We start from the raw sequence: 53,415 nt of genomic DNA, 5'->3' as shown, positions 1-53,415 counted from the left end.
TCTCCCTTTTTTTAAACCTAGCGAAGATGAAATAATTAAAAATATAAATGAATTAAAGAAATATGATTGGTTTAAAGAGTTCTATAGAGATGAAAAAAAAGTATATCTTATAGCTCATGATTTAAAAGTAAGGGAAACTATAGGTAAATTTAAAGCGGATAAATTTGGTGAAAAGAATTATCAAATTTATTATCAAAAAAAACTTAATAAGATCTTTAAAAATAAAATGTAGTACTCACTTTTTATAAAGGTATCTTTTAAATAAAATAATAAAGGAATTCTTTACATTGAAGTAAACTTAAAAAGTTAAATGAACTATGTAATTATAGGTTAGGGAGCTTCTGTGGCATGAATCCGGTAGTATTGGATTCATGCCTTTTAATTTTGCTTTAAATTTTTAATTATGAACTACGTGTATTTTGTTATTTTAGTTAAAAGTATTAAAAAAGTACCCTTCACTTGTTAGAACAATCCTAATAAGTAAAAGGTACTTTCTACATCAGATGTATTTGTTAGTATGTTAAAAATAGAATAGTATTTTAATTTTTATTTCTGAGAAAATAGTAGAAATAATATTAGAGGGCGTTATTAATTACCATTCGTTTCGACATTGCCATCCATATGCAGCGGCTTCAACTGCTATACCAGCAGCATTAACTTTGAATCCTGCTCTAATTAAAGTGTTTGCGATTAATTTTGCAGCCAAATCATATTGTTTACTCTTAATGTAAGTAAAAATGGCTCCTGATAAAAATTGTCTGGCAATATTACCATAACTATTAATAAATTTATTTGCTATACATTTTCCAAAAGATGCAGCGCTCCTTTGGATTTCCTTATCGTACTTATTGTATTCACTATATCCAATTATTTCAGCGATATTAATTGCTGTTTGATCATTGGCAGAGATTTTTTCTTGTAAAAGTGCTGGATTGGTAACTTTATAGCCACTCTCTGTCAATTCCCCTACCTCTTCAAAGTAAAATTTAAGATCTTTTTCTACTTCAATAGCTAATTTATCCACTTCTTGTTGCTGTTCGTATGTAAGGTTATTGTCATTGTTGATAGATTCTTCTGCAGATGCTTGGAGAGAAAATGCGGTTGATACTAGTAAAGTGATTGCTATAAAAGATGAAAATACTTTTTTAAACACTAAAAAAACACCTCTTTCGTTTTTATTTTCCAGCCCTTTCAACCTTATTTTAACAGAAAAGTAAAAATATACAATATTTAATTATAATTAAAAAAATTTAAAAATTAATTTAATTATATAAATGGATTATTCGTGTGTGATTGCTTACTTTTTAAGTATAGTAAAACTGAAAAATGGTCAGTTTAAATTTATATTTAATAAGTATGTTTCTATTTCTAAAAAAGTGTGATGTAATATGAAGAGGAAAAAGTACAAGTAGTCAGAGAAGTGAGGAATTAAAGGTGAAGAAGTTTAAAAAGTTTTACTTGGAGATTACGAGTGTATGTAATCTTGCGTGCAGCTTTTGTCCGCCGACGGAAAGGCAGAAGCAATTCATTTCTGTGGAGGATTTTGCGAAAAGATTAGACCAAATTAAACCTCACACAGACTACATTTATTTGCACGTGAAGGGTGAGCCGTTGCTACATCCGAAAATAGATCAATTGTTAGATTTAAGCCATGAAAAAGGGTTTAAAGTTAATATTACAACGAACGGAACGTTAATTAATAAGAGAAGGCATAGACTGTTAAATAAACCTGCGTTAAGACAAATGAATTTTTCATTACACAGTTTTGATGGACATCCAGGTTCGCAAGATAAAGAGGGTTATGTAAGAAGTATACTTTCCTTCATTAGAGAAGCGACAAGTCAATCGGATTTAATTGTTTCACTACGGTTATGGAATTTAACGCAGGATAATAAAACGAATGCTGAAATCCAGAAAAATAGAGATTTATTATCCATCATTGAAAATGAGTTTGATCTATCTTATCAAATCGAAGAGAAGCTTACACCAGGAAAAGGTATAAAAATTGCGGAACGTGTCTTTATTAATCAAGACTATGAATTCCAGTGGCCGGCATTACATGAAGAAGAGGATGATGGAAAAGGATTTTGTCATGGTCTTCGAAATCAAGCAGGTATTTTAGCAAATGGAACGGTTATTCCTTGTTGTTTAGATGGTGAGGGGATTATTAACCTTGGGAATATTAATAATGACTCATTTTCTAATATTATAGAAGGTGAAAGAGCAACAAACATTGTCGATGGATTTTCGAAAAGAGTTGCAGTCGAAGAGCTATGCAGGAAATGTGGATACCGTAAAAGATTTGGAAAATAAATATGAAACAAGCCCTCATAAAGCGAGGGCTTATTTTTTATCCCGCTATTTGCCGGGCAGTAAGATCCTCACCTCAAAATTCAGCGGAAGCAAAGAAGTTAGGTAGGGAATCAACTGCCCGTAAAAGCCCGATTGGTGAGGGCTAATAATCAGTGGGGGATGGACACCCCCCACTGATTAAAGTCTCACTTTATTCTTGATAAGAGCGCTCTAATTCATCAATTAAGGAACCGACGTAAGAAACAGCTTTACGTATTGCATCTGGTTTTGACATATCTACTCCAGCATGTTTCATTAATTCAAGTGGTTTCATCGTACCACCAGCGCGAAGTACATCTAACCAGCGATCAACGGCAGGTTGTCCTTCCTCTTTCATCATTTGGGCTACCGCAGTAGATGCAGTAAGGCCTGCGGAATAGGTGTAAGAATATAAGCCCATATAATAATGAGGTTGACGCATCCAAGTTAAGCCAGCGCCTTCGTCAATTTCTACAGAATTTCCCCAGAATGTCGAAAGTACATTTGTTTTTATTTCAGTTAAAGTTGTAGCTGTAAGTGCCCCGCCTTCTTCTGCTAGCGTGTATACTCTTCTTTGATATTCTCCCTCAAGTAAGTGAGTAACAAAGTTATGATAATATGTGCCGAGTAGTTGCAGAATCACCCATCTGCGCATTCTCTTATCGTCATTCGTTGCTAATAAATGCTGGGCTAATAGTAATTCATTCATTGTAGATGGTGCTTCAACAAAGTACATGGATGGACGTACATTCATAATACGCTGATTTTTATTTGCCAAATAAAAATGACCAGCATGTCCAAATTCATGGGCTAATGTGAAGCAACCACGCATCGTATTTTGCCATGTAATTAAAATGTATGGATGAGAGCCATATGGGCTTGAACAAAATGCCCCTGTTGATTTCCCTACATTATCTGCAAGATCGACCCATCTCTCTTTAAATCCTTTTTCGATAATGGAACCATATTCATCGCCGAGTACTTGTAAAGAGTCTTGAATGAGTTTTCCGGCTTCTTCGTATGTGATGGTTGGATTAAACTCGGGATCTAAAGGTGCATGTAAGTCGCAGAACAGCATTTCATCGAGTCCTAATACTTTCTTTTTTAAATCTGCAAAACGGCGCATATGAGGCGCTAATTCCTTGTATATAATATCAAGTTGATTGTTATACATTTCAAGTGGAACTTTTTGAGGTTCCAAAAGCATATGAGTAACAGATTCAAATTTTCGTAAACGAGAGAGTGTTACTTGTTTTTTGACTTCAGTCGCATATGTTGTTGCCACTGTATTTTTATATCGTTTCAAGGTGGAAACAAATGATGAGTATGCTTTTCTACGTATGTCTACGCTTGGAGAGAACTCATATTTACTTTCAAATAATGCAAATGATACAGGGAGTTCGTTTCCTTGTTCGTCTTGTATGGAGGTAAAATCCATATCAGCTAATTTAGTCATACCGTAAATTTTGTATGGAGAACTATGTACTTCGCCAAGTGCAGCAAGAGCTTCTTCTGTTTCAGGAGAGAGCGTGTGCTGCCTTTTTTGTAGTATGTCTAGTAAGGATTTACGAAAAGGTTCGAGTTTTGTTTCTTCAGTTAAATATTTTTCAATTGTGCCTTCATCGAATGAGAGGATTTCATTATGGATAAAGGATAGTGCAGTATGTACTTTCGTCCATAAATCAGCAATTTTGGAAGAGTTCGCTTGAATAACTGGATTTGTGCGGTCAGTAGATTCTTTTAAATTCGCATAGGAGTATAATTTTGTTAACTTCATTAAAAGCTCTTCTTCTAAAAGTAGGCAATGTAATAAAGTAGTGGGGCTAGTGTGTAGTTGGCCTTTAAACGCATCAAGTTTTTTTATATCTTCTGTTAATACACGTAATGCAGTTTCCCACTTTTTATCAGATGCGTATAAATCAGAGAGGTCCCATGTTAGTTCAGTAGGGACTTCTGCGCGAATATGACGTTTCTCAATTATATTTTTCATTTGTTATATCCCCCTTATTATAAGTATCTAAAAACATGATACTAGAAAATTCAGTAAAATGAAAATATTTTACATTTTTATACATGAAAAAGAAGGACAAGCATAAAAATGCTTGTCCTTCGAGTTAAATTTAAAAATTAATATACTTTATCACCGTTGAAAATAGAGTTTTTCACGACTACATAATCTACAGTACGAATTGAGTCTAATTTTGTTCCACCAGCGTAAGAGATAGAAGATTGAAGATCTTGTTCCATTTCAATTAAAGTGTCTTCTAAAGAACCTTTATGCTCAACGAACATTTTCTTACCTTCAACGTTTTTCTTCTCGCCTTTTTGGAATTCAGAAGCTGAACCGAAGTACTCTTTATAAAGTTTGCCTTCTTTTTCGACTGTTTCCCCTGGAGACTCTTCATGACCAGCAAATAGAGAACCGATCATAACCATAGTCGCCCCAAATCGAATAGATTTAGCTACGTCGCCGTGTGTACGAATACCACCGTCAGCGATAATTGGCTTACTTGCAGCTTTTGCACACCAGCGAAGTGCAGCTAGTTGCCAACCGCCAGTTCCAAAGCCTGTTTTAATTTTAGTAATACAAACTTTACCAGGTCCAATACCAACTTTTGTTGCGTCAGCACCAGCATTTTCTAATTCTCTTACCGCTTCTGGAGTTCCAACGTTTCCAGCGATAACGAAGCTTTCTGGTAAATGCTTTTTAATATGTTGAATCATGTTGATTACAGCATTAGAATGTCCGTGTGCGATATCAATCGTGATGTACTCAGGTGTTAGTTGCTCAGCAGCTAATTGTTGTACGAATTCATACTCGTCCTCTTTTACACCAACGCTAATAGAAGCGATTAATCCACGTGATTGCATATCTCTAATGAATGAGATACGTTTCTCTGGTTGGAAACGATGCATGATATAGAAGTAATTGTTTTCAGCTAAATAAGTTGCGATTCTTTCATCAATAATCGTTTGCATATTTGCAGGTACGACAGGTAATTTAAATTTATGTTTACCTAAAGTGACAGTTGTATCACATTCAGAGCGGCTGTTCACAATACATTTTGCAGGAATTAATTGAATATCTTCATAGTCGAATACGTTTTCCATCATTTACACCCCTAAAATACGAATATTTTATTTAGTTTATTTAAAAATGTTCGTCCAAAAGATAATTTACATTATTTTCACTCATAAGTCAAAGGTTTTCATGTTTATATTAAAAAATTAAAATTTAGCCGCCTATGTTGTAAGTTCATATCACTAAAATGTGTTTAAACATAGCATTATTTGATGTAAAATTATGTTTGGAAAAGAAGAGTTAAATAGGTAAATTTAGGGGGGATATTAATGAAGCGCTTAGTATATATGGATTGGTTGCGTGTATTAGCAACAATCGCAGTGGTTACAATTCACGTTTCTGCGGGTTATGTTTCTATGTTAGATACAAATAACGTATCACGCTGGATGGCTGGTAACTTGTTTGAATCGATTTCACGTGCAAGTGTTCCGATTTTTGTGATGATTAGTGGAGCTTTATTGTTAAAAGGAACGAAAGATATTTCGGTTGGGGAATTTTTACAGAAGCGTGCAAGTAAAGTAATTATACCTTTTGTAGCTTGGAGTGCTATATTTTATGCATATGGAGCATATGCAGGATATTTCCCGGCATCTTTAAAACAAGGGATAAAGCACTTTTTAACGGATACAATTGGGGGACATTTATGGTTCTTATACATGATTGTAGGGATATATTTAATTACACCTTTACTGAAAATATTTGTAAAGAATGCTAAAAAAAGAGAGGTAGAATACTTTTTAATTTTATGGCTATATGCGTCTGTTGTAGTCAATGTAGTTAAATATTATTATCCTATCAACTTTAATATTGAATTATTTTACGTTACAAATTATGTAGGGTATTTCTTACTTGGTTATTACTTATCTAATTATGATATTACGAAAAAGTGGAGAAATATTTCTTACATTGGAGGACTTGTAGGATTTATTAGTACATTCTTTATTACATATCACTATACAGTAAAAGCAAATGGACAGTTAGAGCAGTTTTGGTATGGGTATTTTGCGCCAGGCGTTGTACTGATGGCGATTGGATTATTTGTATTTTTCAAATATGCTTTCCAAAAATCAGAAAGAGAATTACCATTGTTATTCCGCTTTATAAATCAAGCGAGCCTTGGAATCTATATTCTTCACTTCTTCTTATTAAATAACTTGTTGTACATGGTTTTCCCTAAGGTAAATGAGCGTGTGCATGCAATATTGGCAATACCTATTAATGTAACGATTACAATTGTTCTTAGTCTGGTTATTACATTAGTATTGCAAAGAATACCAGTTGTGAAAAAATTGGTTCCATAAAAATGAATACAGTATAGATAGGGCAGACTTATTATTAAGGCTGCCCTTTACTATTTTAAAATTATACTTAGATAAATTTAGGTTGAAATGAATTAAAAACAGTGGATTAATATAGTATCTTACTATAGTCTAAAGTGAGGTATGAAGAACATAATAGGTTAAATATAAAATCAAATGAGGTTAATATATGAGTAAAAAAAGCTTTAGTAATTATGCATTAAGTAAAGAAGTAAGACGAGCACTTACTGGTTTAGGATATGAGCATCCAACAGAAGTGCAAGGAGAGGTTATTCCAGTTGCATTGCAAAAGAAGGATCTTGTTGTAAAGTCGCAAACGGGAAGTGGAAAAACGGCTTCTTTCGGAATACCACTTTGTGAAATGGTAGAGTGGGAAGAGAATAAACCACAAGCATTAGTTTTAACACCAACGAGGGAACTTGCTGTTCAAGTGAAAGAAGATATTACGAATATAGGGCGATTCAAAAGAATTAAAGCTGCTGCAATTTATGGTAAATCCCCATTTGCACGTCAAAAATTAGAGTTAAAACAAAAGACGCATATTGTAGTAGGGACTCCAGGACGTGTGTTGGATCATATTGAAAAAGGGACTCTGTCTTTAGAGCGATTGAAATATTTAGTGATTGATGAAGCAGATGAAATGCTAAATATGGGCTTTATCGATCAAGTAGAGGCAATTATTGATGAATTACCTACAAAAAGAATGACAATGCTATTTTCAGCAACCTTACCGGAAGATGTTGAAAAGTTATCCCGTACATATATGAATGCACCAACTCATATTGAAATTAAAGCAGCTGGGATTACAACAGAAAAAATTGAACATACCCTTTTTGAAGTAAGGGAAGAAGAGAAGCTTTCACTTCTTAAGGATGTAACTATGATTGAAAATCCAGACAGTTGTATTATTTTTTGTCGTACACAAGAAAACGTAGATCATGTATATAGACAGCTAAAACGAGTTAATTATCCTTGTGACAAAATACATGGTGGTATGGTACAGGAAGATCGTTTTGAAGTTATGGATGATTTTAGAAAAGGAAAGTTCCGTTATTTAGTAGCAACTGATGTAGCTGCGAGAGGAATTGATATTGATAATATTACACATGTTATTAATTACGATATTCCATTAGAAAAAGAAAGCTATGTACACCGTACGGGAAGAACGGGACGAGCTGGTAATAGTGGAAAAGCTATTACATTTATAACGCCTTATGAAAATAGATTTTTAGAAGAGATTGAGGAATATATCGGATTTGAAATTCCAAAGGAACTGGCACCTTCAAAAGAAGAAGTTATAAAAGGGAAAGCAGTATTTGAAGAAAAGATATATGCTAAACCAATTATAAAGAAAGATAAAAATGCAGACCTAAACAAAGGAATTATGAAATTGTACTTTAATGGTGGAAAGAAAAAGAAAATTAGGGCGGTAGATTTCGTTGGAACAATCGCTAAAATTCAAGGTGTTTCTGCTGATGATATAGGTATTATTACAATACAAGACAATGTTTCTTATGTTGAAATATTAAATGGAAAAGGACCACTTGTTTTAAAGGTTATGAGAAATACAACGATAAAAGGTAAACAATTAAAAGTTCATGAGGCAATTAAATAAATGAAAATATCCACTTTAAAGGTGGATATTTTTTTGAGGCTTACTTATAGAGCGGATAATGTGAATGGACTTTAACTAATACGTGATTGACGATTATTTTTTTGTATGTTAGTATTTTTATTTGATTTTTCTACCGTTTAATGGGAAATTTGTTAATTCATTTAGAGGTATATTTTTTATATAAGTAAATCAATTTTATTTTAATTGTTGTAAGCTATAAAAAGTAAGGACGGTGTTTATTAAATGAATTTTACTCAAGATAGGTGGAGTTTTAAATGGCTTCATTTTTATTTGATTGTAGTAGTTGTTGCATCTCTTTTATTACGAATATATTTAGCATTTCATTTAGAAGGATATGAACGAGATCAACTATTTTTCGTGGATTGGATGGACACGGTAGGTAAATATGGATTAGGTGATGTGTATGCACATGGGGACTTAGTAAACTACCCTCCGTTTTTCTTAGCTCTTTTAGGTATTTATGGGGTGATATTGTCATTTTTTAATATATACGTGGATGCTGCTGGTGTTTTAATTCGAGTCCCATCAATTGCATTTGAAGTAGTAGCTATAATTATTTTTGCTATGGCTTCTAAAAGGATAGAAAATTCGATTGTGAGAGCAGCATTAGTGACATTTTTTGCATTTAGCCCAGCGGTTATAGTGGATGGGACCATTTGGGGTCAAGTAGACATGTTACATAGTATATTGATGGTTAGTTCTATTTTATTGCTAATGTCTAAGCCAACTTGGTCTGGTGCTATTTACGCTATAGCGTTACTAGCTAAATTTCAATCAATCGTAATTGCACCTGTATTTGCTATGTATTTCCTAAAAATCATTTTTGAAAAAAGAGAAGGTAAGCAATTAATTAAATTTATAATAGGGTTCTGTGTCCCGTTATTAATATTCGGCCTTTATTTCGCAGCTCATGGAACATTTATTACTATGTTAACACAAGCATATTTAAATGCGGTGGGTACTTTCCCAACGGTAACTGTATTTGCTATGAATATTTGGTATTACGCGATTGGTACGGATCCTAATACGGTAGATACTATTCAAGTTTTACCACATATTACATTGAAAACAGTTGGATTAATACTCTTGTCTATTGCAGCGGCATTAACTTGTTTATATGTCTTTTTCCATCGCCATATGAATACGGCAGTTCTATTAAAAGCAGCGACTTTTATAAGTTTTGCGTTCTTTATGTTACCTACGCAAATGCATGAGAGATATGCTTTCCCAGCATTAGTATTTGTTATCTTTTTACTGCTATATGAAATGAAGTGGACAGGAATAGCTTTAGGATTAACGTTAACAATCTTTTTAAATATAGTAATGGTTCTGTATGCGGGCTCTAATACGAATATGGGAATGTTTATCGTTACTATTAATGTTTTTATTTTCTATGCTATGTGTAAATTATTAGTAAAAGAGTATTGTGATCGCTTTGAGTTGCTAATAAAGAAACAATAAAAATTATTATTTTAGAGAGAAGTACATTTTGCCAGTATGCAAAATGTACTTTTTTATTTTGAAAGAGTAAAATCCCAATAGAAAAATAAACATGAGAGGATACTTAGAAAATATAATTTCTAAAATACTACAATCATTCGGATAGTTATTAGGACTCTTTTAAATCATCAATCAACTTCTCAGCTAAGCGTCTATACATATTACTCATCGACACAAATGATGTTAGTAATAAAAATTTCTCTAGGTTCGGATCTTCTAAGGAAGAAATCTCACTTACTTCTGAAACACGGTTATTTACGTCTTGTGTAAAGTGTTCGACGTTGTTTTCGGTAAGGGTAAGATAATCTTTATATAGCGTATTTAATTCGAAGGAATCATCGCCTAATAAGGATTCATTTATATTTTCTAAGGAGCTTTTTATGTCATTAATGGAAAGAGCCCCTTTTAATTGATAAATTAGGCTAATTAAAATCATATGCTCTTTTGAGTATTTTTTATTTTTGATTGGAATAAACAGTTTACCTTTTGCATAATTGTTAATCATTGTTTTTGTTAATACTTTTTCATCATCGGTTCTTGTTGTATCCGCATAAGTATTTTCAAATAGTTGGACAACCTGGTCTACATACAAGTCGACATTTGGAATATCCTCAAGCGTAATATTTTTTTCTAAATGTAATGTTTCAAGCAATTTGTTTATATTTTCCACGTAGAACCCCTCGCTTTTATAACTTAGTGGAGCATAATGTTAAATTTATCTCTAAATATGGTATTACGAAACAAATGAATTGTAAATGTTGACCTCTAATAATAATGCGTATATAATTACATGTAGTTATTAAAACTACATGTAATTATATGAGGGGTGTTTATATGAATGCTTATATAAGGGAACCGGTTAATGCTTTTACCCACTTGGGAGGAGCTGTATTATCATTTATTGCATTATTAGCTATGCTTGTAAAAGTTTCTATTAAGATGCCATCTTTTGCGGCGATTACAGCTGTTATTTTGTTTGGCATCGGAATGATGGTTCTATATACAGCATCAGCTGTATATCATAGTGTGGTAGCCAGTGAACGTGTTATTTATTTCTTTCGGAAGCTAGATCATTCTATGATTTTTATATTGATTGCAGGTACATATGCACCATTTTGTTTAATTACATTACATTCCGCAAACGGTTTATTATTATTTTGTTTAGTTTATGCAACTGCCATTTGTGGTATTGCTTTTAAAATGTTTTGGTTTAGTTGCCCGAGATGGTTATCAACAGCAATTTATATTGCAATGGGCTGGTTAATTGTTCTGTTCTTTGCACCGTTAGCTGCTAACTTAAGTGCAGGAGGTATCGTGCTTCTAGTGCTTGGAGGCATTCTTTATACAATTGGTGGATTTATTTATGGAACAAAGCCAAAATGGTTAGAGTTTAAACATATGGGGCATCATGAAATTTTTCACGTGTTCGTGTTATTAGGGAGCCTTGCCCACTTTTTAAGTGTATATTACTACGTAATTTAACAATATGAAATTTCCGATTGATTTTTACTTTTCTTGATTAATAAATAAAAATATCGACACATATGTATGTTGAAGAGTTGCATAACGTAAAGGTTATGTGGCTCTTTTTTATATAAATAATAATTAAAAATAAATTTCAAGAATTATCAGTCTTTTTGTGATAGGATAGATGTGTATTAAGGTTATAAAATTTTATAATTAATAATAAGTGGGGGACTCTATATATGGCGATACTTATAACGGGTGGAGCAGGATATATTGGTAGTCATACGTGTATAGAATTATTAAATAATAATTATAAAATTATAGTCGTAGATAATCTTTCAAATAGTTCAATCGAATCTTTAAACCGAGTAAAAGAAATAACAGGAAAACAATTTGAATTTTATAAAGAAAGTGTTTTAAATCGTGAAAAAATGAATGAGATTTTTTTGAGAAATAACATTGAAGCGGTTATACATTTTGCTGGATTTAAAGCCGTAGGGGAATCAACTGCAATTCCCCTTACATATTATTATAATAATATAATAAGTACAATCATACTATGTGATGTGATGCAGAAACATAATGTTAAAAAATTTATTTTTAGTTCATCTGCAACTGTATATGGAGTTCCCAAAACATCACCAATTACAGAAGAATTTCCGCTAAGTGTGACAAATCCGTATGGGCAAACAAAATTAATGATTGAGCAAATTATGCGTGATGTAGCAAAAGCTGATGATGAATGGAGTATTGCATTACTTCGTTATTTCAATCCATTTGGAGCACATAAAAGTGGCCGTATTGGAGAAGATCCAAACGGGATTCCGAATAATTTAATGCCATATGTAACGCAGGTAGCGGTAGGTAAGTTAAAGGAACTAAATATATTCGGAAACGATTATCCAACAAAAGACGGGACAGGTGTCCGTGATTATATTCACGTTGTTGACCTTGCAAAAGGACATGTAAAAGCACTTGAGAAAGTACTTGAGACGAAAGGAATTGAGGCATATAATCTTGGCACAGGTAAAGGGTATAGCGTGTTGGAGATGGTAAAGGCTTTTGAGAAGGTTTCAGGTAAAAAAATACCTTATAAAGTGATAGGGCGTCGTCCTGGTGATGTAGCGATATGTTTTGCTGATGTATCTAAAGCAAAACGAGAATTGGGATGGGAAGCGGAATATGGGTTAGAAGAAATGTGTGTAGATTCTTGGAGATGGCAGGTAAATAATAAAAATGGTTATCAAATGATTTAAACGAGTTAGTATATAATAAATTGTATTCTTTATTATGTTGCTTGAGGTCAGTAATATGTTCATTTTAGGAAAGATAATGTAATAAAATATTACTGACCACAGCGTTTGAATAGTAACTAGTTATATATAAATTGGTGATAGAGAAAATAATCTTTAATGAACGCGAACAAGTTGTTTATGAAATACCGTATTACCTTCTTGACTTGTATAAGGCGGTACGCTTCGTCCGAAACAATTTGCAATAATATTGGAATGAGTAGGATAAGAAATACGAATTTCATACAAATTAATCGCTTCATCTAAATTAGCATAAAACACTGCTAGGTTGTTGCCTTGTAAAAGGTAGGGGAATTCTACCACTGTATCTTCACCAATTAGTACAGGTAATTTTACAGGATTAGAATAGTTAGACCAATCCCACACTTCTATATTTACATAATGTGCGTAATATGCATCTAAATTTACAATGTTTATTACTGCTGAAACTGTTGCAGGCTCTCTTGTTAATACACCTGTTGAATGAATAACAGATTGATGTGGATAATGAAGAGGCATAAATATCAGACCTTTCTAATTTAATATGATTGTACAATATTCTATGCAGATCATTAATAGAATGGTATAGGGAAAATACATTATTCTATTAATTTTTTATAGAAATAAAAAATGAAATATTGAATAATATTCCAATACTTGTATCATTGTTAAAGTGCGTTTATAATCAAATAATCCTATTAGCTTTTTGATTAATTTACTTATTATTGAAAGCGTTTTTATTGAGTGATACATTTTGATGGAAAACGTTACTGTATGACATATATCAAAAGGATTTTTTTATTGTTTTTTAAGGTAGGAAGTCTGACTTATTTCCGAAAAAACTTTGTATGTAGTTGTAAGTAAGAAGGAGAATAAGGAATAATATAATATTACAAGATAGGGAGGGACAGTGTGAAAACGTAAGGTTTTCACATGAGGATATATGGGTTACGTAGGATTATTACTTTCGGGTGCAGCTTTATTTTTGAATAGTCTTGTTATATTAGGAAAAGCAGAGATGAAAAGTGCGGGTGTTTTTAATTTATTTGTAGGTGCACTACAAATTATTATTCCGTTCTATTTGATCATGATTTCTGACCAAAGCAATTGGACAGTGTATTCATATGCAGCTACTTTCTTATTTGGATTAACCTATTTATATGTAGGTGTTACTTTTATAAAAGGAATGGATAGTAGTGGTTTAGGTTGGTTTTGTATGTGGGTAGCAATTATTGCCTTGTTCTATATGGTTGTTTCATTTGTTCAATTCCACGATGTTGTGAATGCATTAACGTGGTTTATGTGGGCATTACTTTGGTATTTATTCTTTGTATTAAATACACAAAAAAAGAATATTAATCAATATCTTGGAAGGATTGCCTTTGTGCAATCATGGGTAACATTGACGTTACCTTCACTCTTTTATTTTATGGGAGTATGGGGAGAGGGATTTGTATATGAACTATGGGTTTATGTATCCGTAATTTCTATTTTATACTTCTGTTATTGTATTTATAAATATCGAGTACGTTAATATATTTTCTGTAGAAAAGCATGGAATCGTTAAACGAATTCCATGCTTTTTATATGTTAGCATTTATAATAGAGAGGTAGTATTTTACAATTTATCAAAATGGGGATGATGAAGTTGAAAAAAGTATTGGTGCTAGGGGGAACAAGATTTTTTGGTAAACGTTTAGTAGAGGCACTTTTGCAAGATGGGCACGATGTAACGATTGCGACAAGAGGAATTACGGAGGATTCTTTTGGGAGTAGAGTAAATAGACTGATTGTAGATAGAGAAGATGAAAAACAATTAGCAGAGCGTCTAGAAGATAAAAGTTATGATATCGTATACGATAATTTATGTTATAGCTCGAATGCAGCGAAGGCAATATGTGAAGTGTTAAGAGGAAAAACTAAGAAATACGTTATGACATCTTCAATGGCTGTTTACGAGCCAGCAATAGGCTCGTTAGAAGAGAACTTTAATCCGTATGAGTATGCCATTACGTATGGGGATAGGAAGGATTTTAATTATGGCGAAGGCAAGCGATTAGCTGAAGCAGCTGTATTTCAACAAGCAACATTCCCAGTTGTTGCAGTGCGTTTTCCAGTTGTTATTGGAGAAAATGATTATACGAAAAGGTTACAATTTTACGTTGAACATATTGTGAGGGAAGAACCTGTCGCAGTGAATCATCTAGATGGAGAGTTGACATTTATACATGAAGAAGAAGCAGGCCAATTTCTAGCTTGGTGCGGGATAAAAGATATAGAAGGGCCAATTAATGCTTGTAGCAATGGGGTAGTTTCTACTCGTGAAATTATTCGTTTTATAGAAGAAAATATGGGAATAAAAGCACTGGTTAAAGAAGTAGGAGATAATGTAGCGCCTTATAATGAAGTAATTAATTGTACAGTACATAATGGAAAAGCTAATGAATTAGGATTCCCGTTTCGAGAGTTGAAAATAGAACTAGAAAAAGTATTACATTATTACATACATGCAATGAAATAATCATAAATCCCCCGGTGGCAATCCGGGGGATTCTGGAGGATTTCGACAATACTAATTTTACATTACCAAACTTACCTTATACGCACGACTAATGTGTTTGTGATTGAATTGCTTGTAAATACTTTTCATTTACCCGGTCCCAGTTCACCGTATGCCACCAATTGGTAACAAATTCTGGACGCCGATTTTGATACTTTAAATAATAGGCATGTTCCCATACATCGATGACGAGTAATGGAATCTTACCTTCTTGCAAAGGTGTATCTTGATTCGGTGTACTCATAACAGCAAGTTCTTCACCGTCAAGAACAAGCCACCCATAACCACTTCCAAAACGGCTAATAGCTGCTTTAGACAGTTGATCTTTTAAGTTGTCAAAGGTATTGAAATAATAATCAATTACTTTTGCAACGTCTCCATTAGGCTCGCCGCCACCCCGCGGGCTCATTACTTCCCAAAAAAGACTATGACAATAATGTCCACCACCGTTATTTCTGACAGCTGTAACAATTTCCTTTGGTAAATTTTCTAAATTACATAGTAACTCTTCTAAAGATTTATTATGTAATTCCGAATAGTTTTCTAATGCGGCATTCAAATTATTTACATATGTCGCATGGTGCTTTCCATGATGAATAGAAAGTGTGTTGCTATCGATATATGGCTCTAGTTCATCATAGTCATATGAAAGCTTTGGCAATTGAAATGAAGACATGACATTCCCTCCTTTCACTCAAAAAGTTGGCCTAGGTAAAAATAATTTACCTGAGTCAAAAATACACCTATTTTTTATAGAAGTCAATAGTAATCTCTTTAATTTTCTGAAAAATATTACAATAAAAGTAACACTGCGACTTTCATTTGTGACTCTCATTCTTTTTGCTTATACTGTAAGGTAGTAACGTTTTGTTGAAATAGAAGGAGATCGTTTATGAGTAAAACGAAACAATTAATCGAGGAAGCGAGTCAGTTTATTAAGATTTGCTATAAAGAGCTTAATAAAGAACAATTCATAGAAGAGAGAATGAAAGAAATTCAAGTTGAGATAGAGAAGACGGGGACGTATGAGCATACATTTGAAGAACTTGTTCATGGATCACGAATGGCATGGCGCAATAGTAATCGATGTATCGGAAGACTATTTTGGAGTAAGATGCATATATTAGATGCACGTGAAGTAAATGATGAAGAAGGTGTATACAATGCATTAATTCATCATATTAAATATGCAACGAACGATGGAAAAGTGAAACCAACAATTACAATTTTTAAGCAATATCAAGGTGAAGAAAATAATATACGCATTTATAATCACCAATTGATTCGATATGCAGGATATAAAACAGAAATGGGAGTGATTGGTGACTCTCATTCCACTGTATTTACGGATTTTTGTCAGGAACTTGGGTGGCAAGGAGAAGGTACGAATTTCGATGTATTGCCACTTGTGTTTTCTATAAATGGGAAGGCACCTATATATAAAGAAATTCCGAGAGAAGAAGTAAAAGAGGTGCCAATTGAACATCCAGAATACCCGATTTCATCACTTGGAGCAAAATGGTATGGGGTTCCAATGATTTCAGATATGTGCTTAGAAATTGGGGGCATTTCCTATACAGCCGCTCCGTTTAATGGGTGGTATATGGGAACAGAGATTGGGGCGCGTAACTTAGCGGATCATGATCGCTATAATTTACTTCCGGCTGTTGCAGAGATGATGGAGTTAGATACATCGAGAAACGGTACGTTATGGAAAGACAAGGCACTAATTGAGTTGAATATTGCTGTATTACACTCCTTCAAAAAACAAGGAGTTAGTATTGTAGATCATCATACAGCTGCACAACAATTTCAACAATTTGAGAAGCAAGAAGCAGCATGTGGACGGGTTGTCACTGGCAATTGGGTGTGGCTCATTCCACCGTTGTCACCAGCTACCACTCATATTTATCATAAGCCTTATCCGAATGAAATTTTGAAGCCGAATTTCTTTCATAAATGATATTTAGTATAGTTTTTTTATGCCAAAGATAATTTTTTTTAATTACTGTTACGTAGCAAATGGAAGCCTTTACTCTCGGTTATTTTTGGAAGGAGCTTTTTGAACCAAGGAGTTCCTTATGTTATAATCAAATTTCTGTTTCGAAGACCTTATAGAAATATAAGGTCTTTTGTTTTGCTTTTTTATGTAATAGGAATAGAAATTTTCTTTTAAATAAGGGATTTAGCATATTTTTAGGGACAACATAAGTGTGTAGAAAATCGATGAATTATTATACTTATATAATCATTATGTTTTAGGTGTAAACGATAAAACATAATAAAGTTGTTTTTTTAGATTGCTGAGGAAGGAGGAATTGTAAATGAGGATGAAGAGTCGAAAAACGGATTGGCCTGTATTTCTTATTAGTGGTGGCTCACTTTTATTATTTGTAATTGCAGTTATTTTAAATAAAAGTTACGTAGAGAAAGTTATTAATAATAGTTTTGCAGCTTCAATTAAATATTTTGGTGCCTTTTGGCAGGTGTTATTAATTGGTACATTTGTTGTTGCAATGTGTATGGCATTTTCGAAATATGGGAGAGTTAAACTTGGGGGGCTAGAAAAACCTGAGATTAGTACGACAAAATGGCTCGCTATTATTATGTCTACATTACTTGCCGGAGGTGGCGTTTTTTGGGCAGCCGCAGAGCCGATGTACCATTTGATGACGGTGCCACCAATACATGAAGGTATATCTGCTGGGACGAAAGAAGCAGTCATGCCTGCTTTAGCACAAAGTTATATGCACTGGGGTTTCCTCGCTTGGACGATTTTAGGTACAATTAGTGCGGTAGTTATGATGTATGGGCATTATCATAAAGGTATGCCGTTAAAACCTCGAACGCTTTTATATCCTATTTTTGGGGAGAAATTGCGAAAGAGTTTGCTTGGAACAATGATCGATGCATTTGCCATTATTGCGGTAGCTGCAGGGACGATTGGTCCGATCGGATTTTTAGGACTACAAGCAAGTTATGGGTTACAAGCATTGTTTAACATTCCTGATGTGTTTACTACTCAATTAGCCATTATTGTTTGTGTAGTAGCCGTTTCTACTATATCTGCGGTAACGGGAATTGATAAAGGGATTCAAATTATAAGTAATTTAAATGTTAGGTTAGCAGTTTTATTAATGGTATTCGTATTACTGTTTGGACCAGGTGGATTTATTATTGATTCATTTGTTTCTTCGTTTGGATTTTATATAAATGAATTTATTCCAATGAGCACATATCGTGGTGATACAGGTTGGTTAGGATCATGGACAATCTTTTTCTGGGGATGGTTTATTGGATACGGACCGATGATGGCAATTTTAGTGAGCCGTATTTCAAGAGGCAGAACAATCCGAGAAATCATCGTTGCAATTGGAATTATTGCACCTATTATTACAACGTTTTGGTTTACGATTTTGGGAGGATCAGGTGTATTTTATGAGTTAATGAATCCTGGTTCTATTTCGACCGCATTAAGTGAATCTGGTATGCCAGCAGCTATGATTGCAATTACAGGGCAACTGCCACTCTCTCATATTATTGGACCTGCATTTCTTTTATTAACAATCTTATTTGTAGTGACAACAGGAGACTCAATGGCTTATTCGATTTCAATGGCAGTGACTGGAGATGGAGATCCTAGAATCAGTTTGCGAGTGTTTTGGTCGCTTATTATGGGAACAGTTGCAGCGATTCTTTTATACATGGGTGAAGGAAGTATTAATGCATTGCAATCATTCATCGTAGTAACAGCTGTCCCGGTATCCATTCTGTTATTCCCAATGCTATGGCTAGCGCCTAAAGTTGCAGGGGAATTAGCCTTAAGACAAGGTATTGTAAAAGAAGAAGAGAAAACTTCCTTCTTGTTCCAAAAAGCTAGTAAATCAAAATAAATAATTGTATGTATATAAAAAGAGGAAGCATCTCATTCGAGATACTTCCTCTTTCCCATTTATCCAACTACTTTTCTTGAAGGATACGGTTTCAATCTATTCTAATACCTTATTTTTCGTCTCTGGGACACATAGTAGCATTGTAACTAAACCGATTGGATAGATAATGAAGATGAGAGATAGTGCCCCCATTAAATTTCCACCTGCAGCAAGTAAGCCGATAATAACAGGTCCGAATCCAGCTAAACCGCGTCCTGTTCCGAAAATAAAGTTCTCTGCTGTCGAGCGAGCTTCAGCAGGATAGTTTTCAGCTAAAACTGCCCCGAATCCTCCCATCATGCCATTTGCAAAGAATCCAAGCAATGCACTTCCCCATAACAATAATGTTGAGTCTGTGAATAAGAAGAAGTAAATGAGACAGTATATAGTACCGCCGACATAATAGATTGTAAAAGTTTTGCGGCGACCAATTTTATCGGCTAGAATACCAAACGTTGCAATTCCAATTAGCATGCCGATCGTAGAGATGAACATCCAACCGCTCGCTTTTGCTAATGTGTAGTTATATTTATTCGCTAAGATAGTTGGCATCCATGTGAAAATTCCATAATATCCAAAGTTCTGGATGAATGACATAATAATAAGACCAATTGTCGTTATCGTTACCTTTTTATTTGCAAATAACTTTCGAAGTGGGAACTTTTTCATTTGCTTTAGTTGTTCCGCCTCAGTAGTTGTTAAATTACCTTCAGCTTCTTTTTGTAGCAATTCTTTTTTGTATCGTTGTTTTTGTTCCCATATTTTCGGTTCGCTTAAACTTTTGCGGACGTAAACAGCTAATAAAGCAGGAATGAGTCCAAATAAGAAAACAGCTCTCCATCCAAAATGCGGGACGATAAATGCTGGAAGGAGAGAAGCGACTAGTACACCGAATTGCCATCCGAGCGCAACAACAGATGTCGCCTTAGCCCGCATTTCTTTAGACCATGTTTCAGTTACGATGGCCATTCCAATTCCGAATTCACCACCAACTCCCATTCCAACTAAAAAGCGAAGAATTAATAATTGCCAATAATCTGTTGCGAAATAAATAAGTGCTGTTGCTAGTGAGAATAGTAAGATTGTGAAGGCCATCGTACGAATACGCCCAAATAAATCAGCAATAAATCCAAATAAATAAGACCCGATTAGCATTCCTATTGTGGTAGCTAATGTTAAGTTTCCACCTTCAATAGGGCTTAAATGAAATTCTTTTAAAATGTAGACGAGTACGAAAGATAAGAGCAACATATCTAAACCTTCTGCTGCATATCCTAGCGCAGAGCCAAATAATGTTTTATATCTTTTCTCTTTCGTCTCCTCTGTTGTTGATTGTACATCAGTAGTGACGTTCATCATTACTCCTCCTTATTTTCTTCTACAGTCGCTATGGAAGAATAACAAAAGGCCTTCTCACCTGATATGATGAGAAGGCCAAAAAAGCATACGTATCCCTAAAAAAGACCATACGTATAGTATATTCCGACTTCCTTCTCAACCTCACGGGGTTGGGTTAAAGGACTGTATTATATTACTTTATTTTTAGCACTCTTCTATTAGATTGTCAAATAAAGAGTGGATAGTTATGTGTAAAATATTCCAAAAGATATTTCGTTCTTCTTGACGCCCACTTCATTATTTTCCCATAATAAAACTAACTCATATAAAAAGGAATGAATCACAGATGCTAAATTTAGTACTTATGATGATTGAACGCGTCGGACTTATTGTTATTTTAGGATTTTTACTTTCGCATATTAAAACATTCAGGCGCCTTCTTCATAAGCAAGATGGTTATGTAGATAAGCTTAAGCTTATTTGTATTTTTTCGGTGTTTACAATTGTAAGCAATTACACCGGGATTGAAATAGCAGGTAATACGATTATGAATGAAAATTGGCTACAGGGTGTTTCTTCATCGAGCACAATCGCGAATACACGTATTATGGGTGTTGGAATTAGCGGATTGCTTGGCGGACCTATTGTTGGAATTGGAGTAGGATCGATTGCTGGTATTCACCGCTATATGCTTGGCGGGACGACAGCGCTAAGTTGTGCAATCTCGTCAATTTTAGCAGGCATTATAACTGGATATATTGGACATATTTTCAAAAAATATAATCGTGCAATTACGCCTAAATTTTCAGCGGTTTTAAGTGTGTTTATCGTTTCTTTAGAAATGATTATGATCCTATTAATTGTAGAGGATGGAATGAGTATCGTGAAAACAATTGCGATACCAATGATCCTTGTAAATAGTTTCGGAAGTTTTATTTTGCTTTCTATGATACAAGCTATTCTGCGCCAGGAAGAGAACGCAAAGGCACTTCAGACTCATAAGGTATTACGTATTGCAGATAAAACGTTACCGTATTTTCGCCAAGGCTTAACAGAAGAATCTTGTAAGCATGTGGCACAAATTATTCACCGCTTTACAGGAACAGATGCGGTATCCTTAACAGATACAGAGAAAATATTAGCTCATGTTGGATTAGCGTCAGATCACCATATTCCTTCACATAGTTTAATAACCGGTTTGTCGAAAGAAGTGTTACACACAGGGGAAATAATGAAAGCGAAATCCCGTGAGGTCATTAATTGTCAACATGAAGGCTGCCCTTTGCAAGCTGCGATTGTTATTCCGCTAACTTCACATGGAAATACAATAGGGACATTAAAACTGTATTTCAAAAATCCTAACCAGTTAAGTCGTGTGGAAGAGGAATTAGCAGAAGGGTTAGCAAAAATATTCTCTACACAACTTGAATTAGGTGAAGCCGAGTTGCAAAGTAAATTATTGCAAGATGCGGAAATAAAGGCATTACAAGCACAAATTAACCCGCACTTTTTATTTAATGCGATTAATACAGTATCAGCTTTATGCCGAACAGATGTAGAAAAGGCAAGGAAGTTATTATTGCAGCTTAGCGTGTATTTCCGTTGTAATTTGCAAGGGGCACGTCAGCTATTGATTCCACTAGAACAAGAGTTAAACCATGTACAGGCATACCTATCGCTAGAACAAGCAAGGTTTCCAAATAAGTATGAAGTAAGGATGTATATTGAGGATGAGCTAAAGACAACTTTAGTACCACCGTTTGTTCTTCAACTATTGGTTGAAAATGCGTTGCGACACGCTTTTCCGAAGAAGCAACCAGTATGCGAAGTGGAAGTGCATGTTTTTGAAAAAGAGGGTATGGTTCATTTTGAAGTAAAGGATAATGGACAAGGGATTGAGGAAGAACGTTTAGAACAATTAGGAAAGATGGTAGTTTCGTCAAAGAAAGGGACTGGAACAGCTTTATATAATATTAATGAACGTCTTATTGGGTTATTTGGAAAAGAAACGATGCTTCATATCGAAAGTGAATTAAATAAAGGGGCAGAGATTACTTTTGTTATTCCAAAAAAAGTAGGGGAGGAAGAGAGGATTGTTAAAGGTACTAGTAGTTGATGATGAAATGTTAGCACGTGATGAACTAAAGTATTTATTAGAGAGAACGAAGGAAGTTGAGATCATTGGTGAGGCTGATTGTGTGGAAGACGCATTAGAGGAACTAATGAACAATAGACCAGATATTGTATTTCTAGATATTCAATTATCTGATGATAACGGATTTGAAATCGCAAATATATTAAAGAAGATGAAAAACCCACCTGCAATTGTGTTTGCGACTGCCTATGATCAATATGCGCTGCAAGCGTTTGAAGTAGATGCGTTAGATTACATTTTAAAGCCATTTGATGAAGAACGTATCGTACAGACATTAAAGAAATATAAAAAGCAAAAACAAATAAAATTAGAAACAAAACAAGAAGTAAAGAGTGTAGACGTAACGACCGAGATGCATAAATTAGCATTACCAATTGAGGAATCGATTGTACTTGTGAATATTGAAGATATTATATATGTAGGACTTGTGGACGGAAAAGTGACAGTAAAAACGATGAGAGAAACATATGTAACACATGATACACTTGTCATTTTGGAAAAGAAGTTGCCACAAGTAAGTTTTATGCGTGTTCATCGTAGTTTTATTGCAAATATTAATCATATTATAGAAATACAACCATGGTTCAACTCTACATATAATTTAATTATGAAAGAAGGATCGAAAGTACCTGTTAGCCGTACATATGCAAAAGAACTCAAAAAGCTGCTTCGTATTTAAGAAGTAGCTTTTTGCATTTCATCTACCTATTTTTGTAACTAATTTTATATATTTGACGTTCTATTGTGTAAACGCTTACAGTTTTGTTTCTATCTTATACAATTAAGTTACCAAATCGAAAGAGGTGGCCAAAATGAGTACGAAAAAAGTATATGGTTTCTTATCACAAGCATTCATATTTTCAGCTATTATGTTAGTTTCTAATATTATTGCAACACATTTACCAATTCCGATGCCTTCATCGGTAATCGGATTAGTCATTCTATTTAGCTTATTATGTTTAAAAGTTATTAAATTGGAACAAGTTGAATCACTCGGAACAGCTTTAACAGGTATTATCGGATTCCTTTTCGTTCCATCAGGTATTTCGGTTATTAATTCTCTTGGTGTAATGGGACAATATTTTGTACAAATTTTAACTGTAATTGTTGTCGCAACAATTATTTTACTCGCTGTAACAGGATTATTTGCACAATTTATTTTAGGAAAAGATGACAAAGAAATAGAAGATACGAAAGAATTGAAAGTAGTAAATAAAGGACGCAAGCACGGAAAAGTTGCGTAACTAATTTAGTGTATATTGTTAGGAGGGAATGAACATGGCAAGCACAATGACTCCATATTTCGGAATTGTTGTTTCATTAATAGCATACGGAATCGGAACACTATTATTTAAGCATTCAAAAGGATTCTTCTTATTCACACCATTATTCGTAGCGATGGTATTAGGGATTGTCTTTCTAAAAGTAGGTAACTTTACTTTTGAAGAATATAATACTGGTGGAAAAATGATTAGTTTCTTCTTAGAACCAGCAACAATCGCGTTTGCAATTCCATTATATAAACAAGTGGATAAGTTGAAAAAATATTGGTGGCAAATTTTATCGGCTATCGTAGTTGGATCCATTTGCTCAGTAATTGTCGTGTTCATTGTTGCAAAAGCAATTGGTTTAGATACAGCAGTAATGAATTCAATGTTACCACAAGCAGCAACAACAGCAATTGCGTTACCAATTTCTGAGAGCATCGGTGGTATACCAGCAATTACATCGTTTGCAGTAATCTTTAACGCAGTTATTGTATACGCATTAGGAGCATTATTCTTAAAAACATTTAGAGTGAAACATCCAATTGCAAAAGGTTTAGCACTTGGAACAGCAGGTCACGCATTAGGAGTGGCAGTAGGAATTGAAATGGGTGAAGTAGAGGCAGCTATGGCAAGTATTGCTGTAACAGTAGTTGGGGTTGTAACTGTAGTTGTCATACCGATGTTTATGCCGTTTATTGGATAGTAAAACTTACTTAAAAAAATGCGAAAAGCAAGCTATTTGTAGGACAGATTTCTACTGATAGCTTGCTTTTTATGTTACAGTAGTGGTAAGACCTCTTTTAACAAAATGTAAGTTTCCTTAAATCTTCATTAATACTTTGTAGAATACGTTTTGAATTAGGTCATTGTATTGTAAAATAAGAAGTAAGCTACTATAGATCTGCTAAGGTAGGCGTATAATGAGCTTATAAAAATCTTAATATGAATGAATAATTAAAAGTAGAAAAGAGAGAAAAATCTACTTATTAACGTTTTACTTTATAGGACAGGAGAGAGTACTCGTCGATTATGCAAATAAAAAACCTGTTTCAAAGCAAAGGATTTCAGAGGTTACTCGTATTAGTAATACTTGCTCTCGTGTTATATGGGCTGCAAAGTATGTTGAATTTAATATTAATTACGTTTATTCTTACGTATTTAATGGATCGATTCCAAAAGTTTATTTCTCGCAAATTAGACCACTTTATGCCCATTAATCGAAAGCTCATTATAGCATTTCTATATGTCATGTTAATTGGTGGAATTGCTATTACGCTATTTAAATATTTACCAGTATTAACAATACAAATTTCACAATTAATTTATCAATTTAACGTATTTTTAAGAAACCCACCAGATAGTGAATTAATTAAGTATGCAGTTAACGCTGTCAATCATATGGAACTTTCGAAATATGTAGGACAAGGCGTTGACATTTTGTATAAATCGATTACGAATGTTGGGAAATTTGGCCTTCAAGTGTTACTTTCTTTAATTTTAAGTTTATTTTTCTTATTGGAAAAAGCTCGTATCGTTGCTTTTACTGCAAAATTTAAAGAAAGCCGACTTGCAATTTTCTATACTGAAATTGAGTACTTCGGTAAGAAATTTGCACGTTCATTCGGAAAAGTAATTGAAGCACAATTTTTAATTGCAGTTGTTAACTGTGTTCTATCCGTTATTGCACTATGGATATTAGGATTCCCACAATTATTAGGTTTAGCGTTAATGATCTTCTTGCTCGGTTTAATTCCAGTAGCTGGGGTTATCATTTCATTATTCCCGCTTTGTATGATTGCTTACAATATCGGCGGTATTATGTATGTTGTGTATATTTTAGTTATCGTAACAGTGATTCATGCGCTTGAAAGTTACGTGTTAAATCCGAAGTTCATGTCGCAAAAAACAAATTTACCGATTTTCTATACATTTATGGTATTAATCTTCTCAGAACACTTCTTAGGTGTATGGGGATTAATTATCGGTATTCCGATCTTCATTTTCTTATTAGATGTCTTAGATGTGACAAGTGATGAAATGGAGAATGACACCAGAAAAAATAAAGTGGAGTAAAGAAAAAGCATCGATGTTCGATGCTTTTTCTTTTATAACATGATGTTTCGTGTGCCATACTGTAAGGAGAAGATAGAATAGGGGTGAAGTAATGGCTGTAAATGAAAAAATAGAGTTAGCTACATTTGCTGGAGGGTGCTTCTGGTGTATGGTTTCGCCATTTGAAGAGATGGAAGGAATTATAAAGGTTGTTTCTGGCTATACAGGTGGTCATAAAGAAAATCCAACCTATAAAGAAGTGTGCTCGGAAACGACGGGACATTATGAGGCGGTACAAATTACATTTGATGCAAATAAAATGCCGTATGAAGAGTTATTAAATATATATTGGAGACAAATTGATCCGACTGACATTGGAGGGCAATTCCACGATCGCGGGCAGTCTTACGAAACAGTGATTTTTTATCACGATGAAGAACAACATAGAAAAGCAGAAGCATCAAAAGAAGAGCTCGAGAAGAGTGGGCGTTTTTCAAAGCCGATTGCGACGAGAATTTTGCCAGCTGCTATGTTTTATCCAGCTGAAGAATATCATCAAGGATATCATAAGAAAAATACATTCCGTTATGAGTTATATCGTAAAGGTTCAGGGAGAGATGCCTTTATTAAACAACATTGGCCAAAAGATAATGCTCATTTAAAAGAAAAACTCAATGACATGCAGTTTTATGTAACGCAGGAAAGTGGAACTGAACCGCCCTTCCAAAATGAGTATTGGAATCATAAAGAAGAAGGTCTTTATGTAGACATCGTTTCAGGTGAGCCTTTGTTTACTTCGATAGATAAATTTGATAGTGGGTGTGGATGGCCTAGTTTTACAAAGCCAGTTATGTCAGCAAGCGTGAAAGAAAAGATGGATGTGAGTCATAATATGACGCGTACAGAAGTGAGAAGTAAGGAAGGGGATTCACATCTAGGGCATGTATTTCCGGACGGACCAGGAGCAAATGGCCTTCGTTACTGTATTAATTCCGCAGCACTTCGATTTATTCCAAAAGAAGAGTTAGAGAAAGAAGGATACGGTGATTTTTTAGTCTTGTTTGGAAATAAAAAATAACCTCGCTAACTGCGAGGTTATTTTTTGTTATTTTGCTTTTTTCTTTTTAAATTTGCTTAATACTTCATAAACAATTGGAACAATAAGAAGTGTTAATAACGTTGAACTTGTTAATCCACCAATTACTGTTACACCAAGTCCTTTAGAAATTAAGCCGCTACCTTCAAATCCTAATGCAAGCGGGATAAGAGCTCCGATTGTTGCAATTGCAGTCATTAAAATAGGGCGAAGGCGTGTTGCACCGGCTTCTAATAAAGCATCGCGCGTTGATAGCCCTTCATTTTCTTTATGAATAACGCGGTCGATAAGTACGATAGCGTTTGTTACAACGATACCGATTAACATAAGTGCACCAATCATTGCAGATACACTTAACGTTTCGCCTGAGATTAATAAGGCAACAAGGGCCCCAATAATCGTGAATGGCAGCGAGAATAAAATTGCGAATGGTGCAAGGGCACCACCAAATGTAACGACAAGAACGAAGTATACAATGGCAATCGCAGCTAACATCGCTAAGCCAAGTTGCTTAAATGATTCTTCAATATCCTTTGTAACGCCGCCCATAGAAACATCTACGCCAGAAGGAAGATCCATTTTATCTACTTCTTTTTGAACAGCGGCAGATGCCTTTGAAACGTCATCAGATGTTAGTTTTGCACTTACTTCCGCATAAACACGGCCATCACGGTGTTTCACTGTATTTGAAGTTTCCCCTTCTTTTACAGTCATCACATCTTTCACAGCCACTTCATTACCAAGTGGTGTTGTAAGTTTTCGATTTGTTAAGTCATCGATTGTTTCATAATTTTGTTTTTCAGCTTCTACATATACATTGACGTCTTTACCGTCTTTTTTTATTGTTGTCAGAACAGGGCGATCATGTTGATTAGAAAGTCCCATTCCAATTTGAGCTGCCGTTAGACCCATTTTACTTAGCTTTTCCTGATCTGCGACTAAAGTGTACTCTGCGTATGTTTTTGCAATACTAGAGTCTATATCTTTTAAGTCTTTATTTTTCTTCATGATGTTTTGAATATCTTTTACGACAGGCTTAATGTCTTCCGAGTTATCTCCGTAAACGTATAGTTTAATTTCGTTACTACCGCCACTTGCTCCGAAATCTTGGTTTTTCCATTCGCCTTTTCCAGACATCTTCTGTAAATCTTTAACGACTTGCTCTTTTTCTTTTTCGAAGTTTTTCGTGTCGTTATCATATTGCACGAAGAACATCGCTTGATTTGATTGACCAGGACTCATTGGGTTTTCGCCACCTAATGAGAACTGAATTGTTTTGACGTCTTTATTATCTTGGAAGTGCTTCTCAGCTTTTGTTGCAATTTTTTCAACGTCTTCTAACGTTTGCCCCGGTTCAGGATTGTACGTTGTAATGATCATTTTTTCTTCTTCAGCTGGTAAGAAACTTACACCGATAATTGGCACTAGTGCAAGACTACCAACTAATAGAAGGACAGCAATACTTGATGTAATAATTTTGTGATTTAAAGCCCATGCAAGTATGCGTTTATAAATGTTTGCTAATTTACTTGGTTTTTCTTCATGATGTACTTCTTTTTCCCTCATGCTCTCTTTCTTAAATAAAGAGTGAGCTAACATCGGCACGATTGTAACTGCCACTAGTAATGATGCTAATAAAGCGAAGACAATAGTTAAGGCAAATGGTAAGAACATTTCACCAATCATACCTTTTACTAGTCCAAGCGGTAAGAATACAGCAATTGTTACAATAGTAGAAGACATAATTGGGATAAACATTTCCTTCGTAGCTTCACGAATTAAATCTTTTCCGCGCAGTTTCTCTTCTGATAACGACATTCGTCGGTAAATATTTTCAATAACAACAATGGAGTCATCGACAACGCGTCCAATAGCGACTGTCATTGCTCCAAGTGTCATAATGTTAAGCGTAATATCCATTTGTTTTATAACTAATACAGCAATTAATAAAGAAAGTGGTATGGAAACGACAGAGATTAATGTTGTTCGGATATTTCGTAGGAACAGCATAATAATAACAATCGCAAAGATAGCACCAAAAATGGCTTTGCTCAGCATTGTTTCTACTGATTTCTCAATCGGTGCACCTTGGTCGAATGTTGAAATAATCTCTAAGTCTTTATATTTTTTCTCAAGGTCTTTTACTTTATCTTTCACTGCATTTACAACATCAACTGTATTCGCGTCAGCAGCCTTCACAATTTGAATTCCAATTGCTTCTTTTCCATTTGTTCGAGAAATAGATTCTGCTTTTCCGACTTCCTTAATTTCAGCAATTTCTTCTAATGTAACTGTCGGAATCCCGTTCATAGCAGCTGGATTCATTTGTGGTGTTTGTGCACCGGCACCGGCGTTTTGACTATCTTGACCGCTCGGTGATGAAGGAACAGCTGGGATTTTTAATTCTTTCAATGCTTTCATTGTTGTAATGTTTCCATCTACAACAACTGATTTTTCCGTGTCTTTAAATGTATATAAGCCAAGTGGTAAAGATACGTCCGATCCTTTAATTACATTTTTTACAGTATCTTCACTTAAACCTAATTCTTTCATTTTATCTTTCTTGAAGACAAGTTGTACTTCATCTACTTGTTGACCTGAAATTTGAACAGATGCGACTCCATCAAGTCCTTTTAATCCTGGAACAACATTTTTTTCTACACTTTCAGTTAAGGTAGCTAAAGAATCATTTTTACTTGCTACGCTTAATGAAATAACAGGAAAGGCATTAAAGTTTACACGTGAAACTTTCGGATCCTTTATACCTTCTGGCAGTTTCACATTTGCGAGAGCTTCTTTAATTTCTGTTTCAGCCTTTTCCATATTTTTATCAAAATCATATTCTACCTGAATAGAAGATGCATTTTGAAAAGATGATGAACTAACAACGTTTACACCACTTAAATTTTGCAGTTGCTCTTCCATCGGTTTTGAAACTTTGTCAGCTACTTCTTCTGGCGTAGCACCAGGATAAACCGTGGTTACTGTTACGATCGGTGTTGTAATATCAGGAATTGTTTCCAGCTTCATGTTCAGCCCAGAATAAATACCTGCAATGGTAACAATAATGGTTAGTAGCCAAACTGCGAACTTATTTTTTAACGAGAAATTAATGATTTTGTTCATGTTTGCGCTCCCTTTGTATTGTATTGACCAACTGGTCAGTCTAATACATAATATAACTGACTGATTGGTCAGTCGTCAATGAAAAGGGATGGTATAATAAAGTGAAACTTTAATCAGCGGGAATTTTTTCATTCCTACTGATTATTAGTTGAGCCCCCACCTAACTTCTTTGTTTTCACTGAATTTTGAGGCGGGGGGATTACTGCCCGGCGAATAGCGGGATAAATTCATAATAAGATGCGAGATTAAATTTAGGAGAGACATGATATGAAAGAAAAAGAGCGTTTAATTATAGAGATGGCTATGAAGTTATTTGCGACTAAGGGTGTAAATGCGACATCAGTACAGGAAATTGTGACAGCTTGTGGCATATCTAAGGGAGCTTTCTATTTATACTTTAAATCGAAAGAGGAGCTTTTATTAGCAACACTTCGATATTACTATGACAAGATTCAAAATAAAATGATGGATATTGAAAAAGAATCATTATTACCGCGTGAAAAATTTGCAAAACAATTGCATTGCCAGTTTAACGATATACAAAAGCATAAAGAATTTATTATTATGCATGCGAGGGAAAATGCTATACCTTTTAATAAAGAAGTAGAAGAGTTTATGATGCGGATGAAGTTAGAGTCTCACGCATTTTATCGGAATAGTTTACTGTCTATTTATGGTGAGAAGGTTATACCTTATTTATTAGATTTAGTCATTATGGTAGAAGGCATATGCCGTGGATATTTAGAGTTAATTATTTTACAAGCGTCAGAAATTGACTTATCGTATGTTTCTACTTTTATTTTGAAAAGAGTAGATAATTTAGTAGATGGATTGGTAGAATCTTCGGAAGAACCTGTGTTACATGAAGAAAAGCTTGGAGAATTTCTTTGCAAATCAGGGCTTATTAAGGAGCAGGTTAAGGAACACTTTTTAAAAGAAATTATCGTTTTTAAACGTACATTAGCTGATCAATTAGAAGATGAGGAGTTGCTTGTGACATTAGATGTTTTGGAGGCAGAAATGAGATTGCAAAATCCAAGGATCCCGGTCATTCAAGGGATGCTATCTAATTTAGAGGTATATCCAAATTTAAAAGAATTTCGCTTGAGGCTTATGGGGTATTACAATATAAAAAGGTAACAATGATAGCTTTCATTGTTACCTTTTTTATTATGCATTCACTTTTTCTTTTATTTGTGTAGTCTCTTCTTGCTCAATATTGATTGTTTCTTTCACAATATAAATCGGACGGTTTTTACTCTCGTCATAAATACGAGCAATATATTGGCCAACGATTCCAAGACCAAGCAACTGAATACCGCTAAAGAATGTAATAGCAACCATAATGGATGCCCAACCTGTTTGCGTACCAGTGCCAATAATTTTCACAGTAATTGTATATAGTAAGACGATTATTGAAATGAGAACTGATAATAATCCTAAAGTCATAACGATACGTAACGGTTTTGTTGAAAACGCAATAATGCCATCAGATGCAAATTTAATCATTTTCTTTAATGGATATTTTGTTTCACCAGCAAAGCGCTCATCGCGTTCATATTCAACATACGTTTGGCGGAAGCCAACCCAAGACATCATACCTCGGATGAAGCGATTGCGCTCAGTCATTTGATTGAAAACATCAGCTACTTTACGATCGATGATTCGGAAATCACCAGTATCTTTTGGGATATCGATATCAGACATGTAGTTTAAGAATTTATAGAAATATTTAGCTGTTAAAAGTTTAAACCAAGTTTCACCTTTACGTTGTTTACGTTTCGCATAAACAACTTCATATCCTTCTTCCCATTTTGCAATAAGTTCAGGAATAACTTCAGGCGGATCTTGTAAGTCTGCATCGATAATTACAATAGCGTCACCTTTTGCAGCAGCAATACCAGCTGTAACGGCTATTTGGTGTCCAAAGTTACGTGCGAAATTGACGATTTTTGTACGGTAATCATTTGCTGCAATCTCAGATAAGATTTCCATTGTACGGTCTGTACTACCGTCGTTTACAAAGACAAACTCGTAATTAATATCATTTTGAAGCATAACGGACTTTAAACGGTTATAACATTCCTGTGCTACTTCTTCCTCGAAGTACATAGGAACTACAACCGAAATTAATTTTTGCATGTTGTATCCTCCGTAGTTTTAATAAGTTGTTTACGTTTAATTAGTAGCTTTTTCAGATTGGTTGAATGTCCAAATTTTATTAAGGACAAAATTGATAACCATTCCGACACCAATTGCGAAAATCTGTGCAATTAACGCATTAAAGGTAAGTTTATCTACTAATATAAATAAACATAATGTATTAAAAGCAAATACAATTAAATTTACAGTTAGAAATTTAAAGAACATTGACGTGCTTTTATTATTAGGTTTAAACACCCAGTTTTTATTCCAATAGTAGCTATTGGCAACACCAATTGAATAGGCAATGGTATTCGCAATAAGGTAGTTCATCCCGAATTTTAACAATATCCAAAAGCTAATAATTGTAATGAGTGTATTAAAGATTCCTACTAAACCAAACTTTAAGAGTTTCTCCATAATAGTATCCTCATCTTTATAAAATATATAAATAAAACAGGAAATGTAAAAAGATTATTCGTACATAACAAATACTTATTATAGCATATTTTATGATGAAACGTTATTTATTTTGATTAGAGTGATTTTTTTATCAATTAGAAAAAATAGGTATTATATACAAAATATAGATAAACGTGTGATATGCTTTACGTACCACCGACAATTAAAAAGTATAGTGCGAACAAAAATAACATGTGTATTTTTAGTTTTGTGGTAAAAATGAATAGTCCTCAATTTTCATTATGTTTTTGTAATGGAGATAACGTTATTCTTAATACTAATCTTTAAAGGAGTAAATTGTTTTGAAATTATTTTTTAAAGGCATGTCTAATTTTTCTACACATGCGGTATATGTTATATACGTTTTTTTTACTTTAGCATTACTTATTAATTATTTTTCAGATACTCAAAAGTATAATTATGTAACATTATTAGTGGGTGTTTTATTATTATCTATAGTGGGAAGTTTTATCCTTAGAAAAGGTTCGCTGTATCTAGAAAAATTAAATGGAAAAAAATGCTTTTTTGTTTTAGTAATCGTTTGTTTTGCATTCAAATTAGCGTGGGTGCTTAGGTACCAAATTCAACCATTGGTTGATTATGCTACATTTTATTATACTGCAGAAGCACTAAGTGAAAACTTTGTCATTGATAATAGATACATCGCATTATTTCCACATATTTTTGGATATGCTTCGTTTTTAAGTATTTTCATGAAAATCTTTGGGTCTAGTTATATGATACCACCTATTTTAAATGTTATTTTAACTACAATATCAATGGGGTTAATATATGCTATATCTAGAAAAGTTGGTGGGGTTAAAACGGCAATAACAGCAAGTGTTTTATGGATAGCGTTACCTTCTCAAACGATTTATAATATGTTTGCAATGTCAGAACCGCTCTATTGTACAGTACTGTTGTTGATTTGGCTTATTATGATAATGACTCATGAAAAAATCGCCAATATAAATATAAAACGATTACTTGTTTATTCCGTTTTAATAGCAGCGTTACTTGCATTTATGAATATGGTGCGACCAATTGCAGCAGTTCCAATTATTGCCCTATTGATATGGTTTTTTATTATAGATACAAAGCATATAGGGAATAAAAAAATATGGTTAAATAAGATAACGTATGTAGGGGTTATTGTTGTAGGATACCTTATTTTTTCTTCCGCAATAAATCAGTATATAACAGTACGTTTAGGTGAAGAGATAGCGTCAACCCCAGGGTATAACATTTATGTAGGATTTAATGAAGAAAGCTCGGGGAAATGGAATCGACCCGATGCTGAACTATTGTTTCATTATAGTAATAAACCAGGATGGAATGCGAATGATGCTCAACAGAAAATGCTAGAAGAAGCAAAAGAGAGGATAAAAAATGATAATATTGATTTTGTGAAATTATTCTCCAATAAATTCTTTGAGCTTTTGGGTGAGGATAGTGCAGCAGTTTCCTATGCTGATCCTGCATTAGATCATATAGTACGATATACAGTAGCATCTAATATGTTTTATTACTTCTTAATTGTTACTTCATTAGTAGGTGTATTGGTGACTATTAAAAATAAAAACAAATCGTCTCTATTTATTATTTGCTTATACGCGATAGGATTAATAATGGCACAGTTATTAGTAGAAGTGGCATCAAGATATCATTATTCAGCCACCATTTCAATGATCATTTTGGCTGCGTTTGGTATAAATCACGCTTACAATAAAAAAGAGAATATAGATATACATGAAAAGGCATGAGCTCGGTATTGCACCAGGCTCATGCCTTTTTTGTTCGTTTGAATGTATTTTGATGATTAACTCTTCATTGGTTAAAGTTTAATTTTGTACCTTGGGGATTTTTCTGTTTGATATAAATCGATAGCATAAATATAGCCCATAACTTTGAATGATTGTAAAGCTAGGAATGATAAAGTATCGATATCTTGTTTGGTATTCAATCAAGAAGTGAACAGTTACATAACCAATTATTAATAGTAAAAATATTGTGTAATGCGTGTTGTTTTGCTTAGTCAATATGAGATAAAGAAGTGCTAGCGTACCAAATAGCATGGCTGTCATATACATATACTTTTCATATTTCATAAGGTCATTTTGTAAAGTAAGCATACTATTATCTGTGTTCCCCAGTGTTAGTAGACTCCATGATGGTGCGGAGTCGTAATCTGCCCACATGAGTGTAAACTTATCACCGAATAAAGATAAAACTTTCTGTGGATCAGCGAGTCGCTCTTGAATCAGTTTCTTTTCAGCGACTTTTCGTTCTTCGCCAATCTCAAAGGACATCATATATTCCGCATCTGCTGTAGAATAACCACCTTTTGTTTCATGATTAAGTCCTACTGTGAATTTCCAGAGTGGATCACGGTTGGATAGTGGGTATTGTGTAATCCCGGCAGATATAAATGAATAACTTATAATGTAATGAACAAGGTAAAATACGATGAAAATTCCACAAAGTTTTTTAATAGAAGTGAAAATATCTCGTTTCGATTTCCCTAACATACCATGTAAAAGGAAGTAAATAGTTACTGCAATTAGGATGATGCCACCAAGTGGGCGCATAATGTCTCCTAAAGAAAGAGAGATCCCTATAAAAATCCACATATATTTATGGCTTAAGCCTTTTGTAATTAATAAATAAAATCCAAGATAAAATAGGAATGTGGCAAGGTGTTGATTTGTTAGGACTGAGCTTAATACAATACTTGGGATATATAATGCATATATTAATCCCGCCACGCGTCCAGTCCACTCATTAAATATGTGAGAAGTTATTTTGTAAACTAATAATGTTGTTCCTGTGCAATATAACACATTTAAGAACTTTAGAAAGAAAGTCCCCTCACCGAATAAATTAATAATTAAAGCTTGATACATTGTAAATCCAAGCTGATAAACCCAAGAAGTATAATATATGCTTTGAGCAAAACTAAAATCTCCTTTAGTTGCTTGCACGGCTCCATTGTACATCATAGCAAAATCTGATTCGATAGGAGTTTGGATAGTAAGAAACCAGATGAATCGAATAGAGAAGGCTAAAATAATAAGTGAAATAGTAAATATTAATTTTGACATATACTTATTAGCAATATAGCCAATGAGTATAAATAGAAGGCCTATTAAAATGATGCTTGGGATTATAATAAGTAAACGAGTGTCGGCCTGTGCTCTAACCACGGATACTGAGTCCCATGTAATAGCTGCAGAAATAATTAGACATAGCACTAATAAGCATTTCACAAAAAATGTATTGAGTTTTAGAAAAAATGTACTTTGCATTATATATAAAAACTCCTTATCAAACCTTATGGTATTTTAAAACGAAATCCCTTTACACGCTAAATAGCGGTGTAAAGGGATGTTTTTTAGGGGATTAAGAATTTTCTTGGGCCCATTTTTCTACATCCCAAGTTTTTGTTATCCAATCTTCATAAAAGTCCGGTTCGTGACATACAAGAAGAATTGTTCCTTTGTATGCCTTCATCGCTTTTTTCAGCTCATCTTTTGCTGTAACATCAAGGTGGTTTGTTGGCTCATCAAAGAGTAGCCAGTTACTTTCTTCGCCCATTAGTTTACATAAACGAACTTTTGCTTGTTCACCACCGCTTAATTGATTCAACGGACGAGAGATATGTTCGTTTTTTAAACCGCATTTTGCTAACATTGCACGTACTTGATGTTGGTCTAAGCTAGGGAATGTATTCCAAACATCATCAATTGGTGTTATATTATCAGCTTTTACTTCTTGCTCGAAATATGATGGGTTTAGGAAGTCACCAAGACTTGTTTTTCCACTTAATGGTTTAATCTTACCTAAAATCGTTTTTAATAGTGTTGACTTACCGACACCATTACATCCAACAATTGCAATTTTTTCACCACGTTCAATTGTCATTGTTAATTTTGGCAATAACGGATGTGTATATCCAATCTCTACATTTTCCCCTTCGAAGACAAATCGACTACTTGCACGACTTTCTTTAAAGGAGAACTCAGGCTTAATAGCTGTTTCAGGACGATCGATACGCTCCATGCGATCAAGTTGTTTTTGACGGCTCTTTGCACGACCAGTCGTTGAGTAACGAGCTTTATTTTTTGCAATAAAATCTTCTTGTTTTTTAATAAATTCTCGCTGTTTTTCATAAGCGTTGATATGTTGATTTTTATTGATTTCTGCCAGTTCTAGGAATTTTTCATATGTTGCTGTATAACGCGTCATTTTTGTGAATTCTAGATGGAAAATAACATCAACACATTTATTCATAAATTCCGTATCATGGGAAATTAATAGGAATGCATGTGGATATTCTTTTAAATAATTTGTTAACCAATGAATATGTTCAACGTCTAAATAGTTGGTAGGCTCATCTAATAGTAATACTTCTGGTTGCTCAAGTAGTAACTTTGCGAGTAATACTTTTGTACGTTGTCCACCACTTAATGCCGCAACATCACGATCTAGACCAATTGCATCAATTCCAAGTCCACGTGCTGCTTCTTCAATTTTAATATCTAATAAATAGAAGCCACCTGCTTCAAGGGCATCTTGAATTTCTGCCATTTGTTCAAGAAGTTCCTCTAATTCTTCGGGTGTAGCAGTTCCCATTTTTTCTGTAACTTCATTTAAAGCTTTTTCTTTTTCAAATAAAGGTAAAAACGCATCTGCTAATACGTCACGGATCGTGCGACCGGGTGTTAAAATGGTATGTTGGTCTAAGTAACCGTAATTTGTACCAGGTGTCCATTCTACACGACCTTCGTCATGGATAAGCTGACCAGTAATTATATTCATAAATGTTGATTTACCAACACCGTTTGCTCCAACTAATCCAACGTGTTCTCCTGCGAGTAAGCGCATGGATACATCTCTAAATAATGTACGATCACCAAATGTATGGCCTAATTTTTCAACAGTTAATAAGCTCATAATGTCCTCCGTTCATTTCTAAATAGTGTCTTGAATCATGATACTAAATTCTTGGATATAATGCTATCATTTCAAAAATATATAATGTAATTGACCAGTGGGGGCTGCGATTACAAAGAACGATGGGTTACTTTGCAAGAAATAAGCGATGTAAGAGCAATAAAAAATAAGGTGTAACCATTTAATAAAAGTGGTTACACCTTGTTTTTTATTTTAAATATCCACGAACAATTCCGCGTAAGCGATTTGCGTGGAATTTGCGCTTATCATTAGAAATATTTTGTGTCATACGGAATGTTGCGGCAGCGACAGCACGCAAGAAATAAGGGAATCCATAGTGTAAGCGAATAACTCTACCAAACCCACCAGCATAAGAAATGGCGCGATTTAATGATTGTTCATTAATAACTTCTTCTTTTACAGGATGGTATACAAACAGATCTTTTCTAAATAAACCAGTATAATTTTGTTTCATACCACGTAGTACAAAGTCAGTTTCTTCACCAGCTCCATAAATCGTTCCAGAACCAACACCTAAATCTTCATCGAATGTACCTACATCTTGTACAAATTGTTTTGTGAAGAATAATGTGAAAGAAGGTCCCATGAATCCATACTTATTATTTAAAGTAATGTCTGTATTCGGTGCGTGTATTAAAGAACCTGTTCCTTCAACATTTGTAGTGTTTGTTGAGATGAAATGAACATCTTTATTAGAGTTGAAAGTTTCTAATATATTCTCTAAAACATTTGTTTCATAAATACAATCATCATCTGGAAAAGCGATGAAATCACCATCTGCTACTTTTAAGCCTGCATTTCGAGCTCTCGATAGACCTTTAATAGGTGTATAAATGTAATGAATAGAAAATTTATCTTTATATTCATCAAATAAATCAGAGATTGGCGTATCATTTTGATCTACTACGATAAGTTCAAAATTTTTGTAAGTTTGTTGTTCAAGTGATTTTAGTAAGTCAAGAATATCATCACGTCTGCCACAAGTAGCCATGATTAAAGAAAATTTCAAGTTTAACAGCTCCTTTTAGAGATTGCGTTTAAGCTTTTTTGAATCGTGCTAATATCTTTTCAAGTAGTGAAAAGAGAATTTCATCCTTTGTTATAAAGAGGATAAGGGCGTACGTTAATCCACACGTTATTATGACTAGGATAACTTGTAGTATTTGTCCAGATACGATCATATCAATAACGAATGCTATCGGAACAAATGTTAGTGAATAAAATAGATATTTAAGTTTTTGTATATCGAATAACGTATAATTCACTTTTAATTTCTTTTTTACATAAATATATTCAAATGTGATTAAGAAACAATTTGCAATTGTTGTTGTGAAAATTGCGGTTGTTGGTGTAAGTACATGGAAGAATATTAATGCAATATTGGATGCTAAGTTGATAAATCCACAAATGAATAAAAATCGCACTAAAATGCTTTCTTTCTTTTTCACATAAATAATTTGATTCGATAAAATGGACTCAATACCGACTGTAATCATATAGAAGGCGAAAACAATTAATGTATTACCAGCCGCAGCAAATTCTTGTCCACCGTAAATAACAACAGCTCCATGAGCAATGAGCATTAAACCAATTGCGGCAGGGAATAGGGTAATGAAATATACTTTTGAAATTTTATTTAGTAAAGATTCATACTCCATTTCAGACGCGTTTCCTGATAAGTAAGACAGCCTTGGAACAGTTACTTGTACAACACTTAACATAAGTGTATTAATAATCATCATAATTTGAAAAGCCATTACATAATATGCAACTTCTTCCTTTCCAACATATACCCCTAAAACAAGACGATCTAATTGAGTATATAAAATATTAGCATTTGAAAAAATCAAGACTAATAGTAACGGTTTTAAATGAGGAATAATCGTTAAGTCGGAAAAATCAAATTTCACTTGGCGTTTCACATATATAAAGCTAATAGAGTGATTTAAAAATGTCGATAATACTAATAAACCAGCATAAGTTTTGTAATCGTCGACCCCATGAATGAAAGAGAAAAGAAGTACGACATAGATTAATCGAACGATAACTGTTTTTTTAGTGATGAAGTCATAATTTTCATATGCTTCATTGAACCACTCCACATAAAACATGTTAGATATAAAGTTAAAACCGAAAATAAGAAGCACAGGAAATAGACTTTCATGTCCGTATCCAATATAACTAAAGATCGCAAAGCCTGATAAAGCTAAAATACTAGTTGTGAAATTAATTACATAGAGACTTGTAAATAACTTAGAAACTTTCTTTTTATCGTTTTTAATTAAGCTAATTTCACGTAAACCATATTGATATACACCAAATACAGCAAATACGAAGAAGTAATTGAAAAAAGTTTCAGCAACGTTAACGGTTCCGATTGAATTTGCTCCTAACGTTCGATATGCGTAAGGACCAACTAAAATTGGAAGTATAATATTAAACGTGTTGAGCAGTATTTTATAAAAAATATTTGAAGCAATTGATTTCTGCATAATTTCACCTTTCCATTAAAATAATCCAGTTTCATTAAAATACTTGCTATGTCATAGTAAGGTTTTTAACTACAGTTAATTCTTTCAATATTAATGAAGTGTAAGGTGTTTTCTACACGATTTACAAATCCTTAAATTGTTTTATTGACCACCCGTATAAGTGTACCCTACATAAACTTTGTAAAGCAACTGTTGATGGCATAGAACCGTATTATAAAATGAAACTTTAATCCGTGGGGTTTTGTTCATCTCCACATTGATTATCAGCCCTTACCAATTGCTCGTTTACGGGCGGCAGGGCTCCGGCCTAAGCTGAATTTTGAGGTGGGAGTTTTACAGCCCGCAAATAGCGTAATAAATGAGGTTTTATCAATTAGAAAAAGTTAATCGCGAACGGGTATGTATAAAATATTACATAATATGTGTGAAAAGGAGTAATGGTTGTATGAAGGTATGGAATTGTTTATAAAAAATGAGCGAATATGTAATATCTATTCGCTCAGAAGATGTTTTGATTGTTAGGGCCTATATACTCCAAGGTTTACTTAAAGTTAAAACTTCAGCCATTTCCTTGCTTTTTACACGCCCTTTTTTCCTATTTTCAGCACGCTCAGAACCAGTTGTGTGTAGCCAATGTTCTTCTTCAGTTTCCGGCAGTACTTGTGGAACAGATGAAGGCTTTCCATCTTTTAATGCAACGAATGTAATGAAACATGTTGCAGCTATTCTACGTTCGCCTGCTAATAAATTCTCTGCAATTACTTTTACGAACACTTCCATTGAAGATTTTCCTGTATAACATACGAATGCCTCGTAACAAACAGAATCTGCTTGGTGAATTGGCGTTAAAAAATCAACAGAATCGATAGATGCCGTTACGCAATGTTTACGGCTATGTCTTGCAGCTGCAATTGAAGCGATGCTATCAATTTCTGCTAATAATTTTCCTCCGAAAAGTGTTTGATGATTATTTAAATCATTCGGAAAAACACGTGTTGTTTTAATTGCTTTGGATTCTCGCATGAATTTCTTTTCCATATGGTCAGCCCCTATTTTCTGTTTTCAATCAGAATGACATGTATTGTAAGTGGAGTACAAAAAAATTAAAAATCAATAGATATTTAATGAAGTAAAGAATTCCAGAAGAGGGTTAATAAAACTTCTGTATTTGTATTCATGAAACTGAAAGAAAATTTATTACTATATAAAGTGTAGTGTAAAAGAGGATTCGCTTACATTGCAAGTGAAAAAAATAGGACCCTGTATTTGTCATAGAAATTCCCTATCAGCTGTGTACCTATTCATGATAGAATCGTTTTGTTATGAATGGAAATAGAGGTGCAATGGACATATGAATCATATACAAACAAATTTTTCGTCTTTTTTCAGTAAAATAATGATTGGTGCGATGCTTGCATTTTTTGTTTATAGTTGCTGGTCAGCGTTTGAAACAAGTAAACAATTTTTTGGCGATAGTACAACAAGTGTAACAATCGTATTGGTTATTTTTATTATTCTCATGCTGTTAGTGGCATCGATTTTACAGTATCGTTTTACAGATAAACAATTTCTTGTTTTTCTTATAAGTATATCTATAATTGCGAGACTTAGTATGGTTCTATTTGTAGATGTTCCGATAATTGGTGATATGAAAGCTATGTTTGAGTCTGCAAAGCAGATTGCAATGGGGAATAACGTAGAGAACGTAGCGCAGTTACCTTTTATTATTTATGAATCAATGATTATTCATGTATTTGGCGATACGGTATTCGCATTGCAGTTATTTAATATTTTATTTTGTACAGGGACTGCATTTTTCATTTATCGTATTACAGCAATCGTTTTTGGAGAAGAGTGCGGCCGTATTGCGTCTGTATTTTACGCTTTATATATTCCAAATATATTTATGAGTTCCTTATTAACATCAGAATCGCTTGCTATATTTTTATTTTATTTGGCTTGCTACATACTTTTATATAAAGGTTTAGATCATCCTTATATGTGGGTACTTTCAGCAATTTTATTTGCATGCAGTAATATGATTTTCTCAATGGGATTATTTCTTCCTATTTTTATTGCTGTATATGTGTTGTTAATTGAACTCTTTCAATCAGCGATGAAGCAAAAGATACTATTAAAGATGATAGGGATGCTTATTCTATTTTATAGTGCTCATTTTGGTGTGAGTTATGGAATTCAGACAATGGGAATGTCACAATATACAATTTCAAATGAGACGTATGTTCAATCTGTTTTAATTGGAAAAGGTAAAAATGAGGAAAAAATAACAAAGAATCAAAGCGTAACAGAGCATATTGATCAAAAGCTAAAAGGGATTGAAGAAGAAAGATTTAAACTTTTAAAGCCAGTAATGAATCAATTCTCAGGTGAGGGAATACATTCTATTCTATTTAAATGTGAAAAACTTATATATATAGCGGTAACATTATTTACATCTATAGCTTTATTACACTTTCTTATTAAGAAACAACAAAATGAAGGATATATGTTGTTCTTATTGTTAATTAGCGGATACGTATTGTTAAGACTCTTTCAAGTAGATATGGCATATTACAACCTTATAGTGCCGGCTTTGTTTATTTTACAAAGCTTTGGTGTTTATATGAGTTATGTGTATTGTCAAAAAATATTCTTCAGAAAATAAAAAGAATCCAGTTCGGATTCTTTTTTTATAGATGGAAGATGAAGACTAAGAGTCAGCAGAGATAAAGAGTCCCTACTGATATAAACCTCACTCTATCGATTCAATTCTAGTTGTAAACTATCAGCTGTTAGAGACATTTTTGAGGATTCATCTTGAATTCCTTTCATTACTTGTGAAATGGTTTCTAACTCATTTTCAATTTTTTTATTCTGTTCTTTCGAGTTAGACATGTCTTTTACAATTTCTTGGAAGTATTGATCTGTCGCAGACATACTATCCGTTCCTTCAGAGACAAGGGAGCTAATTTGTTTCACTGAAGAAGAGACACGAATAATTTGTTCATTTGTTTTTTCAACGAGTTTTGTAACGTTGAATATAGATTCTTTCGTTTGCTCTGATAACTTTCGAATTTCTCCAGCTACAACAGAAAAGCCTTTGCCGAATTCCCCAGCACGTGCAGATTCAATAGCAGCATTTAGTGCGAGTAAATTTGTTTGCTCTGCAATTGATTTTACAATATCTATAATTTCGTTAATTTTGTTAGAAATATCGAGAAGTTCATGAGTATCTGTAATAATCGTGTCCATATTCGTTTGAATGCATTCCATTCGTTTATTTTGCTGATTTAATTGTTCTTTACCTTTATTCGCTTTTTCTTCTGAAGTTGTAGCTAATGATGTACCTGTTTTGGCAATTTCTACAATCGTTTCAGATTTAGCGGTTAGCTGTTGAATAGAAGCACTCGTTTTTTCAGATACAGATGCTAATTCTGTTGCAATATGCGTAATTGTCATAGCTGTTAGTTCTTTTTCCTTTTCATGTTCTTTTTGCATTCTTTCATATTCAGATTCATAAGCCGCAATAACAAGTTCTTGTTCAAGAGTAAATAATTTATTTATTACGTTTATGGAATAAGAAAAATCATCAATTGTTGTAATTTTTGTTTGCAAAATCTTCATGATAGAGCGGAATAATTCTTGATAAGCAGCAGTATACCATTTTCTATGTAAGCCGATTTGTACATGCCTTTTGGCAATTCTAACACGCTGTTCAATGAAATCTTCATGCATATCACCGCTGAATAATTCTTTTATATGTGTTTTTAAAGTTTGCTTTAGTTTTGGAATAGAGCTATAACGTTCAATAATAGTAATTAAATTAGGCTGTTTTGTAATATTGGCATAGAATTTTTCCGTAATCCAATCAATTTCTTCATAAATAAAAGGCTGTAGTACCTTTACGATTTGTAAATCTTCTTTTGAAATATGTAACATATCCATTTGAATGTTCAGTTCAGAATTAGTAGGCACGTTAAAAGTAATTTGTTGATCCTTACTTAATTCAAGTATACTGGTGTTTGTTTTATTTGTATGTTTTTTAAAAACCCCAAGCATCGTTCTTCCCCCTGTTTGTAAAGCGTTTTCATTTTTTGTTTCTATTATAATTATATATTTTTATATACAATTACTCTATATTAGTGTGTAGAATAGTATATAAATTAAGAGAATTCTATGTAGAATTCTCTTAATGGCCTTTATTAATTTTAGCATGTGTTTTAAAGAAAACTGGGAAATGTACATTATATATTACAGTGACAACACGAATAATGAATGTTACTAATAAACAAACATAGAAAGCTAATACGTGTGCCCCCATTGCATATGTGATTAGGAAACTAATTGCTCCTAAAATAGAAGCGATTGCGTAAATCTCTTTTCGGAAGACGTAGGGGATATCTTGAGCGCAAATGTCACGCAAAATACCGCCTCCAATACCTGTAATGACTCCCATTGAAACGACTAGAAATGAGGCGTCAACATGATGTGACATTGCCGCATTTGCACCAATAGCTGTAAAAACACCTAAGCCAACAGCATCAGAAAGCATAATAACGACTTGCAGTTTATTGATACGTTCAAAAAACATACAAGTAAATAATGCTGATAATACACTTACGAAAAAGTAAATAGGTTTAACAAATGCGACAGGAGGCAGGTTACCGATCATAATATCACGAATAATACCGCCGCCGAGCGCAGTAGCTACAGCTAAACAAAGGACACCGAATAAATCTAAATCTTTTTTTAAACCAACTAATGTACCAGAAATAGCAGCGGCGATAATGCCAAGAAACGTAAATATGTCGATTAATAACATTGCTGTAATCCCTTCCTCCTAAAGATGTTCCAGAGAAAAAATATACACTAAAGTTATGTAAATAACAATGCATTTTCGTTACATGTAGAAAAAAAGAAAAAATGAGGAAAGAAAGCGCTTGAAAATACAAATAATCTTTTTTTGAAAGGTAAGGTTGGGGTAGAAATGTGAGGCGTTTAATTAAAAAATATATGTTATAATAAATATTTGAGATGAGAAAAAAATATTAACTGTATAGATTGAAATTAGGTAATAGTTATGGAGGTTCTAGATGTTAAGCGAAAATAGTAAAAGTAATAAATTTGAAAATTTTCTACTAATCTTTATTTTGTTGCAACCGATTTTAGATTTGCTTACAGCGTTCTGTATCATGGTTTTAAAAATTGATACGACCATTGGAGTTATTACACGCTTATTCGTTATGTTCCTAGGTGGGATATATATTTTAATTCAAACGAAGAAACAAGGAAATATAAAATATATATTGTATATAATCTTAGTAGGAATAGTCTTTACTATCGGATTGGTAAATAATAAGCTTACAAAAGATCCTATGGTACTTACAGAAGAAATTAAGTTTATAGCAAAAGCATTATATCCGTTTGTTATGCTTACTTGTTATGTGTTTGTATTTAAGTCTTTAAAAGAAAAAAGTCATTCAAATTCAAAAATGCGTGACTATATTACGTATGCATCACTAATTATAGGGGTAGTAATGGTAGCTTCGATTACTACTGGAACAGATTATAATAGTTATGAATGGGTAAAGTTAGGATCACGCGGTTGGTTTTATGCAGGTAATGAGCTAGGATCTATTTTAGCCATCATGTGTCCAATTGTTATTTTGTATTCAATTGAAAAAACAAAAAGTATAGGTAAAGCATACTATTGGATTCCTTCAATTTTAGTTGTTTATTCATTATTTGCAATTGGGACAAAGGTTGGCGTAGGAGCAATCTTTGGATCAATGGCTATCGCAGTTGTTATGTGCTTTATTCAAGCATTTACACAGCGTAAAGATGGAAAGAAACATGCCTACTTATTAAATGGTTTTCTTGCAATAACTGTATTAGTAGGCATATTGGCATATACACCTTTTTCACCATTCATGAAAAATATGGGGTTCCATTTCCAATTAATTGAACAAGAACAGAGTGCGAAAAAGGAAGAGAAAAAGAAGGAGGAAGCTAAAGAGCACAAACCTCCTGTGACAGAGCAAGAAAAAGAGAAAGAGAAAGAAAAAGAAAAAGTAGCAGAGAAAAAAGAAGAAACGCAAGCTCTTATTTTTAGTGGGCGTCAATTATTTGAACAGATGTATAAAGATTTCTATAATGAAGCCCCAATGTCTCAAAAATTATTAGGGATGGGTTATGCTGGTAACTATAAAGAACAGCCGAAATTAATTGAACGTGACTTCCATGATTGGTTCTATTCTTTCGGAATCATCGGGTTCATTTTACTTGTAATTCCATTCTTATACTTTGGTATTAAATTTATTGTATGTGTATTTACTAAATTTAGACAAATATTCACAGTGAAATATGCAATGGTGATTGCAGCGATACTTCTCGGATTAGGTATCTCCTTCATGGCTGGTCATATTTTAATTGCACCTGGAGTGAGTTTCTACTTAGTATTAATCATGGCATATTTAATAGTTGACTTGGAAATTGAATGATAGAAAAATAAAAGCTAGCATATGTTAGCTTTTATTTTGTTATAGTAAATAAAAAGAAAAAATGGGGGATGTAAGAAATGAAAGTGTTGCATATGAATGCTGGTGCAGAAGAAGGTGGGGGGAAAACACATATTATTTCACTTTTATCTCAATTTTCAAGGGAAGAAGTGGAATTAATGGTATTTGAAGAAGGTGCGATTGCTAGAGAGGCGAGAAACCTTGGTATTCAAGTGCATGTTTTTACCCAATCATCTCGGTACGACCTATCAATTCTTTCAAAAATAAAAGCATTTATTAATGAAAATCAATTTGACATTGTGCATACACATGGCGCACGAGCAAATTTCTATCTCTCCCTCTTGAAAAAAGGTATAAAAGCGAAATGGATAATGACTGTCCACAGTGATCCAACTTTGGATTTTATGAAGAGGGGATTAAAAGGATGGGTATTTACAAAGTTAAATTTACGTTCTTTCAGGAAGGTAGATTTATTCTTTGCAATTACGGAAAACTTTAAGAGAAACATAATAAAACTAGGTGTACCAGAAGAGAAGATTTGTACGGTTTATAATGGAATTGAGTATGATAAGACGCCAGCAAAACCTTATGATAAGAGTGAATTTGGCATCGATGAAGGAGTATTTACAGCCGTTCAAGTAGCACGTCTTCATCCTGTTAAAGGTCATGATATTTTATTTGAAGCATTACAAAAAATTAAAATTCCAAATATTAAGGTGCTCTTACTTGGTGATGGGCCTATAGAAGCAGAATTAAAAGAGATGGTGAAACAAAAGGGCTTAGAGGAAAAGGTGATGTTTCTAGGTTTTCGTACAGATTCAAAAGAACTATATGCATCTGCACACATTAATTTGTTAACCTCTTATAGCGAAAGCTTTCCCCTTGTTTTACTAGAGGCGGCTAATCAACGTTTAACATCTATTGCAACAAATGTAGGTGATATGAAAAAGTTAATAGTTGATGATACGTATGGATGGATTGTACCAATTGGTGATGCAAACTCGTTAGCAAACGCATTAGAAGATGCTCATGAAAAATGGTTGAATGGTGAATTAGAAGCGATGGGAAATCGTTTGTATAATCACGCATCTACTCATTTCTCGCTAAAGAATTTGTATGAAGATACTTATAATGCATATAAAAAACTTTTACTGAAATAGAGAGGATAGTTAATCATGGAAGTAAAAACGGTTGATATTCTAGGTGTTCCTTTTTCTACAATGACAATGGATGAAACAGTCCAATATTTGAAGGGACAACTAGAATTGGAGCGAGCTCATACTTTTCAGGTAGTAACAGCAAATCCTGAAATTGTTATGTGTGCAAAAAAGGATGAAGCATTCCATCAAACATTATTAAATACAGATTTAATTACACCTGATGGTATTGGAGTTGTAAAAGCGAGTGGGATGTTAGGTACACCTGTAAAGGAACGTGTAGCAGGTTTTGATTTAATGTGTAATTTATTTGCGAAGCTATCAGAAGAACATAAACCGGTATCTGTTTTCTTACTTGGCGCAAAACCGCATGTTGTACAAGCTGCAGCAGATCATTTAAAGAAGACCTATTCAGCTGTATCTATTGTGGGTATACAAGATGGATATTTTAAACAAGAAGAAGAAGAGAATATCGTTTCTCGTATTCAAGAAGCAAAACCAGATTTATTACTTGTCGCGCTTGGTTTCCCAAGACAAGAGAACTTTATCCAAAAGAATAAGCATCGTTTAGAAACGAAGATGGCTGTTGGAGTGGGCGGAAGTTTAGACGTATGGGCTGGAGAGGTAAAACGTGCACCGAAATGGATTCAAGCGATTAACTTAGAGTGGTTTTATAGACTATGTAGTAACCCAACGCGCTGGCGTCGTCAGTTAGTATTAGCGGAATTTTTAAAAGAAGTCATGCGTTCGAAAAAGTAGCGGAATATCGCTACTTTTTTATTTGGCCATTTTTAATAAAGAGGGGTTTTGTTCATCCGCCACTGATTGTTAACCCTCATCAATCGGCAGTTAATCTCTTTGCCCCAGCTGAATTTTGAGGCGGGAGGCTTACTGCCCTCAAATAGCGGGATAAGTATTTTGCTTTTTGGGAATGATGAAGGAGAATTTTTACACGAAAGTATTTTACTTATACAATTCACACATGTAAAATGATGTGTAAAGACAGCTGTGTAAGGAGGACTTCATGTGGGCAAGGTGAAAGAAATTTCAAAGCGAAAGCTACTTGGTATAGCAGGGCTTGGATGGTTATTTGATGCAATGGATGTTGGAATGCTTTCATTTGTAATGGTAGCATTGCAAAAAGATTGGGGATTAAGTACGCAAGAAATGGGCTGGATAGGTAGCATTAATTCAATTGGTATGGCAGTCGGAGCGCTCGTTTTTGGAATACTATCAGATAAAATAGGACGGAAATCAGTCTTTATTATTACATTATTACTATTTTCTATCGGTAGTGGTTTAACTGCTTTAACGACGACACTTGCGATGTTCCTTGTGTTACGATTTTTAATTGGTATGGGCCTTGGCGGAGAACTTCCAGTTGCTTCTACATTAGTATCAGAAAGTGTTGAAGCACATGAACGTGGCAAGATAGTTGTGCTATTAGAAAGCTTTTGGGCAGGTGGATGGCTAATTGCAGCTCTTATCTCGTATTTTGTTATTCCAAAATATGGTTGGGAAGTTGCAATGGTGTTGAGCGCGGTTCCGGCACTATATGCTTTATATTTAAGATGGAATTTACCAGATTCTCCGAGATTCCAAAAGGTTGAAAAAAGGCCGTCCGTTATTGAAAATATAAAGTCAGTTTGGTCTGGGGAATATCGTAAGGCAACAATTATGTTATGGATTCTATGGTTTTGTGTTGTCTTTTCCTATTATGGAATGTTCCTTTGGTTACCTAGTGTAATGGTATTAAAAGGATTTAGTTTAATAAAAAGTTTCCAGTACGTACTCATTATGACATTAGCTCAATTGCCAGGGTATTTTACAGCTGCATGGTTTATTGAACGTCTTGGTCGTAAATTTGTTTTAGTTACGTATTTAATCGGTACAGCGTGCAGTGCTTACTTATTTGGGGTGGCGGAGTCATTAACAGTATTAATCGTAGCAGGTATGTTACTATCCTTCTTTAATTTAGGTGCTTGGGGTGCATTATATGCCTATACACCTGAACAGTATCCAACAGTTATTCGTGGTACAGGCGCAGGTATGGCAGCTGCATTCGGTCGTATTGGCGGTATTCTTGGGCCGTTATTAGTAGGATATTTAGTTGCTTCACAGGCTTCATTATCACTAATATTTACGATTTTCTGTGGATCAATTTTAATTGCTGTAGTTGCTGTAATTGTACTTGGGCAAGAAACGAAGCAACGAGAATTAGTATAAAGGGACTAAGGGAACCGTTGTGGTTTCCTTTTTTCTGTTTTTTTAGATAAATAATGGTATAGTAAGAAAAAGGGAATGTTTCTTATAAAAGCGAATGTATACAACAAGACATATGGACAAAAGAATTAGGTGGTTGAAGAAATGAAAATTTTACTGATCATGGAAGAAGCAGAAGAGCGAAGAAGTTTAGCTGAAAAATTTACTGAAAATATAAGAAATGTAGAATGTTTTGAAGCCAATACGGGAACAGAATCATTATTTATCATGAAAAAACATACACCAGATTTTGTTTTCTTGAATTCAAAATTACTAGATGGAACTGGTTTTGAATATGCGAGTTTATTACGGGAAGTAAATTGTTATACGAAATTAATTTTTATGGGTGAAGATATAGAAGAGTCGATTATGGCATTTCGTTTTCAAGCATTCTATTATTTACTACGCCCATTTCGTGAGGAAGATTTGCAATTCCTTTTATATAGAATGGGTAAAGAGCAAGGCGAGAAAGCAAAGAGTTATTTGCGGAAGCTACCGATAGAAGGTCAAGAGGGAATTCGATATATTTTCCCTGAAGATATTGTATATGTAAGCAAAAATAAGGAAAACAAAACGGTTTCAATTTATACAACAAATAATCAGTATATTTCAACATATACACTTCAGGAGCTGGAAAATAAGCTAAATGTATATGATTTTTTACGTGTGCATAAAAGTTATTTAATTAATATGTCATATGTACAAGAACTAAAACCTTATTATAATGGCACATATAATCTGTATTTAGATAAATATGATGAGCAACCGATTCCAGTTAGTCGTAATTATGTGAAACGACTTCGAAATAAGATTGAATTATAGTAGGTAATGCGAATTTTTTAACATGATAAACTAAAAATCCTTCATGATAAGGAGGATTCAAATTAAATATTCAGAAAATTTAGTACAATCCCACTAAGCAATAGTATTGGGGGGATTGTATGTGAAAACATTGAAGTCGATTTTACTATGGGGAGTTATTGCAGCTGTAGGCGCAGGTGCTTTTGGTGTAATAGCTTTATCACAAGGTGAAACTATTAATGCAGTGTGGCTCTTAGTAGCTGCGGTATGTGTATATGCAGTTGCTTATCGTTTTTATAGTAGATTTATAGCGAGAAAGGTATTCGGTTTAGATAATAATCGGCAAACGCCAGCCCATACATTAAACGATGGAAAGGATTATGTTCCGACAAATAAGTGGGTATTATTTGGGCACCATTTTGCAGCAATTGCTGGAGCAGGGCCTTTAGTAGGACCGATTTTGGCGGCGCAAATGGGATATTTACCTGGGACAATATGGATTATTGTTGGGGTGGTTGTCGCTGGAGCTGTACAAGATTTTGTAATTTTATTTGCTTCGATGAGACGGAATGGTAAATCTTTAGGAGAAATGATTAAAGATGAGATTGGTCCTGTTACAGGGCTTATTGCAATGATCGGTATTTTAGGCATTATGATTATTTTATTAGCGGTATTAGCATTAGTAGTAGTAAAGGCGCTTGTCGGAAGTCCTTGGGGAATGTTTACAATAGCAGCAACGATTCCTATTGCTATTTTAATGGGAGTATACATGCGCTACATTAGGCCCGGACGGGTTGGTGAAGGGTCAGTAATCGGAATTATTCTACTTATACTGTCTCTTATTGGAGGACAGTATGTAGCGGAAAATCCAACGCTTGCAAGCATGTTTACGTTTAGCGGTGAAACAATTGCTATTATGCTTATTGTATATGGATTTATCGCATCGGCATTACCAGTTTGGATGCTTTTAGCACCACGTGATTATTTAAGCACATTTTTAAAAGTCGGAACAATTGTTGGATTAGCAATCGGTATTTTAATTGTAGCACCAGATTTACAAATGCCAGCAGTTTCGAAATTTATCGATGGAACAGGTCCGGTTTTCTCTGGAAACTTATTCCCGTTCTTATTTATTACAATTGCTTGTGGTGCGGTGTCTGGATTCCATGCTCTCGTTTCATCAGGCACGACGCCAAAGATGATTGAACAGGAGGGACACGCACAGCCAATCGGTTATGGAGCAATGTTAATGGAGTCATTTGTAGCAGCGATGGCGATGATTGCAGCTTGTGTATTAACACCAGGAACTTATTTTGCGATTAATAGCCCCGCAGCACTTATCGGTACGGATGTCTCGCAGGCAGCTCAAGTTATTTCTTCATGGGGATTTGCTATTACACCAAATGAACTAAAAGATCTCGCTGTAAACGTTGGAGAGCAAACGATTTTATCACGTACAGGTGGTGCCCCAACGTTAGCGATAGGGATGGCATATATTTTCTCACAAGTAATAGGCGGAACGGCGATGATGGCCTTTTGGTATCATTTTGCGATTCTCTTTGAAGCACTATTCATCTTAACAACGATTGATGCTGGAACGCGTGTAGGCCGATTTATGATTCAAGATATTTTAGGGCATGTATATAAGCCATTTGGGAAAACGGATTCTACATTAGCAAATGTAATAGCTACAACGTTATGTGTATTAGGATGGGGTTATTTCTTATACCAAGGGGTAGTAGATCCGCTTGGTGGAATTAATACATTATGGCCACTTTTCGGCATTGCAAACCAAATGTTAGCAGGTATTGCATTATTACTTGGAACGACAATTTTGTTCAAAATGGGGAAAAAGGCATATGTTTGGGTGACACTTATTCCAACTGTCGGATTGCTTATTGTAACGATGACGGCGGGTTATCAAAAGCTATTTCATGAAAATCCTAAAATAGGATTTCTATCCCACGCAAAGGTGTTTCAAGGGGCGTTAGATGAGGGGAAAGTGTTAGCACCAGCTAAAAATGTCGCTCAAATGAAACAAATTATTTTTAACGATTATATTGATGCAGCACTTTGCGGGATTTTTATGATCGTTGTAATTGCTGTATTAATTTCTGCAATTCGAATTTGGATTCAAGTATTAAGAAATAAGCCAATGCCACTAAAAGAGGCACCATATATACCTAGAGATGAAAGTGAGTCGAGGAACTATGCTTAAAAGACTAAGACAAGTATGGGGACAAAGAAAACACTTTATTAGTTTACTCGTTGGGGTACCAAGCTATGAAACATATGTAGAGCATATGAAAAAGCATCATCCGGAAGAAGAAGTTGTATGTCAAAAACAGTTTTTTGCAGAAGCGCAAGAAGCTAGGTTTAATGCAAAGGGTGGAAGGATATCACGATGTTGTTAATGAAAAGGACGAATTTTCGTCCTTTTTTATTTATTTTTT

The 53,415-nt window shown here is 34.0% G+C and carries 44 protein-coding genes and 1 pseudogene; 27 read left to right on the top strand and 18 right to left on the bottom strand.

What is annotated here, in order from left to right; translation table 11 throughout:
• Positions 1 to 232 (top strand): hypothetical protein (locus tag KI369_RS00590; RefSeq protein WP_212954747.1); only part of this gene is annotated, 232 nt, incomplete at its 5' end.
• Positions 233 to 592: 360 nt separating this feature from the next.
• Here KI369_RS00590 and KI369_RS00585 read toward each other — a convergent pair.
• Complete coding sequence (locus tag KI369_RS00585; RefSeq protein ID WP_238484899.1) at positions 593 to 1,153, bottom strand: hypothetical protein; 561 nt, start codon at positions 1,151 to 1,153, stop codon at positions 593 to 595.
• A gap of 281 nt (positions 1,154 to 1,434) precedes the next feature.
• On the opposite strand from KI369_RS00585, the gene KI369_RS00580 reads away from it, so the two are divergent.
• The gene (locus KI369_RS00580; protein ID WP_097810526.1) at positions 1,435 to 2,313 is read left to right on the top strand and encodes a radical SAM/SPASM domain-containing protein; all 879 of its coding nucleotides are present in this window, start codon (positions 1,435 to 1,437) and stop codon (positions 2,311 to 2,313) included.
• A gap of 190 nt (positions 2,314 to 2,503) precedes the next feature.
• Here the strand turns inward: KI369_RS00580 and pepF are convergent, their stop codons facing one another.
• Positions 2,504 to 4,321 (bottom strand): oligoendopeptidase F, encoded by a 1,818-nt coding sequence (gene pepF / locus KI369_RS00575; protein WP_212954746.1) that lies wholly within the window; start codon positions 4,319 to 4,321, stop codon positions 2,504 to 2,506.
• A 137-nt stretch (positions 4,322 to 4,458) separates the two neighbouring features.
• Positions 4,459 to 5,442, bottom strand: a complete 984-nt coding sequence (gene guaC / locus KI369_RS00570) for a GMP reductase (RefSeq protein ID WP_212954745.1) — start codon at positions 5,440 to 5,442, stop codon at positions 4,459 to 4,461.
• A gap of 240 nt (positions 5,443 to 5,682) precedes the next feature.
• On the opposite strand from guaC, the gene KI369_RS00565 reads away from it, so the two are divergent.
• The 3 genes from KI369_RS00565 (at position 5,683) to KI369_RS00555 (ending at position 9,829) form a co-directional block, all read left to right on the top strand.
• Positions 5,683 to 6,714, top strand: a complete 1,032-nt coding sequence (locus tag KI369_RS00565) for an acyltransferase (protein ID WP_212954744.1) — start codon at positions 5,683 to 5,685, stop codon at positions 6,712 to 6,714.
• 187 nt (positions 6,715 to 6,901) lie between these two features.
• Positions 6,902 to 8,347 (top strand): DEAD/DEAH box helicase, encoded by a 1,446-nt coding sequence (gene dbpA / locus KI369_RS00560; RefSeq protein ID WP_212954743.1) that lies wholly within the window; start codon positions 6,902 to 6,904, stop codon positions 8,345 to 8,347.
• Positions 8,348 to 8,590: 243 nt separating this feature from the next.
• On the top strand, positions 8,591 to 9,829 hold the full coding sequence (locus tag KI369_RS00555; RefSeq protein ID WP_212954742.1) for a putative hexosyltransferase: 1,239 nt from the start codon (positions 8,591 to 8,593) through the stop codon (positions 9,827 to 9,829).
• A 148-nt stretch (positions 9,830 to 9,977) separates the two neighbouring features.
• Here KI369_RS00555 and KI369_RS00550 read toward each other — a convergent pair whose 3' ends face one another.
• Complete coding sequence (locus KI369_RS00550) at positions 9,978 to 10,538, bottom strand: DUF1836 domain-containing protein (RefSeq protein ID WP_212954741.1); 561 nt, start codon at positions 10,536 to 10,538, stop codon at positions 9,978 to 9,980.
• 164 nt (positions 10,539 to 10,702) lie between these two features.
• Between KI369_RS00550 and trhA the strand changes: the two genes are divergently transcribed.
• Both trhA and galE read left to right on the top strand, forming a co-directional pair.
• Positions 10,703 to 11,350, top strand: coding sequence for a PAQR family membrane homeostasis protein TrhA (gene trhA, locus KI369_RS00545; protein WP_212954740.1), 648 nt, complete (start codon positions 10,703 to 10,705; stop codon positions 11,348 to 11,350).
• A 224-nt stretch (positions 11,351 to 11,574) separates the two neighbouring features.
• A complete protein-coding gene (gene galE / locus KI369_RS00540) occupies positions 11,575 to 12,591 on the top strand; it encodes a UDP-glucose 4-epimerase GalE (RefSeq protein ID WP_212954739.1) in 1,017 nt (338 codons plus the stop codon).
• 153 nt (positions 12,592 to 12,744) lie between these two features.
• On the opposite strand, the gene KI369_RS00535 is transcribed toward galE, so the two are convergent.
• Positions 12,745 to 13,146 (bottom strand): hypothetical protein, encoded by a 402-nt coding sequence (locus KI369_RS00535; RefSeq protein WP_212954738.1) that lies wholly within the window; start codon positions 13,144 to 13,146, stop codon positions 12,745 to 12,747.
• Between the two features lie 424 nt (positions 13,147 to 13,570).
• Between KI369_RS00535 and KI369_RS00530 the strand changes: the two genes are divergently transcribed.
• Both KI369_RS00530 and KI369_RS00525 read left to right on the top strand, forming a co-directional pair.
• A complete protein-coding gene (locus tag KI369_RS00530) occupies positions 13,571 to 14,161 on the top strand; it encodes an AmiS/UreI family transporter (RefSeq protein WP_000542574.1) in 591 nt (196 codons plus the stop codon).
• 105 nt (positions 14,162 to 14,266) lie between these two features.
• Positions 14,267 to 15,148 (top strand): NAD-dependent epimerase/dehydratase family protein, encoded by an 882-nt coding sequence (locus tag KI369_RS00525; protein ID WP_212954737.1) that lies wholly within the window; start codon positions 14,267 to 14,269, stop codon positions 15,146 to 15,148.
• A gap of 88 nt (positions 15,149 to 15,236) precedes the next feature.
• Here KI369_RS00525 and sodA read toward each other — a convergent pair whose 3' ends face one another.
• Positions 15,237 to 15,863 (bottom strand): superoxide dismutase, encoded by a 627-nt coding sequence (gene sodA / locus KI369_RS00520; protein ID WP_212954736.1) that lies wholly within the window; start codon positions 15,861 to 15,863, stop codon positions 15,237 to 15,239.
• Positions 15,864 to 16,079: 216 nt separating this feature from the next.
• Here sodA and KI369_RS00515 point away from each other — a divergent pair, with 216 nt between their 5' ends.
• Both KI369_RS00515 and KI369_RS00510 read left to right on the top strand, forming a co-directional pair.
• Positions 16,080 to 17,150, top strand: a complete 1,071-nt coding sequence (locus KI369_RS00515; protein ID WP_212954735.1) for a nitric oxide synthase oxygenase — start codon at positions 16,080 to 16,082, stop codon at positions 17,148 to 17,150.
• Positions 17,151 to 17,511: 361 nt separating this feature from the next.
• Entirely contained in the window at positions 17,512 to 19,080 is a 1,569-nt protein-coding gene (locus KI369_RS00510; protein ID WP_212954734.1) for a BCCT family transporter, read from the top strand.
• 96 nt (positions 19,081 to 19,176) lie between these two features.
• On the opposite strand, the gene KI369_RS00505 is transcribed toward KI369_RS00510, so the two are convergent.
• Entirely contained in the window at positions 19,177 to 20,475 is a 1,299-nt protein-coding gene (locus KI369_RS00505) for an MFS transporter (RefSeq protein WP_212954733.1), read from the bottom strand.
• Positions 20,476 to 20,803: 328 nt separating this feature from the next.
• Here KI369_RS00505 and lytS point away from each other — a divergent pair, with 328 nt between their 5' ends.
• The 6 genes from lytS (at position 20,804) to msrB (ending at position 27,010) form a co-directional block, all read left to right on the top strand.
• A complete protein-coding gene (gene lytS, locus KI369_RS00500; protein WP_212954732.1) occupies positions 20,804 to 22,573 on the top strand; it encodes a sensor histidine kinase in 1,770 nt (589 codons plus the stop codon).
• Positions 22,551 to 23,291 carry a LytR/AlgR family response regulator transcription factor gene (locus tag KI369_RS00495; protein ID WP_212954731.1) on the top strand — a complete coding sequence of 247 codons (741 nt, stop codon included), beginning with the start codon at positions 22,551 to 22,553 and terminating at the stop codon, positions 23,289 to 23,291. Before lytS ends, KI369_RS00495 begins: the two co-directional genes overlap by 23 nt.
• Before the next feature lie 133 nt (positions 23,292 to 23,424).
• Positions 23,425 to 23,856 carry an antiholin-like murein hydrolase modulator LrgA gene (gene lrgA / locus KI369_RS00490; protein ID WP_212954730.1) on the top strand — a complete coding sequence of 144 codons (432 nt, stop codon included), beginning with the start codon at positions 23,425 to 23,427 and terminating at the stop codon, positions 23,854 to 23,856.
• 34 nt (positions 23,857 to 23,890) lie between these two features.
• A complete protein-coding gene (gene lrgB / locus KI369_RS00485; protein ID WP_000168869.1) occupies positions 23,891 to 24,583 on the top strand; it encodes an antiholin-like protein LrgB in 693 nt (230 codons plus the stop codon).
• Between the two features lie 326 nt (positions 24,584 to 24,909).
• On the top strand, positions 24,910 to 25,953 hold the full coding sequence (locus KI369_RS00480; RefSeq protein WP_212954729.1) for an AI-2E family transporter: 1,044 nt from the start codon (positions 24,910 to 24,912) through the stop codon (positions 25,951 to 25,953).
• A 91-nt stretch (positions 25,954 to 26,044) separates the two neighbouring features.
• Entirely contained in the window at positions 26,045 to 27,010 is a 966-nt protein-coding gene (gene msrB / locus KI369_RS00475; protein WP_212954728.1) for a peptide-methionine (R)-S-oxide reductase MsrB, read from the top strand.
• A gap of 27 nt (positions 27,011 to 27,037) precedes the next feature.
• Here msrB and KI369_RS00470 read toward each other — a convergent pair whose 3' ends face one another.
• Positions 27,038 to 30,154 carry an efflux RND transporter permease subunit gene (locus KI369_RS00470; protein ID WP_212954727.1) on the bottom strand — a complete coding sequence of 1,039 codons (3,117 nt, stop codon included), beginning with the start codon at positions 30,152 to 30,154 and terminating at the stop codon, positions 27,038 to 27,040.
• Positions 30,155 to 30,421: 267 nt separating this feature from the next.
• Between KI369_RS00470 and KI369_RS00465 the strand changes: the two genes are divergently transcribed.
• Positions 30,422 to 31,294 (top strand): TetR/AcrR family transcriptional regulator, encoded by an 873-nt coding sequence (locus tag KI369_RS00465; RefSeq protein WP_212954726.1) that lies wholly within the window; start codon positions 30,422 to 30,424, stop codon positions 31,292 to 31,294.
• Between the two features lie 30 nt (positions 31,295 to 31,324).
• Here the strand turns inward: KI369_RS00465 and KI369_RS00460 are convergent, their stop codons facing one another.
• Positions 31,325 to 32,296: a glycosyltransferase family 2 protein gene (locus KI369_RS00460; RefSeq protein WP_212954725.1), complete on the bottom strand. Its 972-nt coding sequence runs from the start codon at positions 32,294 to 32,296 to the stop codon at positions 31,325 to 31,327.
• 36 nt (positions 32,297 to 32,332) lie between these two features.
• Positions 32,333 to 32,716, bottom strand: a complete 384-nt coding sequence (locus KI369_RS00455) for a GtrA family protein (RefSeq protein ID WP_212954724.1) — start codon at positions 32,714 to 32,716, stop codon at positions 32,333 to 32,335.
• A gap of 344 nt (positions 32,717 to 33,060) precedes the next feature.
• Here KI369_RS00455 and KI369_RS00450 point away from each other — a divergent pair, with 344 nt between their 5' ends.
• Positions 33,061 to 34,521, top strand: a complete 1,461-nt coding sequence (locus tag KI369_RS00450; RefSeq protein WP_212954723.1) for a glycosyltransferase family 39 protein — start codon at positions 33,061 to 33,063, stop codon at positions 34,519 to 34,521.
• A gap of 78 nt (positions 34,522 to 34,599) precedes the next feature.
• Here the strand turns inward: KI369_RS00450 and KI369_RS00445 are convergent, their stop codons facing one another.
• The 5 genes from KI369_RS00445 to KI369_RS00425 all read right to left on the bottom strand — a co-directional run bounded on the left by KI369_RS00445 (position 34,600) and on the right by KI369_RS00425 (position 41,262).
• Positions 34,600 to 36,063: an ArnT family glycosyltransferase gene (locus KI369_RS00445; RefSeq protein WP_212954722.1), complete on the bottom strand. Its 1,464-nt coding sequence runs from the start codon at positions 36,061 to 36,063 to the stop codon at positions 34,600 to 34,602.
• Between the two features lie 94 nt (positions 36,064 to 36,157).
• Positions 36,158 to 37,711 (bottom strand): ABC-F family ATP-binding cassette domain-containing protein, encoded by a 1,554-nt coding sequence (locus KI369_RS00440; protein ID WP_212954721.1) that lies wholly within the window; start codon positions 37,709 to 37,711, stop codon positions 36,158 to 36,160.
• 208 nt (positions 37,712 to 37,919) lie between these two features.
• Positions 37,920 to 38,741 (bottom strand): glycosyltransferase family 2 protein, encoded by an 822-nt coding sequence (locus tag KI369_RS00435; protein WP_212954720.1) that lies wholly within the window; start codon positions 38,739 to 38,741, stop codon positions 37,920 to 37,922.
• 28 nt (positions 38,742 to 38,769) lie between these two features.
• Positions 38,770 to 40,224: an oligosaccharide flippase family protein gene (locus tag KI369_RS00430; protein WP_212954719.1), complete on the bottom strand. Its 1,455-nt coding sequence runs from the start codon at positions 40,222 to 40,224 to the stop codon at positions 38,770 to 38,772.
• 525 nt (positions 40,225 to 40,749) lie between these two features.
• A complete protein-coding gene (locus KI369_RS00425) occupies positions 40,750 to 41,262 on the bottom strand; it encodes an acyl-CoA thioesterase (protein ID WP_048560471.1) in 513 nt (170 codons plus the stop codon).
• A 313-nt stretch (positions 41,263 to 41,575) separates the two neighbouring features.
• Between KI369_RS00425 and KI369_RS00420 the strand changes: the two genes are divergently transcribed.
• The gene (locus KI369_RS00420; RefSeq protein ID WP_212954718.1) at positions 41,576 to 42,889 is read left to right on the top strand and encodes an ArnT family glycosyltransferase; all 1,314 of its coding nucleotides are present in this window, start codon (positions 41,576 to 41,578) and stop codon (positions 42,887 to 42,889) included.
• A gap of 92 nt (positions 42,890 to 42,981) precedes the next feature.
• Here KI369_RS00420 and KI369_RS29840 read toward each other — a convergent pair whose 3' ends face one another.
• From KI369_RS29840 to KI369_RS00410, 3 genes and pseudogenes are all read right to left on the bottom strand, one after another.
• Positions 42,982 to 43,788 (bottom strand): methyl-accepting chemotaxis protein, encoded by an 807-nt coding sequence (locus tag KI369_RS29840; RefSeq protein WP_438800490.1) that lies wholly within the window; start codon positions 43,786 to 43,788, stop codon positions 42,982 to 42,984.
• Positions 43,786 to 44,163: pseudogene (locus tag KI369_RS29835) on the bottom strand (protoglobin family protein); the annotation flags it as partial. The pseudogene KI369_RS29835 and the gene KI369_RS29840, both read right to left, overlap by 3 nt.
• Positions 44,164 to 44,413: 250 nt before the next feature.
• Entirely contained in the window at positions 44,414 to 45,046 is a 633-nt protein-coding gene (locus KI369_RS00410; protein ID WP_000924376.1) for a trimeric intracellular cation channel family protein, read from the bottom strand.
• 271 nt (positions 45,047 to 45,317) lie between these two features.
• Between KI369_RS00410 and KI369_RS00405 the strand changes: the two genes are divergently transcribed.
• The 7 genes from KI369_RS00405 (at position 45,318) to KI369_RS00375 (ending at position 53,376) form a co-directional block, all read left to right on the top strand.
• A complete protein-coding gene (locus KI369_RS00405; protein ID WP_212954716.1) occupies positions 45,318 to 46,724 on the top strand; it encodes an O-antigen ligase family protein in 1,407 nt (468 codons plus the stop codon).
• 77 nt (positions 46,725 to 46,801) lie between these two features.
• A complete protein-coding gene (locus KI369_RS00400) occupies positions 46,802 to 47,902 on the top strand; it encodes a glycosyltransferase family 4 protein (protein ID WP_212954715.1) in 1,101 nt (366 codons plus the stop codon).
• Between the two features lie 15 nt (positions 47,903 to 47,917).
• Positions 47,918 to 48,658, top strand: a complete 741-nt coding sequence (locus KI369_RS00395; protein ID WP_212954714.1) for a WecB/TagA/CpsF family glycosyltransferase — start codon at positions 47,918 to 47,920, stop codon at positions 48,656 to 48,658.
• A gap of 267 nt (positions 48,659 to 48,925) precedes the next feature.
• Positions 48,926 to 50,125, top strand: a complete 1,200-nt coding sequence (locus KI369_RS00390; protein WP_212954713.1) for an MFS transporter — start codon at positions 48,926 to 48,928, stop codon at positions 50,123 to 50,125.
• Positions 50,126 to 50,266: 141 nt separating this feature from the next.
• Positions 50,267 to 50,983, top strand: coding sequence for a LytR/AlgR family response regulator transcription factor (locus KI369_RS00385; protein WP_212954712.1), 717 nt, complete (start codon positions 50,267 to 50,269; stop codon positions 50,981 to 50,983).
• A gap of 121 nt (positions 50,984 to 51,104) precedes the next feature.
• Positions 51,105 to 53,180 carry a carbon starvation CstA family protein gene (cstA, locus tag KI369_RS00380; RefSeq protein WP_212954711.1) on the top strand — a complete coding sequence of 692 codons (2,076 nt, stop codon included), beginning with the start codon at positions 51,105 to 51,107 and terminating at the stop codon, positions 53,178 to 53,180.
• On the top strand, positions 53,173 to 53,376 hold the full coding sequence (locus KI369_RS00375) for a YbdD/YjiX family protein (protein ID WP_212954710.1): 204 nt from the start codon (positions 53,173 to 53,175) through the stop codon (positions 53,374 to 53,376). The genes cstA and KI369_RS00375 overlap by 8 nt, the downstream gene beginning before the upstream one ends.
• The last annotated feature ends 39 nt before the right edge of the window (positions 53,377 to 53,415 follow it).

The organism is Bacillus sanguinis (assembly GCF_018332475.1).
GTDB lineage: Bacteria > Bacillota > Bacilli > Bacillales > Bacillaceae_G > Bacillus_A > Bacillus_A sanguinis.
The sequence above is the reverse complement of the archived record's forward strand: the minus strand, read 5'-3'. Positions and strand labels throughout refer to the sequence as shown.

What these genes read in the sequence shown, in the direction of transcription:
- pepF (WP_212954746.1), bottom strand. Translation starts at nt 4,321, where the DNA reads ATGAAAAATATAATTGAGAAACGTCATATTCGCGCAGAAGTCCCTACT.
- guaC (WP_212954745.1), bottom strand. Translation starts at nt 5,442, where the DNA reads ATGGAAAACGTATTCGACTATGAAGATATTCAATTAATTCCTGCAAAA.
- KI369_RS00565 (WP_212954744.1), top strand. Translation starts at nt 5,683, where the DNA reads ATGAAGCGCTTAGTATATATGGATTGGTTGCGTGTATTAGCAACAATC.
- dbpA (WP_212954743.1), top strand. Translation starts at nt 6,902, where the DNA reads ATGAGTAAAAAAAGCTTTAGTAATTATGCATTAAGTAAAGAAGTAAGA.
- KI369_RS00555 (WP_212954742.1), top strand. Translation starts at nt 8,591, where the DNA reads ATGAATTTTACTCAAGATAGGTGGAGTTTTAAATGGCTTCATTTTTAT.
- trhA (WP_212954740.1), top strand. Translation starts at nt 10,703, where the DNA reads ATGAATGCTTATATAAGGGAACCGGTTAATGCTTTTACCCACTTGGGA.
- galE (WP_212954739.1), top strand. Translation starts at nt 11,575, where the DNA reads ATGGCGATACTTATAACGGGTGGAGCAGGATATATTGGTAGTCATACG.
- KI369_RS00535 (WP_212954738.1), bottom strand. Translation starts at nt 13,146, where the DNA reads ATGCCTCTTCATTATCCACATCAATCTGTTATTCATTCAACAGGTGTA.
- KI369_RS00530 (WP_000542574.1), top strand. Translation starts at nt 13,571, where the DNA reads ATGGGTTACGTAGGATTATTACTTTCGGGTGCAGCTTTATTTTTGAAT.
- KI369_RS00525 (WP_212954737.1), top strand. Translation starts at nt 14,267, where the DNA reads ATGATGAAGTTGAAAAAAGTATTGGTGCTAGGGGGAACAAGATTTTTT.
- sodA (WP_212954736.1), bottom strand. Translation starts at nt 15,863, where the DNA reads ATGTCTTCATTTCAATTGCCAAAGCTTTCATATGACTATGATGAACTA.
- KI369_RS00515 (WP_212954735.1), top strand. Translation starts at nt 16,080, where the DNA reads ATGAGTAAAACGAAACAATTAATCGAGGAAGCGAGTCAGTTTATTAAG.
- KI369_RS00510 (WP_212954734.1), top strand. Translation starts at nt 17,512, where the DNA reads ATGAGGATGAAGAGTCGAAAAACGGATTGGCCTGTATTTCTTATTAGT.
- KI369_RS00505 (WP_212954733.1), bottom strand. Translation starts at nt 20,475, where the DNA reads ATGAACGTCACTACTGATGTACAATCAACAACAGAGGAGACGAAAGAG.
- lytS (WP_212954732.1), top strand. Translation starts at nt 20,804, where the DNA reads ATGCTAAATTTAGTACTTATGATGATTGAACGCGTCGGACTTATTGTT.
- lrgA (WP_212954730.1), top strand. Translation starts at nt 23,425, where the DNA reads ATGAGTACGAAAAAAGTATATGGTTTCTTATCACAAGCATTCATATTT.
- lrgB (WP_000168869.1), top strand. Translation starts at nt 23,891, where the DNA reads ATGGCAAGCACAATGACTCCATATTTCGGAATTGTTGTTTCATTAATA.
- KI369_RS00480 (WP_212954729.1), top strand. Translation starts at nt 24,910, where the DNA reads ATGCAAATAAAAAACCTGTTTCAAAGCAAAGGATTTCAGAGGTTACTC.
- msrB (WP_212954728.1), top strand. Translation starts at nt 26,045, where the DNA reads ATGGCTGTAAATGAAAAAATAGAGTTAGCTACATTTGCTGGAGGGTGC.
- KI369_RS00470 (WP_212954727.1), bottom strand. Translation starts at nt 30,154, where the DNA reads ATGAACAAAATCATTAATTTCTCGTTAAAAAATAAGTTCGCAGTTTGG.
- KI369_RS00465 (WP_212954726.1), top strand. Translation starts at nt 30,422, where the DNA reads ATGAAAGAAAAAGAGCGTTTAATTATAGAGATGGCTATGAAGTTATTT.
- KI369_RS00460 (WP_212954725.1), bottom strand. Translation starts at nt 32,296, where the DNA reads ATGCAAAAATTAATTTCGGTTGTAGTTCCTATGTACTTCGAGGAAGAA.
- KI369_RS00455 (WP_212954724.1), bottom strand. Translation starts at nt 32,716, where the DNA reads ATGGAGAAACTCTTAAAGTTTGGTTTAGTAGGAATCTTTAATACACTC.
- KI369_RS00445 (WP_212954722.1), bottom strand. Translation starts at nt 36,063, where the DNA reads ATGCAAAGTACATTTTTTCTAAAACTCAATACATTTTTTGTGAAATGC.
- KI369_RS00440 (WP_212954721.1), bottom strand. Translation starts at nt 37,711, where the DNA reads ATGAGCTTATTAACTGTTGAAAAATTAGGCCATACATTTGGTGATCGT.
- KI369_RS00430 (WP_212954719.1), bottom strand. Translation starts at nt 40,224, where the DNA reads ATGCAGAAATCAATTGCTTCAAATATTTTTTATAAAATACTGCTCAAC.
- KI369_RS00425 (WP_048560471.1), bottom strand. Translation starts at nt 41,262, where the DNA reads ATGGAAAAGAAATTCATGCGAGAATCCAAAGCAATTAAAACAACACGT.
- KI369_RS00420 (WP_212954718.1), top strand. Translation starts at nt 41,576, where the DNA reads ATGAATCATATACAAACAAATTTTTCGTCTTTTTTCAGTAAAATAATG.
- KI369_RS00410 (WP_000924376.1), bottom strand. Translation starts at nt 45,046, where the DNA reads ATGTTATTAATCGACATATTTACGTTTCTTGGCATTATCGCCGCTGCT.
- KI369_RS00405 (WP_212954716.1), top strand. Translation starts at nt 45,318, where the DNA reads ATGTTAAGCGAAAATAGTAAAAGTAATAAATTTGAAAATTTTCTACTA.
- KI369_RS00400 (WP_212954715.1), top strand. Translation starts at nt 46,802, where the DNA reads ATGAAAGTGTTGCATATGAATGCTGGTGCAGAAGAAGGTGGGGGGAAA.
- KI369_RS00395 (WP_212954714.1), top strand. Translation starts at nt 47,918, where the DNA reads ATGGAAGTAAAAACGGTTGATATTCTAGGTGTTCCTTTTTCTACAATG.
- KI369_RS00385 (WP_212954712.1), top strand. Translation starts at nt 50,267, where the DNA reads ATGAAAATTTTACTGATCATGGAAGAAGCAGAAGAGCGAAGAAGTTTA.
- KI369_RS00375 (WP_212954710.1), top strand. Translation starts at nt 53,173, where the DNA reads ATGCTTAAAAGACTAAGACAAGTATGGGGACAAAGAAAACACTTTATT.